At 61.1% G+C, this 57,107-nt stretch carries 53 protein-coding genes and 1 pseudogene (2 of these 54 only partly in view); 27 read left to right on the forward strand and 27 right to left on the reverse strand.

Going from position 1 to position 57,107, the window contains the following annotated elements:
* On the reverse strand, window positions 1-194 hold the 5' end (the start) of the coding sequence (locus SG26_RS13745) for a site-2 protease family protein (protein ID WP_050037854.1). Its footprint begins 481 nt before the window's first position; 194 of the gene's 675 nt are visible here — the first part of the coding sequence; its start codon is at window positions 192-194; the stop codon falls past the left edge of the window.
* Entirely contained in the window at window positions 194-1,723 is a 1,530-nt protein-coding gene (locus tag SG26_RS13750; RefSeq protein ID WP_050037855.1) for a TraB/GumN family protein, read from the reverse strand. Before SG26_RS13750 ends, SG26_RS13745 begins: the two co-directional genes overlap by 1 nt.
* Before the next feature lie 247 nt (window positions 1,724-1,970).
* On the opposite strand from SG26_RS13750, the gene SG26_RS13755 reads away from it, so the two are divergent.
* From SG26_RS13755 to SG26_RS13770, 4 genes are all read left to right on the forward strand, one after another.
* Complete coding sequence (locus tag SG26_RS13755) at window positions 1,971-2,246, forward strand: PadR family transcriptional regulator (protein ID WP_004515723.1); 276 nt, start codon at window positions 1,971-1,973, stop codon at window positions 2,244-2,246.
* Window positions 2,247-2,303: 57 nt separating this feature from the next.
* A complete protein-coding gene (locus SG26_RS13760; protein ID WP_050037856.1) occupies window positions 2,304-2,747 on the forward strand; it encodes an acyl-CoA thioesterase in 444 nt (147 codons plus the stop codon).
* 110 nt (window positions 2,748-2,857) lie between these two features.
* Window positions 2,858-3,313 carry a hypothetical protein gene (locus SG26_RS13765; RefSeq protein WP_014040079.1) on the forward strand — a complete coding sequence of 152 codons (456 nt, stop codon included), beginning with the start codon at window positions 2,858-2,860 and terminating at the stop codon, window positions 3,311-3,313.
* Window positions 3,314-3,443: 130 nt separating this feature from the next.
* Window positions 3,444-3,623, forward strand: coding sequence for an HEWD family protein (locus SG26_RS13770; protein ID WP_014040080.1), 180 nt, complete (start codon window positions 3,444-3,446; stop codon window positions 3,621-3,623).
* Between the two features lie 133 nt (window positions 3,624-3,756).
* Here SG26_RS13770 and SG26_RS13775 read toward each other — a convergent pair whose 3' ends face one another.
* Entirely contained in the window at window positions 3,757-6,582 is a 2,826-nt protein-coding gene (locus SG26_RS13775) for an oligosaccharyl transferase, archaeosortase A system-associated (protein ID WP_050037857.1), read from the reverse strand.
* Between the two features lie 96 nt (window positions 6,583-6,678).
* Here SG26_RS13775 and aglG point away from each other — a divergent pair, with 96 nt between their 5' ends.
* Window positions 6,679-7,614: a glucosyl-dolichyl phosphate glucuronosyltransferase gene (gene aglG / locus SG26_RS13780; RefSeq protein WP_044951778.1), complete on the forward strand. Its 936-nt coding sequence runs from the start codon at window positions 6,679-6,681 to the stop codon at window positions 7,612-7,614.
* A gap of 24 nt (window positions 7,615-7,638) precedes the next feature.
* Here aglG and SG26_RS13785 read toward each other — a convergent pair whose 3' ends face one another.
* The 3 genes from SG26_RS13785 to SG26_RS13795 are packed head-to-tail and all read right to left on the reverse strand — an operon-like array spanning window position 7,639 to window position 10,824.
* Window positions 7,639-8,742: a sulfatase-like hydrolase/transferase gene (locus SG26_RS13785; RefSeq protein WP_014040083.1), complete on the reverse strand. Its 1,104-nt coding sequence runs from the start codon at window positions 8,740-8,742 to the stop codon at window positions 7,639-7,641.
* Window positions 8,743-8,798: 56 nt separating this feature from the next.
* Window positions 8,799-9,764, reverse strand: a complete 966-nt coding sequence (locus SG26_RS13790; RefSeq protein ID WP_064287912.1) for a lysylphosphatidylglycerol synthase transmembrane domain-containing protein — start codon at window positions 9,762-9,764, stop codon at window positions 8,799-8,801.
* 25 nt (window positions 9,765-9,789) lie between these two features.
* On the reverse strand, window positions 9,790-10,824 hold the full coding sequence (locus SG26_RS13795; RefSeq protein ID WP_014040085.1) for a glycosyltransferase family 2 protein: 1,035 nt from the start codon (window positions 10,822-10,824) through the stop codon (window positions 9,790-9,792).
* Window positions 10,825-11,060: 236 nt separating this feature from the next.
* Here SG26_RS13795 and SG26_RS13800 point away from each other — a divergent pair, with 236 nt between their 5' ends.
* Window positions 11,061-12,761 (forward strand): glycosyltransferase family 39 protein, encoded by a 1,701-nt coding sequence (locus tag SG26_RS13800; RefSeq protein ID WP_023843212.1) that lies wholly within the window; start codon window positions 11,061-11,063, stop codon window positions 12,759-12,761.
* A gap of 105 nt (window positions 12,762-12,866) precedes the next feature.
* Window positions 12,867-14,012 carry a glycosyltransferase family 4 protein gene (locus SG26_RS13805; protein ID WP_044951781.1) on the forward strand — a complete coding sequence of 382 codons (1,146 nt, stop codon included), beginning with the start codon at window positions 12,867-12,869 and terminating at the stop codon, window positions 14,010-14,012.
* Window positions 14,013-14,015: 3 nt separating this feature from the next.
* Here SG26_RS13805 and SG26_RS13810 read toward each other — a convergent pair whose 3' ends face one another.
* A complete protein-coding gene (locus SG26_RS13810) occupies window positions 14,016-15,416 on the reverse strand; it encodes a flippase (protein ID WP_023843213.1) in 1,401 nt (466 codons plus the stop codon).
* 183 nt (window positions 15,417-15,599) lie between these two features.
* On the opposite strand from SG26_RS13810, the gene SG26_RS13815 reads away from it, so the two are divergent.
* The 4 genes from SG26_RS13815 (at window position 15,600) to SG26_RS13830 (ending at window position 20,320) form a co-directional block, all read left to right on the forward strand.
* On the forward strand, window positions 15,600-16,547 hold the full coding sequence (locus SG26_RS13815; RefSeq protein ID WP_050037858.1) for a hypothetical protein: 948 nt from the start codon (window positions 15,600-15,602) through the stop codon (window positions 16,545-16,547).
* An 88-nt stretch (window positions 16,548-16,635) separates the two neighbouring features.
* Entirely contained in the window at window positions 16,636-17,817 is a 1,182-nt protein-coding gene (locus tag SG26_RS13820; protein WP_044951784.1) for a glycosyltransferase family 4 protein, read from the forward strand.
* A gap of 68 nt (window positions 17,818-17,885) precedes the next feature.
* Window positions 17,886-18,863 carry an alkaline phosphatase family protein gene (locus tag SG26_RS13825; protein ID WP_014040090.1) on the forward strand — a complete coding sequence of 326 codons (978 nt, stop codon included), beginning with the start codon at window positions 17,886-17,888 and terminating at the stop codon, window positions 18,861-18,863.
* A gap of 2 nt (window positions 18,864-18,865) precedes the next feature.
* Entirely contained in the window at window positions 18,866-20,320 is a 1,455-nt protein-coding gene (locus SG26_RS13830; RefSeq protein ID WP_023843215.1) for a sulfatase, read from the forward strand.
* Here the strand turns inward: SG26_RS13830 and SG26_RS13835 are convergent.
* Window positions 20,311-21,158, reverse strand: a pseudogene (locus tag SG26_RS13835) (TrmB family transcriptional regulator). The gene SG26_RS13830 and the pseudogene SG26_RS13835 sit on opposite strands and share 10 nt — an antisense overlap.
* 328 nt (window positions 21,159-21,486) lie before the next feature.
* Between SG26_RS13835 and aglJ the strand changes: the two are divergent.
* Window positions 21,487-22,557: an S-layer glycoprotein N-glycosyltransferase AglJ gene (gene aglJ / locus SG26_RS13840; protein ID WP_014040093.1), complete on the forward strand. Its 1,071-nt coding sequence runs from the start codon at window positions 21,487-21,489 to the stop codon at window positions 22,555-22,557.
* 1 nt (window position 22,558) lies between these two features.
* Here the strand turns inward: aglJ and SG26_RS13845 are convergent, their stop codons facing one another.
* Both SG26_RS13845 and SG26_RS13850 read right to left on the reverse strand, forming a co-directional pair.
* On the reverse strand, window positions 22,559-22,885 hold the full coding sequence (locus tag SG26_RS13845) for a hypothetical protein (protein WP_008309691.1): 327 nt from the start codon (window positions 22,883-22,885) through the stop codon (window positions 22,559-22,561).
* Window positions 22,886-22,931: 46 nt separating this feature from the next.
* The gene (locus SG26_RS13850; RefSeq protein WP_014040094.1) at window positions 22,932-23,282 is read right to left on the reverse strand and encodes a helix-turn-helix domain-containing protein; all 351 of its coding nucleotides are present in this window, start codon (window positions 23,280-23,282) and stop codon (window positions 22,932-22,934) included.
* A 136-nt stretch (window positions 23,283-23,418) separates the two neighbouring features.
* On the opposite strand from SG26_RS13850, the gene SG26_RS13855 reads away from it, so the two are divergent.
* Together SG26_RS13855 and SG26_RS13860 are read left to right on the forward strand one after the other, a co-directional pair.
* Complete coding sequence (locus SG26_RS13855; RefSeq protein ID WP_050037859.1) at window positions 23,419-23,838, forward strand: DoxX family protein; 420 nt, start codon at window positions 23,419-23,421, stop codon at window positions 23,836-23,838.
* 115 nt (window positions 23,839-23,953) lie between these two features.
* Window positions 23,954-25,612 carry a rhomboid family intramembrane serine protease gene (locus SG26_RS13860; protein ID WP_050037860.1) on the forward strand — a complete coding sequence of 553 codons (1,659 nt, stop codon included), beginning with the start codon at window positions 23,954-23,956 and terminating at the stop codon, window positions 25,610-25,612.
* Here the strand turns inward: SG26_RS13860 and SG26_RS13865 are convergent.
* From SG26_RS13865 to SG26_RS13895, 7 genes are all read right to left on the reverse strand, one after another.
* Window positions 25,609-26,235, reverse strand: coding sequence for an METTL5 family protein (locus SG26_RS13865; RefSeq protein ID WP_050037861.1), 627 nt, complete (start codon window positions 26,233-26,235; stop codon window positions 25,609-25,611). The two genes, SG26_RS13860 and SG26_RS13865, sit on opposite strands and share 4 nt — an antisense overlap.
* A gap of 50 nt (window positions 26,236-26,285) precedes the next feature.
* The gene (locus SG26_RS13870; RefSeq protein ID WP_050037862.1) at window positions 26,286-27,845 is read right to left on the reverse strand and encodes an ATP-binding protein; all 1,560 of its coding nucleotides are present in this window, start codon (window positions 27,843-27,845) and stop codon (window positions 26,286-26,288) included.
* A 96-nt stretch (window positions 27,846-27,941) separates the two neighbouring features.
* Complete coding sequence (locus tag SG26_RS13875) at window positions 27,942-29,015, reverse strand: ATP-binding protein (protein ID WP_014040098.1); 1,074 nt, start codon at window positions 29,013-29,015, stop codon at window positions 27,942-27,944.
* A 2-nt stretch (window positions 29,016-29,017) separates the two neighbouring features.
* Entirely contained in the window at window positions 29,018-29,464 is a 447-nt protein-coding gene (locus tag SG26_RS13880) for a response regulator (protein WP_044952200.1), read from the reverse strand.
* The gene (locus SG26_RS13885) at window positions 29,457-31,388 is read right to left on the reverse strand and encodes an ATP-binding protein (protein WP_014040100.1); all 1,932 of its coding nucleotides are present in this window, start codon (window positions 31,386-31,388) and stop codon (window positions 29,457-29,459) included. Before SG26_RS13885 ends, SG26_RS13880 begins: the two co-directional genes overlap by 8 nt.
* Window positions 31,389-31,452: 64 nt before the next feature.
* Entirely contained in the window at window positions 31,453-32,499 is a 1,047-nt protein-coding gene (gene dph2, locus SG26_RS13890) for a diphthamide biosynthesis enzyme Dph2 (protein ID WP_050037863.1), read from the reverse strand.
* Window positions 32,500-32,553: 54 nt separating this feature from the next.
* Window positions 32,554-33,828, reverse strand: coding sequence for a methyl-accepting chemotaxis protein (locus SG26_RS13895; RefSeq protein ID WP_050038286.1), 1,275 nt, complete (start codon window positions 33,826-33,828; stop codon window positions 32,554-32,556).
* Between the two features lie 265 nt (window positions 33,829-34,093).
* Here SG26_RS13895 and SG26_RS13900 point away from each other — a divergent pair, with 265 nt between their 5' ends.
* Window positions 34,094-34,492, forward strand: a complete 399-nt coding sequence (locus SG26_RS13900) for a YlbF family regulator (RefSeq protein ID WP_008309674.1) — start codon at window positions 34,094-34,096, stop codon at window positions 34,490-34,492.
* 153 nt (window positions 34,493-34,645) lie between these two features.
* On the opposite strand, the gene SG26_RS13905 is transcribed toward SG26_RS13900, so the two are convergent.
* Entirely contained in the window at window positions 34,646-35,095 is a 450-nt protein-coding gene (locus SG26_RS13905) for a universal stress protein (RefSeq protein WP_050037864.1), read from the reverse strand.
* 112 nt (window positions 35,096-35,207) lie between these two features.
* Between SG26_RS13905 and SG26_RS13910 the strand changes: the two genes are divergently transcribed.
* The 3 genes from SG26_RS13910 (at window position 35,208) to SG26_RS13920 (ending at window position 38,248) form a co-directional block, all read left to right on the forward strand.
* Window positions 35,208-36,041, forward strand: coding sequence for an MBL fold metallo-hydrolase (locus SG26_RS13910; protein WP_050037865.1), 834 nt, complete (start codon window positions 35,208-35,210; stop codon window positions 36,039-36,041).
* Window positions 36,042-36,214: 173 nt separating this feature from the next.
* Entirely contained in the window at window positions 36,215-37,312 is a 1,098-nt protein-coding gene (locus SG26_RS13915; protein WP_050037866.1) for a hypothetical protein, read from the forward strand.
* Between the two features lie 39 nt (window positions 37,313-37,351).
* Window positions 37,352-38,248, forward strand: a complete 897-nt coding sequence (locus SG26_RS13920; RefSeq protein WP_050037867.1) for a hypothetical protein — start codon at window positions 37,352-37,354, stop codon at window positions 38,246-38,248.
* An 8-nt stretch (window positions 38,249-38,256) separates the two neighbouring features.
* Here SG26_RS13920 and SG26_RS13925 read toward each other — a convergent pair whose 3' ends face one another.
* The 7 genes from SG26_RS13925 to SG26_RS13955 form a co-directional block, all read right to left on the reverse strand.
* On the reverse strand, window positions 38,257-39,201 hold the full coding sequence (locus tag SG26_RS13925) for an ABC transporter permease (RefSeq protein WP_050037868.1): 945 nt from the start codon (window positions 39,199-39,201) through the stop codon (window positions 38,257-38,259).
* Window positions 39,198-40,199, reverse strand: a complete 1,002-nt coding sequence (locus SG26_RS13930; RefSeq protein WP_023843219.1) for an ABC transporter ATP-binding protein — start codon at window positions 40,197-40,199, stop codon at window positions 39,198-39,200. Before SG26_RS13930 ends, SG26_RS13925 begins: the two co-directional genes overlap by 4 nt.
* Entirely contained in the window at window positions 40,186-41,571 is a 1,386-nt protein-coding gene (locus tag SG26_RS13935; protein WP_050037869.1) for a nitrous oxide reductase family maturation protein NosD, read from the reverse strand. The genes SG26_RS13930 and SG26_RS13935 overlap by 14 nt, the downstream gene beginning before the upstream one ends.
* On the reverse strand, window positions 41,568-42,368 hold the full coding sequence (locus tag SG26_RS13940; RefSeq protein ID WP_050037870.1) for a hypothetical protein: 801 nt from the start codon (window positions 42,366-42,368) through the stop codon (window positions 41,568-41,570). Before SG26_RS13940 ends, SG26_RS13935 begins: the two co-directional genes overlap by 4 nt.
* 30 nt (window positions 42,369-42,398) lie before the next feature.
* A complete protein-coding gene (gene nosZ / locus SG26_RS13945; RefSeq protein WP_050037871.1) occupies window positions 42,399-44,381 on the reverse strand; it encodes a TAT-dependent nitrous-oxide reductase in 1,983 nt (660 codons plus the stop codon).
* A gap of 1 nt (window position 44,382) precedes the next feature.
* The gene (locus SG26_RS13950; RefSeq protein WP_050007404.1) at window positions 44,383-44,895 is read right to left on the reverse strand and encodes a plastocyanin/azurin family copper-binding protein; all 513 of its coding nucleotides are present in this window, start codon (window positions 44,893-44,895) and stop codon (window positions 44,383-44,385) included.
* Between the two features lie 242 nt (window positions 44,896-45,137).
* Window positions 45,138-45,863: a hypothetical protein gene (locus tag SG26_RS13955; RefSeq protein ID WP_050037872.1), complete on the reverse strand. Its 726-nt coding sequence runs from the start codon at window positions 45,861-45,863 to the stop codon at window positions 45,138-45,140.
* A 535-nt stretch (window positions 45,864-46,398) separates the two neighbouring features.
* Between SG26_RS13955 and SG26_RS13960 the strand changes: the two genes are divergently transcribed.
* The 9 genes from SG26_RS13960 (at window position 46,399) to SG26_RS14000 (ending at window position 55,696) form a co-directional block, all read left to right on the forward strand.
* Window positions 46,399-47,205, forward strand: coding sequence for an IclR family transcriptional regulator (locus SG26_RS13960; protein ID WP_014040113.1), 807 nt, complete (start codon window positions 46,399-46,401; stop codon window positions 47,203-47,205).
* Between the two features lie 733 nt (window positions 47,206-47,938).
* On the forward strand, window positions 47,939-49,222 hold the full coding sequence (gene gdhB / locus SG26_RS13965) for a glutamate dehydrogenase GdhB (RefSeq protein ID WP_008309650.1): 1,284 nt from the start codon (window positions 47,939-47,941) through the stop codon (window positions 49,220-49,222).
* Between the two features lie 6 nt (window positions 49,223-49,228).
* Entirely contained in the window at window positions 49,229-50,176 is a 948-nt protein-coding gene (gene rocF / locus SG26_RS13970) for an arginase (protein WP_050037873.1), read from the forward strand.
* A gap of 173 nt (window positions 50,177-50,349) precedes the next feature.
* The gene (locus tag SG26_RS13975) at window positions 50,350-51,672 is read left to right on the forward strand and encodes an aspartate aminotransferase family protein (protein WP_050037874.1); all 1,323 of its coding nucleotides are present in this window, start codon (window positions 50,350-50,352) and stop codon (window positions 51,670-51,672) included.
* A gap of 59 nt (window positions 51,673-51,731) precedes the next feature.
* Window positions 51,732-52,520 carry a basic amino acid ABC transporter substrate-binding protein gene (locus SG26_RS13980; protein WP_050037875.1) on the forward strand — a complete coding sequence of 263 codons (789 nt, stop codon included), beginning with the start codon at window positions 51,732-51,734 and terminating at the stop codon, window positions 52,518-52,520.
* Window positions 52,521-52,524: 4 nt separating this feature from the next.
* Window positions 52,525-53,205, forward strand: a complete 681-nt coding sequence (locus SG26_RS13985) for an amino acid ABC transporter permease (RefSeq protein WP_014040117.1) — start codon at window positions 52,525-52,527, stop codon at window positions 53,203-53,205.
* The gene (locus SG26_RS13990; protein WP_014040118.1) at window positions 53,202-53,954 is read left to right on the forward strand and encodes an amino acid ABC transporter ATP-binding protein; all 753 of its coding nucleotides are present in this window, start codon (window positions 53,202-53,204) and stop codon (window positions 53,952-53,954) included. The genes SG26_RS13985 and SG26_RS13990 overlap by 4 nt, the downstream gene beginning before the upstream one ends.
* Complete coding sequence (locus SG26_RS13995; RefSeq protein ID WP_050037876.1) at window positions 53,951-54,937, forward strand: amino acid ABC transporter permease; 987 nt, start codon at window positions 53,951-53,953, stop codon at window positions 54,935-54,937. Before SG26_RS13990 ends, SG26_RS13995 begins: the two co-directional genes overlap by 4 nt.
* 42 nt (window positions 54,938-54,979) lie before the next feature.
* Window positions 54,980-55,696 carry a helix-turn-helix domain-containing protein gene (locus SG26_RS14000; protein ID WP_050037877.1) on the forward strand — a complete coding sequence of 239 codons (717 nt, stop codon included), beginning with the start codon at window positions 54,980-54,982 and terminating at the stop codon, window positions 55,694-55,696.
* Window positions 55,697-56,048: 352 nt separating this feature from the next.
* On the opposite strand, the gene SG26_RS14005 is transcribed toward SG26_RS14000, so the two are convergent.
* Window positions 56,049-57,086: a tyrosine-type recombinase/integrase gene (locus tag SG26_RS14005; protein ID WP_050007403.1), complete on the reverse strand. Its 1,038-nt coding sequence runs from the start codon at window positions 57,084-57,086 to the stop codon at window positions 56,049-56,051.
* On the reverse strand, window positions 57,083-57,107 hold the 3' end of the coding sequence (locus SG26_RS14010; RefSeq protein WP_014040122.1) for a DUF5805 domain-containing protein. Its footprint extends 389 nt past the window's final position; only the last 25 of its 414 coding nucleotides appear in the window; its start codon lies beyond the right edge, outside the window; the stop codon is at window positions 57,083-57,085. The genes SG26_RS14005 and SG26_RS14010 overlap by 4 nt, the downstream gene beginning before the upstream one ends.

Consider the following 57,107-nt stretch of genomic DNA (forward strand, 5'->3'; position numbering starts at 1 on the left):
GTGCTGGCGATTTCGGCCGTCGACAGCCCGCCGAACTGGCCGAAGACGATGCGGCGGAACTCTCGTTCGAGGAAGAACGTAAACGCCAGTCCGAGCGCGAGCCAGGCGACGAGGAGGTCCCGGAGTTCGCGCTGGCTGAAACTGAGGCCGCCGACGGTCCGGCCTCCAGCGGTTCGCTGTCGTCGACCCACCATCAGAGGACCCCCAGAAGTATCTGCGTTCCTTCATTGACGCCCTGCCAGAGCAGGCGCGAGACGCCCTGCATCCCGCCGATGTCCGACGAGATGTACGGGATCAACACTGGGAAGACGACGTATGAGGCGATTGCGCTGCCGACGTTCGTCAGCGCGACGACGAGGATCAGCCGGAACAGCGGCACGCCGCGCATCCGGCTGACGAGGTCCATGACCGGCGACTCCTGGTCGTTGAGTATCTCGTTGAGCGTCGCGATATCGCTGATGTTGACGGAGATGTACCGCAGTTCGACGTAGCCCGCGAACCAGCCGGCGGCAAGCAGCGGAAACAGGCTCGTCAGCCAGCCGAACGCGCCGGCGGCGGCCGCACTCGACCAGTGTGCGCCGGCCACCTTCGCCAGTCCGCCGGCCAGTACGGCGTTGACGGCGACCAGCGCGACGAACAGCTCTAGCAGCACCGCCTGGCTCGCGCCACCGAGGATGAGCAGGCCGAAGAAGACGAGGAAGACGACGCCGAAGCCGTAGCCGACGAGCTTGTACAGTGAAAAGCGACGACCGCCTTCGGTTCCAGTGAGCGACTCCATCGGTGGGAGCGTCTCCGGGTCGTCGAGATAGCCCTGAATCCCCTCGCGGTGGCCGGCTCCGACAACGGCGAGGACGTGATAACCGGCCTCACGGAGGGCGATGAGCCGATGGGCGATGAACGCGTCGCGTTCGTCGATGAGCGCCTCCGCGCCGCCGGGGGAGAACTGACGGAACTCCTCCATCATCGCGCTGACGACATCAGTGTCGGTCAGTTTCTCCATGTCGAACTCCTCGACGTCGGCCTCACCGCGGAACCGGACCAACAGGGCGGCGATGGGAATCCCGATGCCGGCCGCGACGACACAGATGAGCAACAACGTGTCGAGCAGGCCCTCGGCCGTCCCGCCAAGACCACCCGGCAAAACCGAAAGGGCACCGCTCGGAACGATGAACGGGCCACCGAAGGCCCCGGCGACGACCGCAAACAGCCCGCCGAAGACGGCACCGATGGTCAGCCCGACGGTCAACGGCGGCCCCATCTCGGCTGCGAGGCTGCCGACGAGCTTGAGTTTCTCGACGGCCGTCAGCCGCGCCCAGAACCGCTGGACGGTCGTCTGAATGTCTCGGTCGACGAGTGCGACGCCCAGACCGAGCCGTTCGGCGGTGTCGATACCCGCCTTCATGTCCGCACCCGGCTCGATGTCGAACCGGTCGCCCAGTCTGGTCTGGATGTACGACAGCATCCAGTACGCGAGGAACTGAAAAACGGTGTTCCCGCGAAGAAGATCGCTCGCATCGAGGTCGTCAGGCGTTTCGCCCTTGATCTGGCGATACCGGCCCTCGTCGAGTTCGACGGCGACGATATCGGGCTCGGATTCTTCGATCGCTGATTCCACTTCCGCGACGCTGTGCTCGGAGACGTGGGCGGTTCCGACGACATCGACGCGTCCCGCTCCTGACGGGTCCGGGAACTCGTCTGCCGCCGACTCCGCGTGTTCGGTCATCACCCGCGTTACACATTCGTTTCCTTTACCCTTGTCGGGTCCGGGTGACTGCCGAGAAACGGCGGTCGAAATCATGTTTGCGGCATTGTATGTTCCCGTTACGCGGCGAAGCTATTACCGACTCTCGTGTTAATACAGCCACAGATGCCGTGGTAACTACTGGACGGTGTCGGGGTTTGTAAATACGCAATAGATTTGCCGATTCAAAAGACTGATATGTACAGGGTCAAACTGTATCCGATATACGATGTATGACCTGACTGGATTCCAGCGGGACCTGCTGTACGTCATTGCAGGCCTTGACGAGCCCCACGGGTTAGCGATCAAGGAAGAACTCGAAAACTACTACGAGAGCGAAGTCAACCACGGCCGACTGTATCCGAACCTTGACACGCTCGTCGAAAAGGCGCTTATCGAGAAGGGCGAACGCGACCGCCGAACGAACTTTTACACGCTGACCAAGCGCGGCCAGCGCGAACTCGACGCCCGGAAAGAGTGGGAAGCGCAGTACGTTTCGGCATAGCCACGTTTTCGACGCCCGTCCGACAGACTCAACCCAGGTGCTGGCCAACCTCGCGCCATGCCGACGGTACTGGAAACCTATATCGAGAACCGCTGGATGGTCCAGCCCAACCACTCGAACCACCTGGGTTCGACTCACGGAGGGAACGTACTGAAATGGATGGACGAGCTCGGGGCGATGTCGGCGATGCGCTTTGCCGGCGAGACCTGTGTCACCGCGCGGATGGACCAAGTAAACTTCAAACAGCCGATACCTGTCGGTGACACGGCCCTCATTGAAGCGTTTGTCTACGACACTGGCGAAACGAGTGTCAAAGTCCGGCTCCAAGTTGCCCGAGAGAACCTCAGAACTGGTGAGACTGAGTCGACGGCAGAGTCGTACTCGGTGTACGTCGCAGTCGACGAGGACAGGAACCCGGTTCCCGTTCCCGACGTGACGGCCGAGACTGACCGCGGGGAACGACTGCGACAGCGCGCCCTCGACGGGGAAGCGAACCGCTGATACTGTCTGCTGTACTCACGCAATGGATATTGCCACCTCGGAGTGACGACGACCGTCAGAGAGACAGCCAACAGTACGACCTTTATTCCGCTCCGCTGCCAACCACGACTATGACACTGGATGTCGAGACGCCGGAACGGCCGGAACTGTCCACCGGCGTCGCTGCCGACGAGTACGACGACGCCGAAGTACAGGGCGACGAATACCGGCGCGAGGAGCTCGCCGCGGCCCTCGACGACGGCGCGTGGGCGGAGGCCTTCGAGGAGTGGGCCGCGGACGCGTCGCTCGATGCCGACCAGTGGGCCATCGTCACGGATCTAGGCCTCATCGAGGAGTTCGATTTCTTCTGGGACTCCTTCGCGGGCCGTGTCGGCTACCATGCCCCGGGCTTGCCCGAAGACTGGCGTGAACGGGAGATTCACCCGGACATCGACTCCTGGGGCACTGTCTCAGGTATCAACGCCGGACTGACCGAGTTCGGACAGGTCGTCTGTGAGGTGCTGGCCGACGAGTACATCGACTGGGAAGCGGAGGAAGTCGGTGCGGACGACCTCCCGGACTTTTGAGCGTCGTATCGTTTGCACTACCCGGGAGTCAGTGTCGGTACAGCACACCCACGGCGTCGGTTGCGAATCGCTTCGGACAGCCCGGTCAGGGACCGGCAGCCTGATAACGACCCACGCGCTTGCACCAGATATGGCTGAAATCGTCACCCCACGCAAACGCGAGTGTGAGCGGTGTGGGCGGGTCGACGAGTGGGACCCAGAACAACACAGTTGGCGCATCGTCACCGACGACGACACCAAGCAGTCCGGCGACCCGCACTGCCTCCACGAGTGGGACATCAACGGCACGTTCAATCCGCTAGCCGAGTGAGCGCGGTACCGCTGCTGTCGGTTTTTTCGCGAGCATGGACCACTGCTAGAACGCGGCCCGTCGACGAAATCCTGTAAAAATTCTCAGTTGGACCGAACAGTCGGCCTGACGGTGACTGACCGCTGGGACTCCGTTATGCGCCCGCTTCAGCCGCGTCCTCGGTCATCGGGGTGCGCGATTCACCGCTGGTCTCGTCGCCCTGCTGAATCGTTATCGGCTCCAGTTCGACGGTTGCGGCGGAGTCGTCCTCGCCGATGACCTGTCCTTCGGTCACCTCGGTCGTGCCGGTAAAGCCGGTCCGGTTCCCGTCGTTGGTCCCGATTGCTGTGAACTGGTACTGAGTCTCGGCACGGACGCTCACGTTCGTGTAGCCCTCGTCGGTCCCCCAGTCGTCGTATCCGGTAGTCGAGTAGGGAACGGTCATCTCGAAGTTCCCGTTCTGGTCGGTCTGGGTCCGCTGGCGGTAGACGAACGTCTTGTTCGTGGCCGGGTTACGCATCTCCACGGCGGTCCGCACTGTCGTGTTCGCCGGTCCAGTCCCTTCGACCGTCGCACCGGGGACGCGCTCGAATATCTTCGTCCAGGCCGAGTGCCGGTACTGCGAAGTGTCTGGGAACGCCTCGGTCTCACTGGACCCAACCAGGCGGTAGTGCTCCATCGCCGGAACCCGCTCGGGTGGAGCGCCACCGTACCCACCGAGTTGTGAGGTCGTGTCCTGTTCGACGTACTGACGGGCTTCCTCCATGCTCTGGAACTGGCGAACGATCTGTCCCTGCCGCTGGCCCTCCGGTTCCTCTTCGTTGGTCGGCGCACCACGGTACTGGCCTCCTTGGCGAGTCTCCTTGTTCTCCCAGTCGATGACAATCGGTTGCGGCTCCGCGGCACTGCCGTGGAACCGGTACAGCCGAGTGACCATCGTCTCGTAGTAGGCCTGCTGCTGGAACGTCACCTGCTGGACACCGCCGCCCCGAGACTGGACGTACATTCGACTGTAGAAGTCACTGGCCTGCACCCCGTCGACGAATGCCGATGGAGCGAAAAACTTGCCACGGTAGGGGTCGTTCCCGTTCGTCTCGACCATCCGCCAGTCGACGGCCACGTACCGCGTCTTCGCGTCATCCTCGTCTGTGCTGTCGAGGACATCGTTCGCCCGCGTTTCGTTCTGTGCAACTAGGAACGGGGCAGCCGTGTCCGTTCCCTGCTGGAAGGGGTTCGCATTCGGGACGCGCTCGGCCCTGGTAGTAATCCAGTGCCCGTAGTCCCACCACGACAGGACGCCGTACTGCCCTTCCTGATAGTCGAAGTCCTCTTGTTGCTCGTACGTACCGTAGTAATCGAGCGTCGCGTCGCCACCGGAGCCGTACGCGCCCTCCGCAGGCGTGTTCCCTTCCATCCACTGCAGGCTCTCGTCCCAGCCCTGGATACTTGGGCCGGGGCCGGTCTCGCCAGCCTCGACCGGCGACGTCGTACCGAAGGCGAACAGCGGGACGACGATGACGAGGAGTACCGCGAGAATTGTTATGACCTGATAGTATTCGATCCCGTCGTCGGCACTGAAATCGAACCAGAGTATAAACCGACCGACGACCATCCCTGACAGCACTGCGATTGGCGCAGCGATATAGTACGCGAACCGCTGCTGGGTGAACGTAGCAAGCAGAATGAACAGCGCCCAGACGACGACGAGTAGCTCTTCGGCGGGGGCGTCGTCGGAGAGGAGCTGCTTTCCGAGCAAAAACAGGCCACCGATCGCCGCAACGATGACAGCGAAGCCGTGTGCGTTAAACAGAACGCCGGCGTCCCGCAGTGGGGCCGCTTCGCCGACGGTGCTGGCCGTTTCGCTGATGGAGAATCCGATGACCCGCATTACGTTTCGCGTAAAGAATTCCCACAGAGTAGGGGTCAAGACGGCCATCAGGACAGCCCCGATAGCGAGAATCCCGAACACGGTCGCAGGGTACACGTACCGGCCGTACTCGCGCTGCTCCATGAATCGGGCCAGCCATGCCATGAACACGCAGCCGAGGCCAACGGCCAGTGCCAGTCCCGGCTGTAGCAGCGACTGAGAGGTCGCTGTGATTTCAAGGACGGTGATTCGAGACGCGCTCACTACAGCGGTAGTTATCATCGTGATTGCGCCCGCGATGGCCGTGTGTTCCGGGCTGCTGTCGTGAACATACTCCAGACACAACCGGAGCAGGAAGAAGACACCGAGAATCCCGAGAAGGAGTACACCCGGCGGCCAAACCCAGAGATACAGGGCAATCGCCACACCGGCCAGCATGGACCAACTGATGGTGTCCCGCAATGCATCGATATCTCGCTCAAGGAACTGCTCGTAGATCGGCTTGTCCCGCGCGGCGACGCTGACAGCCACCATGACTCCGAGGACACCGAGTACCTGAAAGAGCGCTTCAGCGACGTGGTGGTCGGAGAAACCGACGAGGCTCCGTTGCAGGAGCCACCCCGTCGAGAATGCCATCACAGTAACTGCAGTTACACCGCCGAGGCGGCCGCCGAGTCGCCGTCCGATGAGGTACGTCGGAATCGCAACGAGTGTTCCGAACACGGCTGGCGCGAACAGGACCGTCATCGCGACCGTCTGGTCGCTGGGTGAACCCAGACCGATAATCAGGGCCACTGTCGCGATGATCTGGTCGAACAGCGTCCCGAACTGCCCGTTACTGGTTCCGTATGGGAAATTCGTCCAGGGGTCGAACGGCATCGTCGAGGGCCAGTTCTGGACCACGTACTGCGTCGAACGGTAGTGGTACCAGGCGTCGTTCCCGCTGAAGAGCACCTCGCCGTCAACGATAAAGTTCTGCCAACTCCGGACACGATTCCACAGCATGAACCCGAGCAGTACCAGGAGGACCGGAACGTGGTACCAGCGCTCGGCCCACTCCAGGGCGGACTCGAGTTCGGGGTTGTCGTCAAGATAGCCCCGTGATTGACTCATTGCACGGAAAAACTGCCAAGGCGCGCATAAGCCTTTTGACCTCTGTGCGAGCGCAGGATGGAAACGCCTAACAGCACCGGTGGCACACCACCGACCATGCGAGTCTCGGTCGTGCTCTGTACGCACACGATGGAGCGGTACGACGACTGCCGGGCGGCGGCCGAGAGTGTCTTAGCCCAGACCTACGACGACGTGGAACTCGTACTGGTCTCGGATGGTAACCAAGAAGTGTACGAACAGTACGACTCTGACTACGGCGACCGGGACGCTGTCATGACTCACTGCAACGATGCAAACGTCGGACTGCTAGAGAGCCGGAACAACGGGGCCGGAGTCGCCACCGGTGACGTAGTCGCGTTCATCGACGACGACGCAATCGCCGATGAAGAGTGGGTCGCGGCGCTAGTCGATGCCTACGAACGACACGACGCCCTCGCGGTCGGCGGCCGAATGACGCCGGCGTGGGTCGCCGGCAAACCGAGCTTTCTCCCCGAGGAGTTCTACTGGCTCATCGGCGTCACCCACCGTGGCTTTGGCCCGAATGGCGACCCCGACGAACCCGGCGTCGTCCGCAACACCTTCGGCTCGAACATCTCCTTCGACCGGGACGTGTTCCTTGAACTGGGCGGCTTCGACGACGATATCGGCGGCCGCCAGGGCGAGAAGAACCTCCAGGGCGGGGAGACGGAACTCTGTGCGCGCTTGCGAACGGAATACGACGAGGGAGTGTACTACACCCCGGACGCGCTCGTCGCGCACAAGATATTCGACTACCGAACCGACCCCGGGTGGCTCGTCGACCGCGCGTTCTGGCAGGGGTACTCGAAGCGCGGCATGGAGGTGTTTGTACCGGAATCGACCGGCGAGGAGTCCGATTTCCTCAGCGACCTCCTGTTTCGGTTCCTCCCGTTACGTCTCCGTGGACTCGTCGAATCTCCGTCGCTCGGCGCAGTCCTGCAGCTGGTCTTCCTGTTTCTTCTCACCAGCAGTGTCGGCGTGGGATACCTTTACGGAATGTACGTCTGGAGATAGCACTGACCGGTCTACAGTACGACGTTACTCAACGTATCCAAGGTCCTGAAGTCGCTCTTGGACCTCTTCTGCCTGTTCGTTCCTTTTGACATGGGTATCAGTACCTGCTTCCGTCATCGATACACGTCCATCGGTGCTGGTAACGGTGTAGTCGTTGGTTGCGAGTCGGAGTGAAGCCGTATTGTGCCAGGGCGCAATTGTCAGCGTATACGACCTGGATTCTGATCGAATATCGATACCGTTCCACTCCTCGGGCGGATCTATGCCGGCTTGAGTAGCGATCATCGGCCCAATGTCGAGGAGACTACACCGATCTCCAGTAAGCGAAATATCGTTGCTGACAATGGGAACGGTGACCAGCTTATCGGCTGTTCGCCTGCGCTGTGGTTGATGATAGTAGTACCCCTCTTCCCCGAATTCATCGCCGTGATCTGAGGTGAATATGAACGTCGGATCACCATCGAGATCCATCAAAAGATCTTCAATGACGGTATCGACTCTTGAGAGGGCATTTTTATAGGCCGATGTAATCTCTTGGTGTTCGGAATCCTTGAGCGAGGACGGTGAAAACAAGGCTTTCCTATCGAGTGACCTCGAAATGGCGTCATCACCACGGCCATATGGCCGATGGCTACCCATTAAATGCACCCACATGAACCGAGGCCCAGTAGCTTCGTTGAACTGCTCTATTGCTTGCTCGACAACCGCTTTATCAGTCGGAAGATCGGACATTTTCGCATGTGGCGGAAAGAAGCGATGGTAGACTTTTCGAAGAAGATCAAACTGCCCGAGAATCTCCCGTCGGTTGCTGCCGCGATTGCCTGCATCAACGAAATTCTCGTACTTATCGAACCCCTGATTGAAATTGAACACTTCGTCAAGTTGTGGGCTCGGAGCTAGACCGATTGTCGTGTACCCGGCGTTCGACATGACTTCGGGTATTGTTGGTCCAGCTACAGCCGACTTCATCGTTGCCTGGTACTGACTAGACAGGAGGCCTGCTAGACTCGGCCTGGTGTAATGGCCGACTGTCGTTCCCGATTGTGTTGGGAATCCCGAAAGAAACTCCATCTCTTCGATGTAGTCATACCGGACCGAATCAGCTGTAATCAGCACGATATCGTTCATTTACTTGGGATTGACAGTCGGGCATTATATCCCTTTTTGAATCAGGTTTCGAAGTTTCAGGAACGGAGAGTATGAACGGCATATACGGCGCCACCGATAATATTGTTTATTACTCGGAGAATAAGCTGCATTACGACTCCGAACGTCAACGCGACACCGTCTCCGACTCCCACCGAAGTGAACAGATATAGATACGCGCTCTCACGCACCCCAAAGCCTTGGATTGATATCGGCAAAAAGAGGAAGAGTTCCACTAGTGGAATAAATACAAAAAAGTACACGAGTGGTATCTCAATCCCAAGCCCCAAGGCGACGACGTAGTTGCTGGCGATCAGTAAGACTCGGAACACGACCGAAAGTAAAAGTGCAATGACCACTGCTCGTTTGGCTTGACGATACTCGTACACTGCAGTGTACAATCTTTCAGCCCGGTTCCCGATGTCGAGCACTTGTATGTCAAAAATCGTTGTTTCTAGGACTGGACGTAACAGGTCAGTAAATAGCAATAGTGGTATCGTAATTATCCCGACCGCACAGCCGAGGAGTACCATATCTGCGATCCGAGTCGGAACTAGTTCGTAGCCAAATGCGACCGCAACCAAAACGATACACAAGATCGAGTAGAGGCCAGCAATCCGCTCAATCACGACAGAAGAAACTGATGCGGATCCGTCGTTTGTATCCGCATAGAGGTAGTACATCCGTGCAGTGTCTCCACCGATAATTGATGGGAGGAACGCATTGAAGAACTGGCCGATGTAGTAATAAACCCAAGCGGTGAGGAGCGTTAATTTTATACCTTTCACAGAAAGCAGAACTCGCCACTTCCAAGCGCTGAGGCCGACACCAAGAACACTTAGTCCAACAGCGATAATTAGTGTGACTGGCTCAAGCGTTTGGAGATGTTCAATGAGTGTGTCGAATCCGACTCTACTGATCACATACCAGAGTAGTATTACACTGATAGAAACGCGAAGCAAAGCCGAGAGGATGCTACGGATGTCTGTGTTTCTTCTTGACATACTAATACAGGGTGTCAGCTATAGGTCACTTGTTTTCCGCGCCACCGCCGATAACTACTTCCACACGGTAGGGGTCTCTCTCAATGTAGTGTAACTTTGTAATCATCTCCGCCAGAAATCCGAACATAATCAAAATAAGGCCAAATAGAACGAGTGCAACCGTTAGTACAAGTCGGGGAAGATTTGGCAGTAGCGGGACACCCAATACGTACTTCGAGAACACTGCATGAATCCCGATTAGCATCCCTATCCCAAACGAAACCAATCCGAACCCACCGAGGAAGTGAACCGGTCGGGTTGAGTACCGGTTCCAGAATACCTGAAACAAGAGGTCAACAAAGCCCCTTATGAGTCGTTTCGTGCCGTATTTTGAACTGCCCTCCGTCCGGGGGCGATGGTTAACTGGGATTTCTGTAATTCTGTAGCCCCGGTTGTACAATTTTGCCGGAATATACCGGTGACCCTCTCCATACAACTCTATTTCGTTAAGAGCATCTGACCGATATGCCTTCAGAGTACAACCGAAATCGTGGATATCTGGCCCAGTCCAGCGTGCCATCCGTGTCTGTATCGCGGATGGTATCGTCTTTGTCAACGGGTCGTTCCGGTCTCGCCGCCAGCCACTGACGCAATCATAGCTATCGGATTCGCTGTCCCCACTTATCAACATATTGAGGAGGTCCGGAATGTCTTGTGGGTCGTTCTGTCGATCAGCATCAAGAGTTACGATAAATTCGCCAGTTGCTTGTTTGATACCCGCGTTCAAGGCTGCACTTTGTCCAAAGTTGCGGGACAGTAATAATCCGAGAACGTTCTCATTGTGTTCTGCCAAGTCACGGATAACGCTCCTAGTACCATCGGTACTACCATCATCAACGATAACGATGTTATATGGCGAAAATGCCGGTTCGTCCTGGAATACTGACTGGATTTCCTCGATTAGTGGCTCGACATTATCCACTTCATTGTACGCTGGCAGTACAACGGAGGTTCGAACCTTGTCATGGTCTTCACCTGTGAATTCACTTGCGTTACCCCGTACGTCCTCTGTCGTCGCCATTATGTGATGCCGTGACTGTGATTCTTCAAGCAGGTTTATTAACAGTTGTCATTCACAGTACTGCCCACGATAGAAATCATATAGAGTCGTTGTATCGGTAGTTGTTAGTAATTGTCTTCTGGGGCTGGAGAAGACTCAGTAATCTCAGCACGAAGAACAAGTTATGATAACCATGTGCAGAGGGTACTCTCGTAAAATCGCACAGACTATTACAGTCAGTGGGTAATCAAGAAGAAATGCCCTCTAATCTGTGGAACAGAATCAGTAAGTCGGTCCGACGTGAGCCGGTTGTCCCGATCATTGCGCTCGCTGCGTTCCTGTTGATGTTCTTCGGTACCTGGCGACTGCGGCCGCATCTGACGTTTCCGGACGAAACCGGCGCTATCGAACTCGCTCTCAGGATGGGATACGAGCAGAACCCCTTCATCGATAACTTCCGGAAGGGTGGGAACCTTCACCTCTACCTTCTGGCGCTCTCTTTTGTCCCGGTGACGCTGTACTGGCTCGTGACCGGACAGTTCGGCGACATCATGTCGGGCGCAGCTAGCGTCGGCAGCTCGCCGAGCTGGGGTGTGTCGCCTGATCTTCTCACAGCCTTCTACGACGTGCTGTTCGCCGGTCGGCTAGTATCTGTCCTGTTCGGTGTTGGGACTGTTGTCGTCCTCTATTACCTCGGTAGAGAACTACTGGACCGCCGTGCCGGAATCCTTGCGTCCGTTTTTCTCACGACTTCTGTCGGGTATGTCCTCACCGCCCACTACGCAACTGAGGACGTCCCGATGACGTTCTTCCTCATGCTCGGGTTCCTGCTAACGGTTCGTGCGTTTCATTCGAGAGAGACCAGAACGCTGTTGGCTGCCGCACTGGTCGCTGGCCTGGCAGCGTCAACGAAAGCAACGGCCGGGCTCCTCGTTCTTCCGATCGCTATCGTCATCATCGAACGCCACTGGGACGGGTCGAGGACCGTTGGTGAGTTCGTCAAAGCGGTTTGGAGGTACCCGACGCTAACTATACTCAGCTACGTCACTACAACGCCATCGATATTCGTCCATCCGGGTTCATGGGCCGACGAGATATCTCGATATATCTACCGAAGTACGAGCGATTCTGTTGCGTACAATTGGTCGGACCCGGGGTGGCTCATCCAGCTCGCACACCTCGCCGAAGGGCAGGGAATCATGCTATTCCTGTTTTCTATACTGTCCGTACTGCTTGTCATCGCCTTCCTCTTGCGGGGTACCCTCGACAGTGCGGTTTGGCTGTTGCTCGTCTATGCCATCCCGTACTTCATCGTCATCACGCAAGGGAATATGACACAGTTCCCTCGGGTAATGCCGCTCTTCCCGATTCTCGCGGTCCTCGCTGGTATCGCTGGCTCGGAGTTGAGTCAGTTCTCCCATCCGGTCCGTCTAGCCGGGATCGGACTTCTAACGCTTGTCATTGTCTTTTCTGGCGTACACACGACCGTTGGTGTCGCAGATATTAACGAATCACGTCAGGAGGCCACGGCGTGGACACACGCCAACCTAGATAGCTCCGACACTGTTGACGTGTACTCGCAGCAAGTGTATCTCCCAGAATTTCCAGACGAGACAACTGTGAACCGATATGAAATCCACTCCACCTTCCCCCGAGAAAACTGGCAGCCAGGGCTTGAACGTCTGGACTGTAACGCGCCCGAGTACGTCGTGCTCTCCAGTTACCACTACTTCCGCTTTTTCAAGGATCCGTCCGTGTTCCCGGATGTGACTGAACGCATGTCGGCGCTGTTTGCCGAGGAAGACTACGAAATCGTCCGGACGTTCGGTCCGCCGGTGAACACCGAACTCAGCGCGGAGCGAAAGTTCAGAGACAGCGCCGGACTTTCGTCGTTCCCCGAGGACGGAAATCCGACTATCCTCGTGATGAAGCGGATAGACGATGAACCGACCTGTTAATGACAACTATATGTCCAGATCACTCCCCGGGACCCGTTCTCTCCACCCACGGACACTACAGGGTAGCCAGCGAATCACCCGTGACACTGGGCGAAAGTGGCATCTATGACTGACGAATCGCTCCAGAGCGTCTGCGTCGTGACCCATCCCCTCGCCGCTGCTGGCGAGAACGCCACACGAAGCCTACTCGACATCCTGTCGGCTGTGACATCAGTCGCGCTCGTGACGGCTGACCTGCCGGCTGATTCCGAGATTCGCGACCGGCACGAACTCGTTGAGCTCACGCGAAAAGGCGCGGGCGACTCCGTCGTCACCGCCGCCGTCCGGTTCCTGCTGAACCAACTCCGGATGTGTCGCGTTATTGCTGACCGTGACGAAGACGTAGTCCTTTTTTTCGGCGCAACGTCGTACCTGCTTCCCATTATCGCGGCTCGGTTGCTCGGTAAAACGGTTCTCGTCGAACCCCGCGGCGACGTGCCGCTGACGCTCCGGCTGAACTGGGAACAGCAGTTGCCGGACCCGGTGGCTGCCGGGCTCGCCGGTGCCGTCCGTGCACTCGAACGAGCCGGCTTCGCCGCGGCTCACGGGGTCATCACGTACACGCCCGAGATGGCCCGCCAACTGGACCTGCATCCGGAATCCCCGACCGTGTATCCGATGGGGGCGCGCTACGTCCGGACGGACGAATTTCGCGTCCAGCAGCCCTACGCCGACCGCGACCGCGTCGTTGGGTTCCTCGGACGGCTCGACGAAGAGAAGGGCATCCGGGAACTCGCTTCTGTCGCCGCGGAACTACCTGGTGACGTGACGTTCCGGTTCATCGGCGACGGTGACCTCCGTGAGTGGCTGGAAACCGAACTCGCGTCTGAAATCGAACGTGGCGCAGTCGAACTCACCGGCTGGGTTGATCACGACGACGTACCCGATCAACTCAACGATCTCTCGCTGCTCGTGTTGCCGTCACAGCCGACGGAGGGACTACCGACGACAATTCTGGAGGCGCTGGCCTGCGGAACGCCGGTACTGGCCTCGCCGGTTTCGGGCGTTCCAGACGTTGTCCGCGAGGGCGAAACCGGCTTCCTGCTCGATTCACGGGAGCCGGCGGCGCTTCGACAGACAATACTCGATATTCTGGACCGAGACGACCTCGACAGCATCAGCGAGAACGGACGCGATCGAATCGATACCGAGTACAGCTTTGAGGCGGCCTGCGAGCGGTACAGGTCGATACTTGTGGCGTGCAATCGGTAGGCGCTACACCATCTGTAACACGCGCTCTCTGATTTCGCGGTCCGTTGCCATGCCGAGACCGTACGCGACGACGCCGAGTGCGACTAAGCCACCAAGCTTCAAAAGCGTCGATGGCGGGAAGATGGTTGACGCCGCGTACACCACTGCGCCCATCATTAACGCTGTGACCGTCTGCCTTCCGAGCGCCCGCCAGTTTGCTGTCACAGTGATGAACCGCCGGAGATACGCGATCTGAATGACGAGCGCGATGCTGACTGTCGTTATTGTTGCCGCCGCTGCACCGAACGATCCGAGTTCCGGGACCAGTAACAGATTGAGTACAACGTTTGCAACGAGGGTCAGCGCTGCCGTCCGGAATACGAGATTCGGGTGGCCGATCCCCGTGAGCGTCCGCTGGATCAGGATTCTCGGGGCCTGCAACAACTTCTCCGCCATCAGGAGGATGAGGATTAACCCACCCGTGTCGAAGTCATAGACGAGTTGCATGAATGGATCGGCGAGTATCGCTACACCGACTACGGCGGGGATGACAAGCAGGAGACCATATGTGAAGCCTTCGCTTAGGGCCGTTTCAATGCGACTGTACTCATTGCGTGACGCCCACTCGCTGATAGATGGAAACACTGCCTGGCTTAGGGCTTGGCTAGCCATTACTGCGACTACACTGACCTTCCAAGAAGCCTCGTATACGGCAACAGCGGTCTTTGACGCGAAGTATGCCAACACGAGCGTGTCTGCCCAGTTGTATGCTAGGGAACTCACACTATTGAATGATGTATACTTCGAGAAACTCCAGAGGTCTCTGACAGTTTCCCAAGTTGGGATAGATAGCGTACTTGATAAGGCGAAGTAAAATATGACAAACTTCACGACAACTCCAATCAAGACACCATATAACAGAGCAAATATCTTCAACCCGGCTATGATTAGCGCGATACTTGTTACTATACGAATTACTTCACCAAAGAGTTCGATAAGAGAGCTAAGCGCCACTCGCCCTTCACCACGAAGGGCTGCTCCGGTAAGCCATCTCCCGGTACTGGAAATAATAAATACAATCAGTAAGGGTACGGCCGCCACACCAATGTATTCGTCTACATAGCCTTCAAGTACGAACAATCCGAGAGACATAATTACAATTGGAGCGAGTGTTATGAGGTATCCTGCAGTCAAGTACGACCCACGCTGTTGAGTTGTCGTTTCGCTGATTCGCTTCTCTATCCCTGTATCGACTCCAAGCCGCGCTCCGGTCATCAGCACGCTCGTGACCGCATCAAAGGTGAAAAAGATTCCAAGAACCGTTCCTCCGAGAGTTTGAGCAAAATATGCGGTTCCAACAAAACCAATTAGACTCAGTACGATATTACTGGCGTATATAACAACACTTGACCGGTCGATATCCATCGATATCTGTGGATTTCTTCCATATGTTTATTATTCTGTCCTTATTAAAACAACGAGGGTTCTTAGCGATGCTAGATGTTGTCACTCAACTCGACTCTCCAATTGTACCGTATTTAATTATCCAGGCCTGGACAGGGTGCCATTTCAAAACATTCATTCGACCACCAAATCAACACAGTACAGATGAGCTTCTCTGATTGGTTTTTTGATACAGTGGACCGCCTACAATCAGATCCTTCTCCAAAGAATCTCGAGATAGCACTCAGAAAGTTATGGGCCGGCTTGCTCGGGAGATTCGCTCCAAAGCAACAGGAAGGGCAGGTGGTTTGGGACGAAGACTGGGATATATTGGTCATCTTGGACGGATGCAGGGCTGATGCCATGGAAGAAATCATACAGGGAACTTCTTATCAATCTCTTTTTGCTGATAGCAAACTCGAGACGCGCTGGTCAGTCGGCGGTACCAGCTCTGAATGGATCAAAAAAACGTTTAATGAAAGACATTCAGCAGAGATCCAAGAAACCGCATATATCACAGGCAATCCATATACGGACCAGATACAATACGATGAGTTTTCAGAGTTCACTCATTTTGGGATCGCCAGTACGGAGTATGATATTCGGACGGTTTCGCCTCGGAAACTGACTGATCACGCGATTAACACTTGGAGAAAACGCGACGAGAAGGGCGTTGATAGAATGATTGTTCATTACATGCAACCACATGCACCCTTCCGGTCGCGACCAGAGTGGTTTCGTGAATTCAAGGGCACAAAGAAGTTCGGTAGCAAAGTCTGGTGGCGCCTCTGTGATGGCACCGTTTCGCACGATGACTTCTGGACTGCATATATTGACAACCTAGAGTGGATACTGGAAGAAGTTAGTATCCTCTCAACGTCTATTGATGGCTCCATCGCTCTAACCGCTGACCACGGCAATGCAAAAGGTGAATGCGGGGTATATGGCCACCCGAAAGGAGTTCCGGTCAGTGCTGTAAGAGAGGTCCCGTGGATTACACTAGACGGGATAGATACTGAGGAATATACCCCTGAGTATAATGTCTCTGATAGCGGCGGAGATGATCAAAAGCCTGCCCGTGAATCGCAACTTGAAGCCTTAGGTTATAAGTGATAATCATATCTGAATACACTCCATGGCTATCTGGCTAGTAGAGAGACGACAAGAATAACTGTTAATTCCCCCATCTCCCACCATCAGTATGCCGCGAGTTCTCATCGGACCGACCAAAACAGACATTCATAACAACGAATACGGGAAGAGTTACAATCTCCTGAATAACCTGTACGACGATAATTTTACTGTCGATATATACACGAGATCAGTTTCTGATACTCTTAGACCGGAAAACGTTACTGTGTATCCGCTTGGGGGCTCTAACAGGATCTCGTTCTATAGTTATTTGTATTATAGACTTTTAAGAGAACTTCGGGAGGGATCTGTTGATATATATCACCACATGAATCTCAGCTACAGGTGGTTCAATCCAATCCTCGTTTCAGAGCTTCATGACAATGTTCCTGTCGTCGTTGGACCGTGCCAAACAGGGCATGCCATCATGGCTGAGGAATTCAATCGGATGCTTTCTTCTTGGGTAGGGAGAAACCTTCCGAGGCCATTTACCGATCCACTTCACACAATTGTTGACGCGACTCGCGATGTAATCCTTGATCCACCTCGGATGGATTTGTTCAAGCGAACGCTTGACGCCGCAGACCGAATTGTGGTTGTCGATCAAGAAGCCTACGAGATGTATGCTGACCTCGTTGACGAATCGAAGCTCCGGACGATCCCGCTGGGCGTTGATCCGGACGTCTTCGAGTACAGTGAACCGGACGACTCACATGAACTCGTGGCCATCGGTAGCCTTCGGGAACGGAAAGGCTATGATATCTTGATCGAAGCACTTGATCAAATCCAGCAGGAATATCCCGAAGTCCAGCTCCACGTCTTTGGTGACGGGCCGCAAGAAGACGAATTGGTCGCTCAGGTCAAGCATCTCGATCTAGACGAAAACGTCACGTTCCACGGGTATGTTGACCAGTCTATTGTCCGAGAACACTTATCCCGAGCACGTGCCTTCGTCCACCCTTCTCGGTCAGAGGGCTTTTCCATGGTCCGTCTGGAAGCCATGTCGACCGGCTGTCCAGTGGTCGTTACCAATGTTTCTGGAGCAAACGAAATGGTCCGCGACGGGGAGGAGGGCTTTGTCGTTCCGACAGAGGAACCGGAACCAATCGCAGACGCCGTCACCACCTTGCTCTCCGATTACGAACTCACGAAACAGATATCCAGACAGGCACGAGACCGCGTCGAGGAGAAGTACGACTGGCGGAAAATCGCGGAGGAGTACCTCGACCTGTACCGTTCGCTGTCTGGCTAAGGTCGTACCGCCGTCTATCGCGTGCATCGAAAGGTCTTAAGCCGTCGACTGAGACGTTCAGGGTAGATATGGTCCTCGTAGTGCTGGGTATCGATGCACTCGACCCGGAACTAGTAGACTCGACGGCACATCCGAATTTGACGCTCGCTGACCACCACGCTATCGAGACGATCAGGAGCGTCGAGGGCGGCCCCAGCACGCACGAACTCTGGCCGACGATCATTACCGGGCTCAGGCCCCCGGAACACGGCATCACGCTTGACGACGGCGTTGCCTGGGAGAACCCCGTCCTCCGGTTCGGGAGTGCTGCCGCGGACTACCTTCTCCCGTCGGGGCTGCAGACGCGTCTCGGCGCGTGGCTACTGAACAACACCGAACAGGACGCGTTCCGGATCCCGGCGACCTACTACGAGGAGAACGGCCTGTCGACAGTGTTCGACGGCCGGGAGGCGGCTCCAATCGGCATCCCCAACTACGTCATCGACCCGGACACGGAGGACCGCGAACACAGCCTCCGGCGGAACCTCGGCGACCTCTTCGAGCGCGACCTCGAAGCGAAAGGCGGCCACTCGTCGACAGACCCGGCGCTGTTCTACGAGCAGTGCCTCGAAATGTCGATGGTTCGCCTCGCTCGCGCACGTCGGGCGCTCAGAGGTGGGCGACACGAACTGGTGTTTGCATACACGAGCGGGCTCGACCTCATCGGCCACGTTGCGTACGAACAACCGTCTCTACAGGACCGCGCCTATGAAGAACTCGACGAGTTCGTCGGCGAGGTTCGAGACGACCTCGGTGACAACGACGAGCTACTGCTCGTCAGCGACCACGGTCTGCAGGACGGCGTCCACACCGATGAGGCGATGGTTGCGGGGACCGACGCAGCCATGGTCGACGCAATCGAGAGTGTCGTCGACGTCCGGGCGGCTATCGAAGCCGAACTCGACGAAACAGACCACACGTCGACACCGCAGGTGACGGCGTCGGACGACGGCGACCGGTCGGGGGAGGAAGTCAAAGAGCACCTCGAAGATCTCGGGTATATGTAGCCATGTCGGGCGATCCAAACATCTTGCTGGTCATCCTCGACAGCGTCCGTGCACAGAACCTCAGCGCCTACGGCCACGTCAACGAGACGACGCCGTTTCTGGACTCGTTCGCCACAGAGCGGGCGACGCTGTACGAGCAGGCCCGAGCGCCTGGTGCGCGGAGCGTCACGAGCCACGCGAGCATTTTCTCCGGGTTGCACGTCGAAGAACACGGTATCGTCTCGGCGGGGCATCGGCTCGACCCGTCGGCGTCAGTCTTCGCACAGCTGCGAGAAGACGGGTACAGCACCGGCGTGTTCACCGAAAATGACTGGCTGACGGCCGTCGATGTCGGACTCCGGGACGGGTTTGACGAGATCGTCGGGGCGCGGAACGTCCCGTTCCCGGGCGCAGTCAACCCCCACGAGTTTGTCTCGAACGAGGGACGGGGACAGTACGCGGAGTTCGTCAGACTCGCGCTGACAGACGACGCGCCGCTCCGGTCGCTGGCAAACGGTGTGGCGACGAAACTCCAGTCCGATTACAAGCGGTTCCTCCCGGATAGCGTCAGAGCATCGACGCCGGCGGACGTCTACGTGGATTCGCTGCTGGACTGGAGCGACCGACAGGACGGGCCGTGGGCGGCGTGTCTCAACCTGATGGACGCCCACATTCCGTACGAACCGATGCCGGACTACGACCAGTGGGGGGGCTCGGAGGCGTCGTCGTTGCAGGCTTCCTTCGAGGACCAGAAGTGGGACTTCAACGGCGGACACCGCCCGTGGTGGCAGAAGAAGGCGGTCGAGTCGCTGTACGACGGGGGGATTCGCCAGATGGACGCGGAACTCGAACGGCTCGTTTCGTCGCTCGAACGGCGTGGTGAGCTTGATGACACGCTTCTCGTCATCACGAGCGATCACGGCGAGGGCTTCGGCGAACAGAGCGACGTTCGGCCGGGTGTCCGGGTCGCCGAACACGGCGTCGCGATTCACGACAGCGTACTCCACGTCCCGCTCATCGTGCGCTATCCGGGCCAGACCGAGTCTCATCGGGTCGACCGTCCCGCGTCGCTGGTCGAATTTCCGCGGGTCGTGAACCGGCTTCGGGCCGACGATCAACAGACTGCCGGCTTCTGTCCCGACGGACCGGTCCTCGCTACTGCGGTCGGCCTCGACGAGCCGCTGCAGGAACGCGCCGGTGCGTACGTCGGGGACCTGTCGCCGTGGACCGCCACGTCGCGAGCGGTGTTCAAAGACGACAGTGAGGGAGTTGTCAAGTACTGTACTAACCGCGACCGCGCCGCCACCGTCGTCAGCCGCGACGCCCAGACGTCGTACAAAGTGTCCGACGGCGGTGCGGAACACGTCGACAGCGCATTCGAATCGATAGAGGAACTCGACGTCAAGACGACGGGCGAGGACTTCGACGACCTCGACGACGGGACGTACCAGCGGCTGGAAGACCTCGGCTACGTCTGATGGGCCGTTTCGACGCTCTCGTACTCCCAGATCAGATCGAAGTACCGCTTCATCCCGGCGACGAACGACCCGTTGTCCGTAATCGCGGCCTGGCGCATGTGGTTGGGAACGTCCGGCTCCTCGACCAGTAGAATCGCCTCGCCGCTGTCGTAGTCCATGCTCGGGTCGACGAGCGTGCCGCGCCAGGGGAGTTTCTCCGTGCTGAACCGCAGGTCGACAGCGGGGAACTCCGCCGTCAGCCGCTCGACGATGTCAGCCTGGATGGCTGCCTTCTCCGGTGGGAGTTCGTCGGGATGCAGGAAGAGAACGCTGACTTCGACCCCACGGTCGAGTGTCTTGGCCAGTGCACGCTCGACGTTGTCGAGGTAGGCGAAGCTATTGGTGATAACCCGAAGCGTCTCGGCGGCGTCGTCGTATAGCCGTCTGGTCTCGCGTTCGCTCGGTTCACCCACGTCGACGACGTGGAACAGTTCGGCCGTCGGCGAGATGTCCTCGCTGGCGCGGTCGAACCGCGGTTCGTACTCGGCGAGGAACGCATCGCGGTAGGAGTCGATGTCGGCGGCGAACGATTCGTATGACTGTCTGTGGTTCTCGACCGCCCGGTCGAGGATTTCGCCGGGCGATTTCGGCTGGTATTCCTTGGGACGACCGGGAATCACCTTGATGAAGCCGCGGTCGGACAGCGCCTCCAGCACGCCGTAGACGCGGGCCTTCGGGATGCCGCTCGCTTCAGCGAGATTCGGGCCGTCGTCCGGCCGAGCGAGAGCAACTGTTCCAGCGCCGTCGCCTCGTATTCGGTCAGCCCGACCAGGTCGAACACGTCCGCAGGGTCGCTCATACACGCTCATGTGTGGCAGGGGATGTAAAACGCGTCGCCCATCGCCGGAACCTATTAGTGGGTGGCTGTGAGTAGTTACTCGCAGAGTGAGTAACATGACTGCGACATCCCAGACCGAAGAAGACGATCACCTGGCAGACATCGAAGACGGCTGTGGCTGCGCGGAGGTCTGGGAGCACATGAGCGAGCAACGCGACGACTGACACGGCTGTTATCAGTTGCTTCCGACTGTCGCCGCTTGCTTGCCGATGACTGCGGGAACTTAAAACAGAATCCGCACGCGGCCAGACCCGCATTTATTTGCCTTCGCGTGGATGACGTTGAATCAATGGCCGACCGAGACGACGTCTGTATACTGTTGCCGACATTCAACGAGGCTGAGACTATCGAGTCGGTCGTGTCCGGGTTCCGCGAGCAGGGCTTCGACGACGTCCTCGTCATCGACGGTGGGTCAACCGACGGGACACAGGACATCGCCGAATCGGCCGGCGCGCGGGTCGTCGAACAGTCCGGCTCGGGGAAGGGGCAGGCCGTCAGGGAGGCGGTGACGCGCCACATCGAGCAGCCGTACGTCCTGATGGCCGATGGGGACGCGACCTATCGGCCCGACGAGGCGGACAGGCTCCTCAAGCCGCTGTTGTCGGGTCAGGCTGCCCACGTCATCGGGAACCGGTTCGCGGATATGCAACCCGGCGCGATGACGAAGCTGAACCAGATCGGCAACCGCATCATCAACAGGGCCTTCGAAACGATTCACGGACGGGACCTCACCGACATCCTCTCGGGGTATCGAGCGTTCACGCGTCAGTCGTTCCAGCGGAGTTCGCTGACGGCGTCTGGCTTCGGTATCGAGACGGAGATGGCCGTCGAGTGTGTCAAACATAACGTCTCGACGGCGGTGGTGCCGATCACCTATCAGCCCCGACCAGACGAGTCCGACACGAACCTCCGTCCGTTCCGGGACGGCGCAACGATTATACTGACGCTGTACCAGATGGCGAAGACGAACAATCCGCTGTTTTACTTCGGAAGCGTGGGCCTCGGGAGCACCGTGGTCGGGTTCCTACTTGGAGCGTACGTGGCCTACGACTGGGTCGTCAACAGTATCTCACACGAGGTGATCGCCGTTGTCGGCTCGTTCGCCATTCTACTGGGGATTCAGCTCCTCATGTTCGGCGTCTTATCGGATATGCTCGTGGCGGTGAATCGCGAGCAGACGCGCCGGTTAGAGGACATCGCAGTCCAGCTCACACACGAGAGCCGTAGTCGGCCGGTGGATGTGTTCGACGACCAGCGGGTCGGCGACGCAGAGCACGGCAAGAAGGGCGACGCGGAAGACACCGGAGACAGCGACATAGAGACAGAGCCGGCGGTGTCCTCCCACAGTTCCGACGAGTAGCTCAGAACGGGACCAGCGCGCGTAGCTGGGAGAGAATACTGTTTCTGGTGGCTTCCCGTTTCCGTTCGAATATCGGATGAAGGTCGTTGAGTAGCTCCTGCTCGTTGTCGAACTCCGTGGCGGTCGTCTCCTCGAGCGCCTCGGCGACGGTCATCGAGTGGCCCGACGCGTCGAACGGGACCGCGATGTGGCCGGCGGCGTCCCGGACCTCCCTCGCCGTCGCGGGATACTCGATGTCCACGTCCGACAGGCGGGCGTCGAGTGCCGCGATACCGAACTCGATGACGTCTGGCTCGTCGCTGTTATCGGCTGGTGGCCGTACTCCCATTGGTAAAGCGATGGGGCCGGGGGATAGAAAAGTCTGCGTTGTCGGATCAGCTCTGGCAACCGGCCAGCCACTCCTCGGCCCAGTCCTCGATTTCGTCGAACACTGGACAGAGGGATTCGCCCTTGGGCGTGAGCTGGTAGTACGTCGCGACGGGGGCGTCCTCTTCGAGCCGCCGGTCGACGAAGTCCATCTCCTGGAGGTCGTCGAGGACCCGCGAGAGGGTTCGGGAGCTGGCGTCGGTGGCGCGCTTGAGTTCGTTGAACCGCTGTTCACCGTTCTGGAGTTCGTGGAGCACGACCAGCCGCCAGCGCGACCCGATCTGTTCCAGCGACTCGATGACGGCACACGGCCCGCTCTCTTCCTCCTCGTCCGCGGTGGTGAATACTTCAGATGACATCGGTGCTACCTGGTATCTCCCTTGTCCGGGAACGTACAAATAGGTTCGCATACGAACCAAGTAACGTAATGAAACTACCAATCGCGGTTCGACAGTCTCGTAGCGAAACCACTCCTGTACCGGTGGTGAGCGCCTGATGGCGTTCGAGTCCGCCGGTGCGGGCGAACTGTTCCTGCTGGGCCGACTCCTGTTCGGCGGGGTGCTTGCGTTCATGGGTCTGAACCACTTCCAGAACGCCGGACAGATGGCCCCCTACGCGGAGGCAAAGGGGCTCCCGGCACCGGTGGCGTCGGTCTACGGGAGCGGCGGACTGCTCCTCGTCAGCGGTATCCTCGTTATCCTCGGTGCGTACCCCGTCATCGCAGCCGGGGCGCTGGCGACGTTCCTCGTCGCCTCCGCCGTCATGATGCACAACTTCTGGGCGGTTCCGGACGACCAAGTACAGGACGAGATGACGCAGTTCCTCAAGAACGTCGCCCTCGCCGGCGGCGCGCTGTCCCTGCTTGCAGTGGCCGGCACGTCGTGGCCGTACAGCGTCGGTATGTCCCTGTTTTGAGGTGACGCGTTCACTGGCTCAGGTTGCCTGACACCGACCCGTTCCCTGTTTGTCACTGTTGGAGAGTGACACCTGCCGCCATCCATAAGCCGTCCCGTACCTGAACTGTGCGTGAATGATACAGTCGCTGCCGACGCCGGCCATGCCCGCGTGGCTCCCGTGGCAGGAAGCGGTCGTCCTCACCGTGGTGCTCGCGGTCCTCGTCGCCGTCCGCCGCCTGTCGGCCGCGCGACCTGGCGACGGCATACGGGCGCGACTCCTCCTCGGCGTTCCGTGGGGGACGCTGCTGACGATGGCCGGCGTCCTGGCGGTGTATCTGTTCCTGCAGGGTGCGTGGTGGCACCCGCGGAACCCGCTTGTCACGCCGTTCCGGACGTGGTCGTACTTCTACCCGTTCGGGATGCTCACCGGGGCGTTCACCCACGGCAGTCAGGGGCACATCACGGGGAACCTCATGGGCACGCTGGTGTACGGGACAGTCGCGGAGTACGTCTGGGGCCACTACCCCCGCAAGCGTGGCGTCCAGACCTTCACGTCGCTGCGGACGAACCCGCTCGCCCGGATTCTGGCCGTTCCCGTCGCCATGTTCGTCGTGGGCGTGTTCTCCGCGGTGTTCGCTATCGGGCCGATTGTGGGCTTTTCCGGCGTGGTGTTTGCCATAGCCGGGTTCGCACTCGTGACGCGGCCGACGCTGTTTCTCGGCGCGTTTCTCGGGAACCGCGTACTCGACCTCCTGTATTCGGCGCTTCGCTACCCGGTGTCGACGGCCTCGGGCCAGACCCGGTTCGTGACGCCGTGGTGGTCCAACATCGCCATCCAGGGCCACGCCATCGGCATTCTGGCTGGCGTCATCGTGGCCCTCGCGCTACTGTGGAACCGGGACGAACGCCCCGACACGCTGCGGGTGTTCTTTGCGACGCTCGTGTTCGCCGTCGCGCAGGGACTTTGGGCGGTGTACATACCGCTTGGCGGCGGCCGGTTTCGGCTGTTCCGCTGGGCCGGGACGGCACTGGTGTTCGTTCTGGCGCTCGTCGTCGCCGCGTCGACCGTCGGCTCCGACCGCGAATTCCGTCCTGGATTCGATCGTCGCCCGGCCTCACTCGCAGTGGTGGTCCTGCTCGTCGTCCTCGGCGCACTGAGTCTTGCCGCCGTCCCGACGAACATCGTCGACCTGGAGGACGACCAGCTCCCCGAAGACGGCATCGAGGTCGGAGACTACGTGGTGACCTACGACGAGAACGTCCCGAACGCGTACTTCGAGAGCATCTGGGTCCCAACGCAGCGGGAGGGGGCGAGCGTCAACGCCAGCGGTGTCATCGTTGCCAGCGCGGAGCGTGAGGTCTGGATCGCCGCCGTCCAGCCGGGCCGGCTCGCGGTCAACGGCAAGGAGCGAGTCACGGTCGGCGGGGCGACCTGGCGCGAGTCGGTCTACGCGAACCGGACGGACTGGTCGGTGCTCGGCAACGACAGCGTCTATCGGGTCCAACTCAGGCGTGAGGGCGGCCAGCCCCGGACGGCCTACACCTCGGAGCCGTCGACGGCGGACGTGATACTGGACGGGCGGAACGTGACAGTGGCTGCCCAGCAGAACGGGTTCGACGTGAGCGTAACACGGGGGAACGAAACGGTCGGGCAGGCACCGCTCCCGGCGAACATGACGCGGGCGCGAATCGGCGGGCTGACCTTCGAGCGGAACCGCTCGCGGCTGTACGCACGGACCGACGGCACTCGCGTCAAGATCGCGGAGCGTCGCCAGCAAGCGGCGCGGAGCTAGGTCCAGTCGATGCGGTACACTTCCGCGGTGATCGCCTGCCGGTCCGATTCGTGGAACTCGAACTGTCGCGGTAGGTCGAACTCCGTCTCGAAGGCGTGGGTCACCTCGCCGCCGTTGTCGGCGGCGAAGGACTCGACGAACGACTGGCTCCCCTCGTTGTGAATCGAGTAGGAGACGCCCGCGACGACTGCGGCGGTTTCGAGGAACCGACGGTCGGCATGTTCGTTGTCCGACTGCGCGCCGAAGGGTGGGTTCATCACGACGGTGGTTTCCTCGGTAGGCGGACACAGCGGGGCTGTAGTGGCATCCGCTCGAACCCACGACACTGGCGTCGTCGACCCGACCTTCCGCTCGTTTTCGCGCGCCGTCGACAGCGGTGCAGGGTCGATATCTAGCCCGACCACCCGCGCCGGCGACCGCAGCGCTGCACCCAGCGCCAGCATCCCGGTGCCACAGCCGAGGTCGACGACCGTCTGTCCCTGGATATCGTCCTGGAGGTCCGCAGTATGGACCAGATGCGCTGCCAGGTCCGGCGGTGTCCGGTACTGTTCGAGACTGGCCCGTGGGTTGTCGAACCCGGCGACAACGGCGAGTTGCTGGGCGAGCGCACTCTTTGTCGGCATTACTGGAGATACGCCCGATTCATTCAAAAACGTTTGGAAATGCCCAGCAGTTATTCCGATGGAAGTGCGACGACGAATTCGCTGCCGCCGAGGTCGCTTTCTTCCACCCAGATGTCGCCGCCGTAGCTGTCGACCATCACCGACACGAAGTAGAGTCCGAACCCGGTCCCCGTCGACTCGGTTCCACGCTCCCCTTTCTCGAAGATCGCCTCGCGCTGTTCGGGCGGTATCCCGGGGCCGTCGTCCGCGATGCGAAGGTGGACCATCGAGTCGACGCGTTCCGTCGTCACCTCGATTGTGGTGCCTGAACCGCCGTGTTCGACGGCGTTCGTCAAGATGTTCCCGACAACATCGTCGAGGAGGTCGTCAGCCACGACCTCGATGCCGTCAGGGATGTCTGTTTTGAGTGTGCAGTCCTCGTCCATCGAGGCCGCTTTTCTCGTGGCCCCTTCGACGACCGGCCCCAGTGCGATCGTCTCTGCCTCGGTCAGGCCGTCGTCAGACATCGTGCTCAGCACGCTCCGGACCTTCTGTGTGAGGTCGACGATATCCCGACTCCAGTCCAGAATCGTTTCGGCGTACGTCGCCTGTGTCCCGCCGAGTGCGTCTGCAAGCGTTTCCGCACGCGCTTCGATGACGGTCATCCCGTTGAGGATATCGTGTCTGAGGATGCTGTTGAAAAACTCCATCTGCTCTTCGCGGCGCTTGAGATCCGTGATGTCTGTCCCCTCGACGATTATTTTCTGCACGGTACCGTCGACCGCTACTGGTCGGGCCACGACAGCGGTCGAGATCCGCTGGCCGTCTGCGCCGATATGCTCGGCCTCGAACCTGACCATCTCACCGTCCATCGCCCGCTCGACAGCATCCTGGCAACGGTACGCCACTGCCTCATTGTGGTTCCACCAAGGCGTGTCCCAGAACGGTTCCCCGAATATGGCTTCGTCATCAGCATCGACGAACCCGAGCGCTGTTTCGTTCGCCCTGAGGAGGTTTCCGTCAGCGTCGAGGATACCGATGAACGTCTCCGGTGAGTTGAACGTCGCTTCCAACAGCTGCTGGCTCTGCTCGCGTGTGTCGACAGCTAGCTCGCGTTCGATCTCCGCTTCGACCCACTGCGTGAGATGCTCGAACAGCGTCTGTTGCCAGTCCGAGAACTCCGAAATCGCCTCGTTGTCGTTGACGAAACACAGCGTTCCGTACTCCGCCCCGTCCGCCCGAAGCGTCGTGCCGACGTACGCCTCCAGTCCGAACCGCTCGTAGGCGGGGTCAGTCGACATTGACTCGCTCGCGTTGGTGACGATGTGTATCCCGGATTCGTCGAGGGTGTGTCTGCAGTACGTCTCGGAAAGTGGTGTCTCGTCCCCCGGCGTAATCGTCGAAGACAGGCCGCTACTGGCGACAATTGTGTGTTCGTCGCCGGAGACGACCGCGATATGCCCGTTCGGAAACCCCAGGTGTTCTCGACCGACGTCCAAGACTGGCTCGACACGCTCCCGAAACGAGGTCCCGCTGGCCGCCATCGCTGCAGTGAGGTCCTGCATAGCTGCCAGATAGCGATCTCGCTCCTCCGAGTCGCTACCCTCGGGACAGTCCAGCGGATCATCCATAGCAGGTGACTCGGTCTCCCGGGAGTTGAAGATTCGGACCCGTTTCTCAGGAGCTGAAATGCACCCGAGCGATGACGGTGTGACAAGCAGCCACCCCTACAGAGTCGCGTGCGGGAGTTCGACGTAAAACGCTGCGCCACCGAGGTCGCTGTCCTCGACCCAGACATCGCCGCCGTAGCTCCGGACCATCGTGGCCACGAAGTAGAGGCCGAAGCCAGTACCGCCGGACTCAGACCCTTTCTCGCCACGTTCGAAGATGCGGCGGGCCTCGCTGTTCGAAATCCCGTCCCCGTCGTCCGCTAAACAGACGGTCACGACGCCTTCCTTGACCGTTGTCGTCACGTCGATGGTCACGTCTGGTCCGGCGTGTTCGACCGCGTTCAGAAAGAGGTTCCCGAACACGTCATCGAGCAACTCGTCAGCGACGACAGTGACCACCTGTGGCTCGATAGTAACGGTACAGTCGTCGCTGACTGACCGGGCGCGGTCCGCCGCATCGTCGAGGACAGTCTGTAGCTCCCGGTGTTCGTGGTCCCGCCCGCCCTCCTCAGTGACCGTCTCCAGCACCGCCCGGACCTTCTCGGTGAGTTCGATGAGGTCGTCGCTCCACTGGACGATGGTCGACGCGTACTCGCGTTCCTCGCTGTCGAGCGTGTCTTCAAGGAGCTCGCCACGCGCCCGGATGACGTTCATCCCGTTGAGGATGTCGTGTTGCAGGATGCTGTTGAAGAAGTCCATCTGGTCGGTCTGTCGCTGAATGGCACGCTGCTGGCGGCTCCTGACGACTGCGTACCGGAGCGCTCTCACGAGTCGGTCGCCGTCCAAGTCCTCTTTCGGCAGGTAGTCCTGTGCGCCCCGGTTGATCGCTTCGATAGCCACCTCCCGGTCCTGCATCCCGGTGAGGACGATGATCGGCACTCCCTCCACGATCTCGGTTGCCCGGTCAAGGGTCGCAAGCCCTGTTGACTCGGGGAGTCCGAGGTCCAGCAGTACCACGTCGTAGGCCGCCTCCGAATGCTCGGCGACCGGCGCAAGCGATTCGACGTGGGAAATCGTCACGTCGTCGACGAAGTGCGCCACCGCCGGCGAGTTCAGGTGATGCTCGACGAGGCGGGCATCGCCCGGGTTATCCTCGACGAGGAGCACGTCGAGATGCACCGTCTCAGCCATCGTTATTTCGGCGGCCGCTTGACGACCGTAAGGAAGAAATCTTCAATGCTGCTCACGATGTCGACGAAGCCGTCGAAGTCGACCGGTTTCGTCAGGTAGGCGTTCGCGTGGAGATCGTACGATTCGATGATGTCCTCTTCCGCCTCGGAACTGGTCAGCACGACGACCGGAATCCGCCGGAGCGACTCGTCGCCTTTCATCTCTTCGAGGACTTCCTGCCCTCCTTTGCGGGGCATATTGAGATCGAGCAACAGCAGGTCCGGCCGCGGTGCGTCGTCGTACTCACCTTCCTGCCGGAGGAACGCAAGCGCCTCGACGCCGTCGTTGACGACGTGAAGGTTGTTCAGCACCTTCCCCTTCTCCAGGGCTTTCTCGGTCAGTTTGACATCGCCGGGATTGTCCTCCGCCAGCAGAATCTCCACCGGCCGCCCCTCGCTGGAGTCAGTCATCGCCATTCACCTCCGTCACCGCGGGCAGCGTAAATTTGAATATCGCGCCGTCGTCGGACGGTTCGACCCAGATGCGGCCGTCGTGGCGCAGGACGATTCGCTGGCAGACGGCCAGCCCGATGCCGGTGCCCTCCGTGTCGTGGGCACCGGCGCGGTGGAAGATGTCGAACACCTCCTCACGGTCCGCCGCCGGAATCCCCGGCCCGTTGTCCGAGACGGTGAACGTCACCATGCCGTCGTCTTCTTCGGCGCTGACCTCGATACGGGGTTCGATGCCGGCCTCCGTCGCGTACTCGATGGCGTTTTCCAGCAGATTCTGGAACACTTGGCCGACCTGGTTCGAGTCGGCGTCGACGCGTGGCAGTGACTCTGCCGTGATGGTAGCGTCCACCTCCTCTATTCGCATCTGTAAGGCGTCCAGCGTCCGGTCGAGGACCGCTTCCGGGTCCGTCTCCTCGAAGTCACCCGCCTTCGTCTCGACGCGGGAGTACCGGAGCAGGGCGTCGACCATCTCCTGCATCCGGTGGGCACCGTCGACGGCGAAGGCCATGTACTCGGCGGCCTCCTCGTCGAGGTCGTCGCCGTATTCGCTGTCCAACAGGTCGACGTAGCTCGACACCATCCGGAGCGGTTCCTGCAGGTCGTGGGACGCGATGTAGGCGAACTGCTGGAGCGCCTCGTTCGAGCGCTCTAGTTCGGCCTGTTTCGATTTGAGCCGCGTCTCGCGTTCGATTCGCTCCAGCGCGGCAGCCGCCGTACTCGCGAGAATCTCAAGCAGGAACCGCTCGTCGCCGTCGAACGACGCCACGGTCTCGGACCCGATACACAGCATCCCCTGGTCATCGAGCGGGAGACACAGGAGCGTCCGCATCGGCATCGCCGGCGCTGACGGGTTCGACAGTTTTTGATAATCCTCGATAACGGTCGGCTCGCTGGTGTGGAAAATACGGTTCTCGTCGCTGTCTGGCCCCATCGGCGGGAGATCCGCCGCCGTTTCCACGCCGGCGAAGTCGGTCGCCTTTGCCGTCGCGCCGATTGGATAGAGCGTGTCGTCGCCGCTGTCGTGGGACCATATCGCGGCGAGCGGCTGGTCGACGATACGCTGTGCAATCTGTGTGACTGTGTCCGCGGCCGCAGTCTCTGTGCGGCTGTACAGCAATTCGTTCGTCGCGTCGCTGAGCGCCTCGACGCGCTCCTCGCGGCGTTTGAGGGCGGTGATATCTCTAGCTACACTGACGACCTGTTTGAGTTGTCCGCTGTCGTCGAACACCGGTCGATACCACGTCTCGAAGACGAGGTTGTCGACTTCCTGTGTCACGCGGACTTCCTCCCCGTCGAGGGCCTTCTCGACGGCGGTGATGATGTCCGGATACTCACTGTACGTCTCGAACACCGATGTCCCTTCGAGGTCGCCGGGTTCCATTCCGAGCCCTTCCAGCCCCTTCCCGGCTGAATACGTGAACACGCCGTCCGGGTCTAGCGTAAACACCACGACAGGGAGATTCCCCATCAGGGTGTGGAGCTGTTCGCTCTGTTCTGCGTGTTTTCGTTCCCGCTCGCGGATGCTGGTCACATCGTGAATGAACGCCACAACACGGGTCTCGTCGCCGAGAGCAGCTCGCTTGAGCGTTACCTCGACCAGTTGGTCCGTGCTGTCGGGTCCCTCCGTTGCCCACTCGACCTGCGCCGAACCTGACGTGGCTGCCTCGGCTATCAGGTCGTTTGCGTCCGCCGTGGAGAACCCCGGCGGACTGAACTCGCCGACGTGCATCCCGACGATGTCGTCCGGAGTACACCCCAGGAGCGCGCCCGCGGCCTGGTTGGCCCGGACGACGGTTCCGGTGTCGGCGTCGTGGATCATAATCGGGTCCGGACTCGCCTCAAAAACGTCCTGATAGATAACAGCGTCCTCTGTAGAAGCCATGGACCGTATCAGCGCCCGCGCTACAAGACAGTACGCCCCTTGTTATCAGCGGTGAAAACTGGCGCTACCAGGTACCGTGAAAGGTGTCGAACTCCAGGGATTCGAGCGGTTTCTCGCCGATAGCGATCTCGTACTCGCCGGGCGTGAGCATCGGCTTCTTGAACTGCGGGCCGTCGTCGGTGGTGATGCGCGGACAGCCGGTGTTGACGTAGGCGTCCATCCCGAAGTTCGTCAGCCGGTCCGGCGTCACCTCGTCCATGGTTATGAGGTAGGCGTTCTCGTTGTTGTCGACGATCTCCTGGGCCTTGTCCCAGCGGCCCTGACCGATCTTGGTACAGAAGATGACGCCCCAGGACTCGGCGTCCATCGCGCGGTGGACCGCGCCGTAGCGTTGCTTCATGAACTTCTCCGTGTCGGCGACGGTGACGACGTTGTTCACCGGGTCGGCGATGACGACGTGTTTCTCGGGGTGTTCCATCGCCAGTCCGAGGGGGTGGAACTTCCCGCCACCCACGTACAGCATCTGGTCGGCGTCTACGTCGGCGCTGGCGTAGTTACAGCCCAGCACCTGGCCCTCGTGGGTGAGCCGCTCGTCGCCCCGGCGCGTGTGGACTGTGTAACCGCGCTCCTCAAGCCACTCGCGCATCTCGTCGAACTTGTTCATATGCTGGGCCGTCGTTACCAGCCCCACGTCGGGGTCCTCTTCGGGGTCCGCGAGCTGTTCCTCGCGGGCCTGCTCCATGATGGGGAAGACGTCGACGTTCGAGAACAGCGGTACGTAGATGATCTTGTCCGATTCCTTCATCGGCGAGTGGCCGAAGTGGACGAACACGTCCGTCCGGCGCATCATGTACGTGTCGAGGTCGCAGGCCCCGTAACAGGGCTGGCCCGAGAGCAGCACCGTCACGTCGTCGGGGAGGTTCTCGCGGAGGTCATCGGCGACGGCCGGGCCGCGGCGCTTCAGCCCCTCGGGGAACTGCAGTCCCACCTTCTCGGCGTCTCGCTCCTCGACGGCTTCGACGATTCGGTCGAGCTCGTAATCCCACTCGCGGTCGTGTTTGAGCGACAGTCCGGTGTTCCGGAGGTCGCCGTCAGTCCGCTCTTGACTCATTGCAACCCTGTATCGGTTCGAGCGGCATAACCCCCGTGTTTCGGCGAGCGACAGTTACTCCATAATCTCGGCAAGCTGTCGCTCGACCCGCTCGACGTTCTCCTCTAAGTCACGAGCCATCTGGTGTTGCGTCCCGTTGGCGTCAGCCAGTTCGTCGATAGACTCGGAAACCTCGGCGGCACGCTGGGCGATCTCGTCGATCATGCTGGCGATTTCTTCGGCGCTTGCGGCCTGGTCGTCCGTCGCCTCCGCGACCTCGCTGATACCCTGTTCCGTCTCCGAGGTCGCGTCGAGGATGGCCTGCTGGTTGTCTAGCACCGTCTCCAGATCGGTGAGGGCTTGCTGAACCGCATCGGTCGTTTCTTCGACGTTTTCGGCGGTGTTGTCGGCCATCTCGCGGACCTCGCCGACGATGCGCTCGACCTCGTCGGCGTGCTGTTTGGACTCGTCGGCCAGTTCCTTGATCTCGTCGGCGACGACCGCGAACCCGTCGCTGTCGCTGTTGCTCCGCGCGGCCTCGATGTTGGCGTTCAGCGCCAGCATGTTCGTCTGGTCCGCGATGTCGTTGATGACCTCGACGAACTCGTCGATCTCCTCGATGTGGCCGCGGAGTTCCGTCGAGTCCGACGCGACCTGTTCGGCGGACTCAGTCGCGTCCTCGACGCGTTCGATGGTTTCTTCGGCTGTCTCGACGGACTCCTCGGCGAGCTCCCTGGCCTCGCCGCTCTGACTGCTCACTTCCTCGGCGCTGGAGGCGATTTCCTCGACTGTGGCGCTGAACCCGGAGACCTCGGACTGGACCTCGTCGAGGTTGTCGGACTGCTCGCCGGCCATGTCTTTGATCTCGTCGGACTGCTCGGTAACGGCCGCGGCGGAGTCGCTGATTTCGCCGACCGCCGACTCGACGTCCGTCGCCATCTGGGACTGGAGGTTCTGGAGCGCTTCGCGCTGTTCGACGATATCGCTGAAATCGATCAGTAGCTCTAGCGCACCGATAGCGTCCCCGCCGGGGCCCATGAGCGGGATCGCCACTGCCCGCGCGTGTGCCATCGTCCCGTCGGGTCGTTCTGCCGAGCGGAACTCGTCTTCCCGGACTGGCTCCCCGGTTCTGATGACCTCCTGGGCGAGCGTCTCGTCTTGGCCTTCCGTGCCAAACACGTCGTAGGCGTTCATCCCGACCGCCTTGCTCGCCGGGAGCCCGAGCAGGTTTTCAACCGTCTCGTTCCAGTGTGTGATATCGCCATCCGCGTCGACGACGAACGCCCCTTCCGGTAGCTCCTCGACAAGCGACTCGAACGCGTGGAGCCAGAACTCCTCGCTGTTATCCATAGACTCCGGCAGCAGTTCCCCCGCTGTAGCTTGTTTAGCCATTATTGTAAACAGCAATGAACCGGGTAAATGATTTCTGGCCGATTACAACTGCTGATAACTGAGTGGCGTCATATTGACACCGAGGAGAGGCGGGAATTCACGACTGGAACAGAGTCCCACGGGGTAACAGACGCAGCCTGTCGTACCAGCACTGGGCAGCTATCCCGCCTGAAACAACCCGGTTTCGGCAGGCCTATACCGCCCGAGTCCATACCAATCGGTGATGAGCATCGAGACCGATACCGCCGCTGATATCGACGGTGACCACGTCGAGGCGCTCGCTACAGAGTTCGGCGAGGCAATCGCCGAGCTACCGGTGTACCAGCGATTCAAGGAGACGAAAGACGCCGTCGAGAACCACGACGAGGCGCAGGCGGCCATCAAGGAGTTCGAGCAGATCCGCGAGGAGTTCATGCTCGCCCGCCAGACCGGCAACGCCTCTCAGGAGGACCTCCGGAAGGTCCAGCAGAAGCAGGAGGAACTCCACGACATCCCGGTGATGAGCGACTATCTGGAGGCCCAGAACGAACTCGAACTGCGCCTGCAGGAACTCAACGAGATCGTCTCCGAGGAACTGGCCGTCGACTTCGGCCAGAAAGCCGGCGGTTGCTGCGAAGACTGAACAGCGGTACTTCTCGCGGTCGCGTTTTTCGCTGACTCCGCAGCTACCGGTCAAGAACGCAGATGACGCCGACAGCTACCATCCGTCAGCCGCACTGTTCCACCGACAGTTATGGCCAGTCAGTGACACGGCCCCGCTGGCCGTGCTGTGCTGTCACTCCTCGACTTCGGTTTTCACCACGACCGCCGGTCGCTCGGTCAGCCGAAGCACCTTGTCGGTGATGCTGCCGAGGAGACTTCGGTACTCCGCCGGCCGCCGCTTCGTCCCGAGGACGAGCAGGTCGACGTCCGCCTCGTCGGCGGTTGCGATGATGGATTCGGCAGGCCGTCCGTGTTTCAGGGTTGTTGTTACGTCGACGCCGGACGCCTCCGCGTCATCCTGTATCCGGGCCAGCGTCTCCTGGCCCGTCTCTTCGAGGCCGTGTTCCGGCCCCTCCGATTCGTCGACGTACTCGTCGCCGCTGTAGGCAGTGTACACGTCTTCGTCGACGACATACAGCGCGTGGAGGGCCGCGCCGTGTTCCGCTGCGAGGGCAATCGCGTGGGACTCGGCGTTGGTCGAGGCTTCTGTCCCATCCGAGGCGAGGAGGATGTGATCGTACATACAGGTCGTATTTCTCCCAACTGGGAAATAAACCGAGGGTTCCGTTCTCAGACAGCGGGAGACACCCGGCGTCTTCGAAACATCTTAGCGACCGGGCGTGGCATCTCTGCACATGACAGTCGAATCTGATTGGGACGACTGGCTCCCGCGTGCGGTGGAGTCGGCGACGCCTGACGGGCTGGCGATCTGGTATCTGGGCTGTAACGGCTTCATCGTGAAATCGAGCGGCGGAACGACCGTCTTCATCGACCCGTATCTCGGCACGGGCGACCCCCCGCGGACCGTGCGGATGGTCCCGGTGCCGTTCAACCCCGAGGACATCACCGAGTGCGACGCGGTTCTGGGCACCCACGAGCATACCGACCACGTTCACGGGCCGTCACAAGCGCCGATTCTCGCCGGGACGGGCGCGGACTATTACACGACCGACAGCGGTCACGATGTCATCCGGGAGGAAGCGTGGCTGGAGAACTACAGCGTCACCGACGACCAGCTCCACGAAGTCACGGAGGGGGATACGCTCGAAATCGGCGATCTGACGGTCCACGTCGAACCGGCCAACGACCCCGACGCCGAGCATCCGGTGTCGTACGTGTTCGAACACGAGTCCGGCACGTTCTTCCACGGCGGCGACGCCCGTCCCGGCGAGTTCGAAACTGTCGGCGAGCGCTACGACATCGACGTCGGCGTCCTCGCGTTCGGGACCGTCGGGATGATCGACGACAAGGAGACCGGCGAACCCACACGAACGCAGTGGTACAACGACGAGAACATGATTATCGAAGCCGCGAACGAACTCCAACTGGACACCCTCGTCCCGACCCACTGGGACATGTGGAAGGGGATGACGACGGAGCCGACCGTCCTGCACAACCACGCCAACAGCTTCGCGCATCCCTCGACGCTTTCAATCGTTGAAATCGGCGACCGGTACGATCTCGATTGACAACGGTCTGCCAGTGTCGCACGGACGGTCTGTCCGTCTTTGCTGGCTCACGTCCTGTTCGTGTTACTGAGGTTACGTCTCTATATTATATTAATCAGTATCGTATAGAAAAAAAAGGTGTAAATGTTGGTCAGGTACGTACCTTTAATACTATTGCTGAGACCATACAGACCATGAGCAATTCGCAAGCCTACGACGAAGTTACTGTCACCGCAGATGGCGTGACAGTGACCAAGCGGTTCGAGGCGGACGAGTTCCCCGTACCCGCGATAGCGTTCAATCTCACTTCACGGCGGTCTGTTCCGGTGACGGTCAGGCTAGTCGACACCGTTCCAGAAGACGTAGCAGTCGAGGATCTGGGCTTTCACCCCGAGTACGGCAGCGAGTACTGGGACATCAACGAAAACCGGATCGCCTTCGAGAAGGAACTCGAACCCGAAGCTGACTACACGACCGTCTACGGTATCCGTGCGACGGGCACCGACGACGTCGAGAAGTTCCTGACGGAACCCGAAATCGAGAGTGTGAACCCGCCTCTGGACGAGGACGAGGAAGACCTCGTCGGTGGGGGCGACGAGGCTGTTCGGGACGTCATCGCCGGTGACGCCGACAGCGTTCCCGGTCTGGAAGACGATGACGACGAGGACATCGAGACGCTGGACCTCTCGGACCCGAACAACCCGGACTCAAGCGTCGAAGCCCCGGAAGAGAGCAACGCCGCACCGGCAGATTCCGAGGTCCAATCCGGCGCTGTCGTCGCGACGATGGCACAGGAAATCCGCGATCAGAACGTCTCCCCCGAAGACGTGAAGCTCCTCAAGCGTGCGCTCGACGCCGTCTCCGAGGACGACAGCGACGCCGGCGGCGTCAACGACGCCCGGATCCAGCGCATCCAGAGCGATGTCGCGGACCTCCGTGCGTACACCGACGCTCTCGAGGAGTTCCTCGAAGAGAACGGTACCGGCGAGGACATGATTCAGGAGTTCGGCGAGCGCCTCGATTCCTTCGAAGCGACTCTAGAGGATTTCGAGGACGAGGTCCAGTCGGCGACGGATGCAGCCACGTCCGCCTCCGATCAGGTCGACGACCTCTCCGGGGATGTCGAGAGCGTCGAAGGGCAGCTTGACGCCCTCGAAGACGATATCGAAGCTGTCCGCGAGGAGATCGACGACGGCGAACTCGCCGACCGGATCAACGAAACCGAATCGGAGATCGAAGAGCTCAAACAGTGGCGCGAACAGCTGTCGTCGGTTATCGGCGGCGGCGAATAACCGAACTCGTTTTACCGGTCCCCCGTCTGTGCCTGCATAATGACGACGACGAGAGTGGCCGTGCCGCGCAAGGGCCGGCCCCTCGAAGCAGTGCTGGAGCGACTCGCCGGGCGCACGGGGACCGCCGACCTGGCCGACGATATCATCTCGACGCTTCGCTACGAGAAAGCCGTCACCAAGGGTAACCAGGACGCGGTCGCCGACGTGTACCATCGCATCAGCGACTACTCCTCGCTCGATGAGCCATACGAGCCAGAATACACGCTGCTCCGCGACGACCGCGACGGGATGCCACGGCGGATCGTCTTCGACAGCGTCACTGTCCCGACCGAACACGGTGACGTCCAGCTGGTCGGTCGCGAGGAGCCGTTCCGGGCGCTCCGGACCCACGAGTTCGCGCTCGGGTTCGACAGTGCCGACCTCGTCCTCGAAGAGGTCGTCCAGCTTCGGGACGAACCGCTGACCGCCATCGACGAAATCAACGACCGCATCGACCCGCTGGATACGGACGTACGGGTCGTGACCGGGCTGGGCGATACGGTGTACCACACCCTGCTGGCGACGCCGGATGTCATAGACACACAGGACGGCCCCCTCGACCGGGCCTTCGTCACCAACTACGAGGGCGAACTCTGCATCTCACCGCGCTACGAGCGGCTCGTCGAAGCCGTTCTCGGAACCAGCGCGCTCGATGGCATTTCCTTTACTTATCCGACGGAGGGCGGCGAAGAAGAGGAAGACATCGCGGCGACCGGCCTCGGCGTCTACCTCACCGTCACGGGGTCGACCGCGCGCGACCACGGCCTCGAACTCGGCGAGCAGTTGTTCCCCAGCGAGACCGTGCTTCTGGAAAACGCCCACGAGCGCACCGAGACCACGAAGCAGGTCGCCGGTCTGTTCGAGGAGCCCGAAGAAACAGCGCTGCAGTCGGTCTAAAACCGTTTTCAGAGACGCCGTCGCTGGATGAGTTTCGCAGCGACGCCGATGGGCACGATGACCCACGCCACGAGCGCCGCGGCGACCATCGGCACGGTCAGCCCGGCCTGGGCCAGCACGCTGCCGAAGCCACCGGCGACCACGTCCACCTGTGAGAGCGCGAGCACGCGGAAGCAGTCCACGGGGTTGAGCAGTATCGCCGCGGCGATAGCGCCGGAGCCGAGGTCGAACCCCGCAACCGCCCCCAGTGCGACCAGATCGTGCAACAGCGCGACCCACAGCCAGATGGCCAGCGTCGCACCGAGCGCGTGGGTTTTCGTCCGCGAGACCGTCGAGACCAGCACCGCAACGCCCAGCATCGCACAGGCGGTCAGGACCGCAGCGAGGGCGACGGCGGCGTACTGCCCGACGCTGGCGAGACCGATATAGCGGACGGTCAGCAGCGCGCCGGGGACGAAGCCCAGCAACATCGCGCCGGACAGCACCGCCGCCCGGCCGATGGCAGTCCCGACGACGACACGGCCTTCCGTCACCGGGAGCGCGAGCATGAGTTCGAGCGACCCGCGCTCGTCCGCCCCGACGATGGCGTCGTAGCCGACCGCCAGCGCGGTCAGCGGAACGAGGTAGACGCCGAGTTCGGCGATAGTCGCGATCACCGCGTCGAAGCGACCCGGGCCGACCGAACTCGCGCCGAACTGGACAACCGCGGTGGTGAAGAGACCGAACAGCAGCGCCACGCCGAGCGCCCACCGGCTCCGCACGGCCAGCCGGTACTCCCGGCGAGCGATGGTGAGCAGGCTGCTGTCGGCAAACCGAGCAAGCGCCGATTCGTCGGCAGCGTCCGTGGCCGTACTTCCCTCGGTTCCGCCGTCGTGTAACCGGGTAGCCGGAGCGTCGACCGAAACGACGCCGCCGTCCGGGGTCGGATCTGTCGAGGAGTCGCCCTCGCTCATGCCGGCTCACCTCCGGAGTCCTCGGTCGCCGCCTCCGCAGCCGCCGCCGTGCTGTCGGAGCCGGTGTCATCGCTGTCGTCCGCCCCGACGGCCTCGTGGAACGCGGCCTCAAGGCCGGGTTCGCGGACCTCGAAGCGGTCGATGTCGTACCCCTCACCGACGGCGGTCAGCAGGTCGTAGGCGTCGGTCGGCGTAGTCCGTGCCGTCACCGCCGCGCCGGAGCGGCTGACGCTGGACACTGCCTCGTGGTCCCCGAGGTCGGTCGCCGCGTCGCTCGCAGCCGCCTCGGACGCGAGCGACAGCGACACCGTCACCTCGTCGGCGGCGGCGCGGCGAAGCTCCTCGACCGGTCCCGCCGTCGCCACCTGTCCGTCGGCGATGATGACCGCCTCCGAGCAGAGCCGCTGAATCTCCCCGAGCGCGTGCGAGGAGAAGACGATAGTCACGTCCGTCTCGGCCGCCAGGGATTCCACGACCTCGTGGAACGCCCGGATGCCGTCGGGGTCGAGCCCCGCGGTCGGTTCGTCGAGTATCAGCACGGCCGGCTCGCCGACGAGTGCCGTGCCGAGGCCGAGCCGACGGTTCATCCCGTTGGAGTAGCCGCCGACGCGGCGGTCCGCGGCGTCCGCGAGTCCGACGGTGTGCAGGATGCGCTCGACGTGGTGTGCCCGGTCTTCCCGGGGCACCGAGCGCATCCGGGCGTGGAAGCTGAGTATCTCGCGGCCGGTCAGGCTCGGCGGGAAACCGGCGTGCTCCGGCAGGTAGCGCACTCGCTCGCGGACGGTGGTCCCGTCGGTCGGGTCCGCGCCGGCGACGGAGACGCTGCCAGCGTCCGGTCGGTTCAGCCCGACGAGCAGTTTGAACAGCGTCGTCTTGCCGGCCCCGTTCGTGCCGAACACGCCGAGGGTGGCCCCCTGTTCGACAGACAGACTCAGTCCGTCGAGCGCCTGCACGTCGCCGTACGCTTTCGATACGTCGTCGACATCAATCACATTCATAGTAGCTCCTCCAGTTCTCGTGGGGTGGTTCGGTGAGCGGGCGGGCGTCGACGACACCGGGCGACTGGACGACGGGCACGGACGACTCGGCCAGCCGAACGGCGTCGAAGGCCGGGCTACTGGCGAACACCCGCGCGGCGGGCTTTTCGGCAGTCACTTGCTGGACGGTCCCGGCCGGCTGGTAGCGGGTGTCGCCGACGCCGTCGTCGTCAACATCGGTCGGGTTCGCCCGGGACCAGTAGTTCCCGACGCTCTCGTTCCAGTGGACCTGGTCGCTCATCACCGCGAGCACCGGCCGGTTGTTGCGGATGAAACTGTTCTCGGTCACGGTTCCGTCGGTGCTCCCCGCGGCGATGTGGACACCGATATCGTTGCCGACGACGAGGTTGCCGACGATGCGATTGCTGACGGAGTTGTAGACGAACAGCCCGTTCTCGTTGTCGACGAGGTGGTTGCCGCGGATGTCCGTGTCGTCGATGCTCTTGACGAGGATGCCGTGGCCGGACTGCCCGCTGTTGTTGACCGCGACGTTGTCCTCGATGACGAGGTGTTTCGACACCATCAGCGCGTACCCGACGTCGTTGTTGAAGGCGGTGTTGTCCCGCAGGTGCGAGTCGTCCGAGTACATGTAGTGGACTCCATAGCGGAGGTCCCACATCGTGTTCTCGCTGGCGTTGACGTCTTTGGCCCAGTTGAAGTACAGTCCGTCCCGGACGGTGGTGATGTCGTTGTTCCGGATGACGCTGTCCTCGGTCTTCCAGATCTGGACGCCGTTGCCGCGTTTGGTCAACTGCGTTATCTCCTCGCGGCCGACGATGGTGTTGTTGCGGATCTTGGCGTCGTCGACGCCGTCGAGCCAGATGCCGAAGGTCATGTCGGTCACGCGGCTGTCGCGGACGGTGACGTCGCTTCCGTTGACGAATATCGCGGCGTCGTTCGTCGCGGCGCTGTAGCCGCTGTTGCGGACCCAGAGGTCCGCCACGGTGACGCCCTGCGCTTCGACGGCGAGCACGTCGCCCTCGCCGTCGCCGTGCAGCAGCGCTGACCCGGGACCGTTCCCGGACAGCGTGACGTTCCGCGTCGTTATGACGAGAGTCTCGTCGAAGCGACCGTCAAGCGTGACGGTGTCGCCGGGGTCCGCCGCGTCGACTGCCGCCTGTGCGCTGTCGTAGGTCTCGCCGTCGACCGTTGCGGTGCCGTCGGCCGACGGGGCGGTGAACGAGTCGGTCTCGGGCACGTCGGGGTTGAAGGCGAGGTCGTCGCTGCCGGTCGGGCCGGCGCTGGCCATCCCGACAGCCACGACCGACAGCACGAGCAGGACCGCGGTAGCGACGGCGAACACGCGCTCGAAATCGTGGGACAGTGGGCTCATGAGTGGGTTTCTGGTTGGTCAGATTTGACCGCGGTGGTCGTGGGGCGGTGCGGGGCGTCATCCTCGTCGTCGGTGTCGCCGTCACGGCCGAGGCGGTCCCGAACGGCGTCGGGAAGCCCGGTGAGCCCGCTACGGAATCGGGCCGGGAGTTCGCTGAACGTCGCCGCCTGGTCGCGGTAGTAGTACGAAACCGCGAGCAGTCCAACGGCAGCTGCGGCCATGTACGCGCCGAGGCCGAACCGGGAGACGCTCGTGATGTTGGCGACCTGATACTGGCCCCACAGCGGCGGCGTGAAGCCGTCGACGCCCATCACCGGCGCGCCCGGGTCGAGCGTGTGGCCGGCCTGCCAGAGCCGGTACTGGATATCGGCCAGCATCACGGTGAACACCAGCACGGTGCCGCCGAACTGGTATTTCAGGCCGCGCTTGAGCTTCTCGGTGGTCGGTGCGATTGCGACGAACACCGACAACAGTGACACGCCGATGAACGCGACCGGTCCCAGCGCCCACTCGGGCACGTCGATGGCGTTCTCCTCGACGGGGAAGTTGGGCTCGACTAACACCGGGTCGGGGAAGTAGAACCCGACGTAGTGGTTCAGCCGCGCCATCTCGATGAAATCCCCAGTCAGGTGGGGGTAGGCGTACAGGGAGACGTGCAGCGTCGTGCTCGGATACTGGACCGCGTCGACGCTGATGTGCCACATCGGGAACGCGAGCGCCGCGACGAACAGCAGCGCCGCTCCCACGGGGAGGCCCCGTCGAATCTCGCGGAAGTCGTCGATGGTGGGTCGTTGCATGGCTGAACACCTCCGAAATGGGTTGTGTCGCTACCCCTCCGCCGGTTCGACGATCATCCGGCTGCGCATCTCAAGGTGCAGGGCGCTACAGAAGTACGTGCAGTAGATCCAGTACACCCCGGGGTCATCAGCCGTGAACGTGACCTCCCGGGTGTCCTGTGGCGCAACGGCGTAATTGATGTCGTGCTCGGGGATGGCTACGCCGTGGATGATGTCCTGTACGCCCTCGATGTTGGTCGTGGACAGTTTCACCTCGTCGCCCTCCTGAACCGTGAAGTCCGGCAGGCCGAACTCCGAGCGCTTGGTCGTCATTTTGACGTGGACGCTGTTCTCGCCCGTGCGCTCGACGCCGGAGTCCTCCTCGGAGATGTAGGTCTCCTCGTAGTCGTCCTTGTCGTAGACCTTCTTGGCGTCTATCTTGTCCTTGTGGGCGAACACGCAGTCGTGTGGCTCGGGGTAGGCTGGGTGGTCCGCGACCAGTTCCATCTCCTCCTCGCCCTGGCCGATGTGGATGAGCTGGTCGTTGTCGGGCATAATCGGGCCGACCGGGAGGAACCGGTCCTTGGAGAGTTTGTTGAGGCTGACGAGCCACTCCCCGTCGGGGTCGGTCGTCATCGCCTCGAGGGCCTGAATGTGCCCGGGGTTGTAGTGGACGTCCTGCTTCTCGATGATGGGGTCCTCGGACCCTTCTTCGGCCTCGACGGCCGCCTCGATGTCCCACTTGACGGCCTGTGAGTCGATGAACAGCGACGTGTAGGCGTGTCCGTTGCCGTCGAAGGTAGTGTGTAGCGGGCCGAGTCCGACGCGTGGTCGCCCGGCGACGACATCTTCGGGGTCGGAGGAATCGGCCAGCGCGTTCAGGTCGATCATCGTCACCGTCGGCGAGAGCTTCCCCGCGACGAAGGCGTAGTCGCCGTTCGGGCCGACCTCGACACAGTGGGGGCTTTTCGGCGTCGGAATGTACTTCACGATGGGGCGGTCGCCCTGGTTGAGCGAACTCCCCTGCGTGCCGTCGACGACGGGGATGCCGTTGACCTCCTCGTAGTTGCCGTTCTCGACGGCCTGCTCGATGGCCGGAATGTCGAACGCCTTGACGTTGTCCCGGTCGTCTTTCGTCATGCCCTGGATGTCGGTGGCCTCCTCGCTGTTGTACGCCGAGGAGATGGCCCACCGACCCTCTTTGCCGGTGTCGACGATGTCGAGGTTCCCGTCGACTTTGACCTGCCACTGGGTCTCCATCGACTCGGGGTCGACGGCGACGAACAGCGACGTGTAGTTGTCCGGGTTCTTCGCGTCGGTCCCGTCGTTGGGCAGCGGCACGCGGAACTCGCCGTTGCCCAGCACATACTTCGTGTCCGGCGAGAGGACACAACAGCCGTGGATGGCCTGCATGTTCGGGACGTCCGTGATGGCGTCCGTCTCGAAATACGTGAGGTTCACGCGGGCGATGCGGCCGTTGGCCTTGTCGTTGACGTACAGGTATTCGCCGTCGTAGTCACCGTCCGTCTCCGAGAGGTTCGGGTGGTGATTGTCACCCCAGCTATACCCGCCGCCCTCTTCCAGCATTTCCTGAGTCCCGTCAGTGAACCCATAGCCCGACGCACAGTCGGTGTTGAACACCGGAATGCGGGTGAGCTCCCGCATCGACGGGATGCCGATGACCCGCAGTTCGCCGGAGTGGCCGCCGGACCAGAAGCCGTAGTATTCGTCGTGTTCGCCCGGTTCGACCGTGTGGCTCGCGCCGCTGCCCGAGGGTGTCGACTGGCTGCCGGCACTGCCATCGCCACCGCCGGTCAGCGCTGAACAGCCAGCGACGGACCCCATCGCACCGGCGGCGACGCCGGCCTTCATGAAGTCTCGGCGACCGAGCGAGAGGCCGGGCAGTCCCAGCGAGAGGTTGTCGTCCGCAGTCGATTCGTCGGGGGACTCGACCTCCGCTAGTACCGAGTCGAGGGTTTCTTCGTACTCTTCGAGGACTTCGTTCGGATCGCGTGGGGTTTCGTTTTTGCTCATATCAGACCACCTTGATTGTGCCGACCATCCCGTTCATCTCGTGGGGGATGCAGTAGTACTCGTAGGTCCCCGTCGTCTCCAGCGTAACCTCGTAGCTCTCGCCTTTCGGAATGTTGCCTTCCTGCCCGTTACTGTAGCCGTCTTTCGCGGCCTGCAGGGAGTCGAACCCGCCGGACGCGAAGTAGTCCGCGCCGTCGGGGATCTCGTCCTCGTAGGCCGTCACCGTGTGGCCGATGCTGCCGACGTTCTCGAACGTGACCGTCGTGCCTGCCTCGACCTGGATTTTCTTCGGCTCGTATGCCAGTTCGTCCGTCATTTCGACGGTGCTCGTCTCGGTCCATTCGGACCCGCTCCCGCCGTCACTAGACTCGGTCTCGCCGCCGTCTGATCCGTCACCGCCGCTACCTGAGTCGCCGTCACCGCTACTGTCGGAGCCGCCGCCCGATGAACAGCCAGCTAACGCGACTCCAGCCGCGAGACCCAGACCGCGAACGAATGTTCTACGCGTTTCCATGGTAGCTCACGGCTGCAACTCGAAGACCAACCTGTATATATAGGGAACCGCACTCTCATCTCGCAGGAAGCGGGGCGAATATGTTCGCCCGGAGATAGTGAATGGTGTCCTCTCGTGACGGTTGCCGCGGAATACAACGACTGTGTACTCGTCTCAGTACTCCTCAAGTTGGGAGGGTGTGCCGGCGTCCAGTTCACCGCGCTTCAGTGACGCCTACACCTGTCTGCCAGAGAGCCGCCCGTTCAGCTGTCCACAGATTCCTGTAACCGCGCGAGACTGGTCAACACCGGATACGTCCAGAGTTGCTCTTCGTACATGTACGTACAGAACTCGTGTGTCTCGAACCGGTAGACGCTTGAGTGGAGCTGGTCCTGGCGCTCCTGTAGAAGCGCAGTAACGTCACTCTGGAACGTCTCGCGATACCACTCGGGCACGACTGTGCTGTCGAGCGTCTCGATGATCTCCTGCAGACTGCTGCGGTACTCCAGCATCGACTCCTGTTCGATTTTGACAGCGCGGTCCAGCGAGGTCCGTTCGTCGATTGCTTGCTCGGTCGCTGCCACCAGCGAGCGTTTGAGCGGCGGCGAGAACCCGACGTTCGTCTCGGGGTGAAACAGCGCTGCGTAGTCCGGCCCAAACTCGATAGCGACGTTCTCGACCAGCGATTCGTCGTACACTGACTCGTAGTGGTCGACAGCCAGCACCGTGTCGGCGTAGGCGTCCCGTAGCGCTTCGACGGGGTCTGATGCGGACTGTCGACCTCGCGCACCGACGGGGGAGGAGGGCTGGTCGGCGGGGTCGACGGCACGCAGGCGCTGGAGGAAGTCTTCGAGACCACCTTGCTCGGCCGCGAGCTCCGTTTCCTCCACGTCAAGCACGGAGAGAGCCGTCTCGATCGGCTCGAGAATGTGGTCTCGCCATGTATGCAGGAACCACTGCGTGCCGTCCTGCGCAGGCGTCGTTGACATACTAGTGTCTCGTTCAGTAACAACAATAAGTGTTTTAGTTACCGGACAACACCCCCGTGTTCTGGACGACTATTTATATATCCTTGTCGGCTAGCACCACCGTCTCCGGGACCCATCGTGCGGTTTCGATCTAGCAGCGATTACGGTACTGTAGAACAGCAGCAGATTCCATCAGAGGTAATTATATGTGTATTCATCATTTCTGGATAGAAAAACAGACTATATTAGAGAAGATCCCGAACTTTCAATCTAGAAGTGCGATATACGATATTGAAATTGATAGCTTAAGGATAAATAACTCGTTAGTAGGTGCAAATTGACCGTCAATCTGAACGCCTCGATAAGACAGCGCCCTACGGCTCACAGCACAGACACACTCACAGCTCGGCTGTTACCGATTCTGTCCGCAATGAGTCGGACGGTCATACTGTGCGTGGCATTACTCCCTGTCGGTCGGTAGCGTCCAAGCGGGTGTTCCGGTCGCTCATCGCTCACATCCGGGTTTTTAAATAATGACGGCAACTCTACTGGGGTAATGACCGACGACGCCGACACACAAAACACGGGCCGGCGGATACAGTCCGTGGAGAACGCCTGCGAGATCATCGAAGCCGTTCAGGAGTCAAACAGCGCGACGTTGCAGGAACTGAACGAGCGAATCGAGCTCTCCCAGGGAACGCTTCACACGTATCTTGCGACGCTGACCGACTGTGGCTTTCTCACGAAGGACGACGACACGTACCAGCTCGGTTTTCGGTTCGTCACGATGGGCGAACACGTCCGCAACGAGACGGAACTCTACACCGCTGGACAGGAGGAAGTGGACAAACTGGCGGACAGGTCCGGCGAGTACGTCCACCTGGTCGTCGAAAACGACGGGCGCGAAGTCGCCATCTACGAGCGGCGAGGGGAACACGCCGTCGGGATGGACTACCACCTCCAGTTGCGGGAGGCCCCACAGCACCTCCACGACAGTGCTTCGGGGAAGGCGATCCTCTCGTGTCTCCCGTCCGAACGCGTCGAGGAAATAATCGACCGTGAAGGGCTCTCGCGACAGACACAGCACACGATTACGGACCGAGAGACGCTCTGCGACGAGCTAGAGACCATCCGGGAGCGAGGGTACGCGACGAACGACGAGGAAGAGATTCGGGGCCTTCGGGCGGTCGGTGCGCCGATTCTGGACAACGACGGGACCGTCGTCGGCGCGGTCAGTGTGACTGCACCGACCAGCCGTCTGAAAGGGACCCGTTTCGACACCGAAATCCCAGAGATGGTGATGGAGGCCGCGAACCTCATCGAAGTCAATCTCGAAATGACCTCGTTTGACCGGGGCACGTAACGACGGTGTCGGACACTCGTCTCCATCTGTCGGCGACGACCACGAAACGACGACGGCGTCCGGTCTCCGACATTTGGATAGCTCAAATCTCGGCTGTGCTACTGTGACCGTCGAACGGAGCGATTCACCCGGCAAATGAGCCACAATAACAGTCGTACCATCGTTAGTAAGTGGTCGAGGTAGCGTATCAGGCCCGATAGCCATGCCTACAGGCTGTTTCCGGCGGGTCGCCGCGGGAGTTATACCTGTCGTGGGTGGTCTCTCCCAGTACAGTGCTCCGACACTGCCGTGCCAAGTCTATTTTTGAGATAGTCAAAACACTGGGCGATTCTCTGTTCAGTACTAGGCCATGGTATAGCACGTCTGCGTCGATATTCTGCTATCCGGCGTGGCTTCATCTGACCAGTGTGGCCTCGCCTATGTTGAGCATATCAAAGCTATATTTATCGGATATTCCGCAAATACGCCACTAATCTGGCCCATAATACTCTATAAGCGACGAATGAAGATGTCTGCTTGGTTTTGCTATGTTCAAACTATCTGTCCCGCAGACAGTCCCAAATATTTATTAACAATACCGGTATTGGTGCCGATACACTGTCTCACTCCAGCCGTCGGATGTTGACAGTCAGGACGGAAGCAGCGTGCTGAACGACGCAGCGTACTCGCCCCATTGGTCCCGAAGCGAACGGGCGTACGCACCGGAACCAAGAGCCGAATCCACCAACCAATCATGAGCACACAGAAGGAGCCATCAGAACAAGCACCAGACGACGATGAATCGCCAATCGCGACAGCCCGCCGCCAACTGGAGCGGGCGGCCGAACACCTCGATCTCTCCGAGGGGCTGCTTGAGCAGCTCCGTCACCCATCGAAAACCGTCGAAGTGTCTGTCCCGATCCGCCGAACCGACGGGAGCGTCGAGGTGTTCAACGGCTATCGCGTCCAGCACTTCGAGGTCAGAGGGCCGTACAAAGGCGGCATGCGATACCATCCGAGCGTCTCCGCCGAGGAGTGTACGGCGCTGGCGATGTTGATGACGTGGAAGTGTGCGGTGATGGACCTCCCCTTCGGCGGCGCGAAAGGCGGCATCGTCGTCGATCCGTCGACGCTCGACGCACAGGAGACCGAACAACTGACCCGTCGGTTCGCCGAGGAGCTCCGCGAAGTCGTCGGGCCGACGAAAGACATCCCAGCACCCGATATGGGGACCGACGAACAGACCGTCGCCTGGTTCATGGACGCGTATTCGATGCAGGAAGGCGAGACGGTCCCCGGCATCGTGACCGGCAAACCGACAGCGGTCGGCGGGACACACGGCCGCGAGGAAGCACCCGGCCGGAGCGTCGCCATCGTCGCCCGCGAAGCGCTCGACTACTACGACGGAACCGTCGAGGGTGCCACTGTCGCCGTACAGGGCTTCGGTGCTGTCGGCGCGAACGCCGCACGCCTCCTCGACTCTTGGGGCGCATCCGTCGTCGCTGTCAGCGACGTCGACGGCGGCATCTACGACGAATCCGGCCTCGATATCGAATCGATTTCGGCTGACGGCGACGAACACGGCCAGCTAGGGGACGTCGACGCACCACGGCAGATATCTAACGCCGAGCTGCTGGAACTCGATGTTGACGTCCTCATTCCCGCGGCAGTCGGGAACGTCCTGACCAAGGAAAACGCTGCAGACGTGCAGGCGAGCATCGTCGTCGAAGGGGCGAACGGCCCGACAACGACAGCAGCCGACGCTGTGTTCAAAGAGCGCGACATCCCAGTCATCCCGGACATCCTCGCCAACGCCGGTGGCGTCACTGTGAGCTATTTCGAATGGCTCCAGCACATCAATCGCCGGAGCTGGTCCCGCGAGGAGGTCAACGAAGAACTCGAAGCCGAGATGCTCGATGCCTGGGAGGCTCTCCGGACCGAAGTCGAGGACCGTGACGTCACATGGCGAACGGCTGCCTACATCGTCGCGCTCTCACGAATCGGTGAGGCTATGAACGCCCGCGGGCTATGGCCGTAGCAACGGATGTCCCTTCAGTCTACCCACTCGCGAGACCACAGTCGTTCCGTGTCACCTGTCGCGGTGCTCGGTGTCCCCTTCGCGCTCGGTGCCGACCGGCGTGGCGTCGACATGGGGCCGTCGGCGATTCGCTACGGCGGCCTCAGTACCGCCCTCGATACGGCCGGCGTCGAATACACTGACGCTGGGGACCTCGCACTGCCGACGCTACAGTCGCAGTCGGCGACCACCGACGACGGCGCGAAGTACCTCGATGCGATCGCCGAAATGACCGACACCCTCGCCGACCGGGTGGCGACGGAAATAGCCGACGGGAGCGTGCCGCTGGTGTTAGGCGGCGACCACTCTATCGCGATGGGCACGATGCGTGGCGCGGCCCAGACGGACGAACTTGGCGTCATCTGGTTCGACGCCCACGGCGATTACAACACCCCGACTACGTCGCCTAGCGGGAACGTCCACGGTATGCCGCTTGCGGCCGCCCATGGCTACGGCGACTTCGCAGAGATGCCGTGGGCGACCGCCCCGAACGTCGCCGAGGAGAACACCGCCATCGTCGGAGCGCGGAGCCTCGACGCTGACGAACGAGCGGTCCTCCGTGAGAGCGACATCTCCGTCTTTACCATGGAAGATATCGACAGGCGCGGTATCGGACCGGTCACCGACGAGGCGCTCGACATCGCGACCGACGGCGTCGACGACATCCACGTCAGCCTCGACCTCGACTGGCTCGACCCGGACGACGCGCCGGGGGTCGGGACGCCAGTCCCGGGCGGCGTCACCTACCGGGAGGCACATACGGCGATGGAACGGGTCGCCGACCGCAACGCCGCCGAATCGGTGCTGCGCTCGCTCGACGTCGTCGAGGTCAACCCTATCCTCGACCAGCGCAACACGACGGGCGAACGAGCGGCCGAACTCGCCGCCAGCGCGTTCGGCAAGCGGATCCTGTAGCGTATCGTAGCCATTGAAAATCAAGGCACACCTGATCGCATGACGGCAGTGCGATCAGTGTGTAAATTGTTTCAATTGTTACATCTTCGAACTGCGGCACGCACCCAGTTGTGTGGCCGGCACGCGGGACCGGAACACAGTGATTTATTACCAATGATGGCGATTGTGATAACATGGACCGCAATACTGCGGAGCCGCGTGTCGATAGCCTTCCCGGCCCACAGAGCAGCGAGTGGGTCGAGTACCACCACGAAACCGCCGCGCCGAGCACGTACGTGTACGATTTCGTCTGGGACATCACTGAAGACGCAATCGGTCCGTTCTGTACCGATGCGGACGGCAACGTCCTGCTCGATTTCACCTGCCACGTCGCCGCGTCGCCGCTCGGCTACAACAACCCGAAAGTGCTCGACCGAGCCGACGAGTTCGACATGGTCGACCCGCTGAAAATAGCCGGCCAGGACTTCTACGTTAGCACCGGCGGCTCGCCCGACGAAACGTCGCTGCCGGGTCCCGCCCACCTGATGGACAGGCTGACCGACATTACCAGCCACTACGACTTCGACACCGTCTTCCTCTCGAACTCCGGCGCAGAGGCCGTCGAGAACGCGATGAAGATCTGCTACGACAACTGCGAGACGCCGAAGTACGGCATTACCTTCGACGGCGCGTTCCACGGTCGGACCCTGGGAGCGCTCTCGCTGAACCGTTCGAAGTCCGTCTACCGCCGGAAGTTCCCCGAACTCAGCGGGATTCACGACGTGGAGTACTCCGAGGCCGGGGTCGAGCGCCTCCGTTCGAAACTCGACGCAGACACCGGCCACATCCCGCCCGAGGAAGTCGCATTCCTCATCTTGGAGCCGATACAGGGCGAAGGCGGCTATCGCGTCCCGAGCCCCGAGTTCCTCTCGGCCGTCGACGACCTCTGCCGGGAACACGACATCCCGATCATCGCCGACGAAATCCAGTCGGGAGCCGGCCGCACGGGCGAGATGTGGGCTGTCGACCACTACGACATCGAACCGGACGTCATCACGAGCGCGAAAGCGCTCCGGGTCGGCGCGACCATCTCCCGCTCGGACATCTTCCCGTCCGAAACGTCGCGACTCTCCTCGACGTGGGGGGCCGGAGACATCCTCGGCTCCATGCGCGGCGCACTGACACTCGCCGCTATCGAGGACCACGACCTGCTGGACAACGCCGCCGAGAAGGGGACGTACTTCATGGATCGGCTCCGCGAGGTTTCGGCGGACCGTCAGCTGGTCGAGGACGTTCGCGGTCTCGGCTTGATGATCGCTCTGGAGTTCGATACGGCCGACCGCCGCGACGCCGTGATGGAAACCGCGCTCCAACACGGCCTCCTCACGCTCGGCTGTGGCCAGAAATCCCTCCGGCTCCTCCCGCCACTCGACGTCACCGAGCGCGAACTGGAACTCTGTCTCGACATCCTCGATTCGGTGTTTACCGAGGTTGCAGACCCTGTCGCGTCGGCCTGACCCTCGCGACTTCTGCGGTAACCGAAATGTTAAAATATGATTGATTCGACTGTGGGACTATGCCACGAGAGGCACGCGTAGACAGACGGAGGTATCTGCAGGCAATCGGTGGCACTGTCGCGACCCTGTCGGTCGCTGGCTGTCAATCGGGCAGCGGGGACTCACAGACGCTCACCGCGGGAACAGCGCCGGGCTTTCCGCCGTTCGAGATGAAGCAGGACGGCGAACTCGTCGGCTTCGACGTCGAGTTGCTGGAAGCCGTTATCGCGGCGTCGGAGTGCGAACTGAGCGGGTGGGAGGAACTGGAGTTCAAATCACTCATTCCGGCGCTGAACAACGGGAACGTCGACGTCGTCGCGGCAGGCATGACGATCAACGACGACCGCGACGAAGCGATCGACTTCTCCGACCCGTACTACAGTTCGAATCAGGCCATCGTCGTCCGGGAGAGCGGGTCGTTCTCGCCGTCGTCGCTGGACGACCTCTCCGGGGCGTCAGTCGGGGCACAGAAGGGGACGACGGGTGAATCCGTCATCAAGGACCAGCTCATCGAAGCGGGGACGATTCAAGAGTCGAGCTACAACGCGTACGGCAACTACGTGCTCGCCATCGAGGACCTGCTGAACGAAAACGTCGACGTCATCATCATCGACGTCCCCGTCGCGAACTCTTTCGTGGCAGACCGCCCCATCGAATCCGCGTTCGTCCACGAGACCGGCGAGCAGTTCGGCTTCGGGATTCAGTCCGGTAACGACGAACTCGCGGGTGCGCTCAACAGCGGGCTGACTACCGTCGAGGACGACGGGACGTACCGGGACCTGACCGAGAAGTGGTTCGGACAGAAGTGAGGCCATGGCAGCAATCCTACTCCAGACCGCTGACTGGCTGTTCGTCGCCAACAACTGGGGCCTGTTGCTCGGCGGGACAGCTGTCACCATCGCGCTCACCGTCTCCAGTATTCTCCTGGGATTCGTCGTCGGGTTCCCGGCCGGTGCGATAGAGGTGTACGGCTCGGACAGGGCCCGGCGGTTGGTCGAACAGGTCGGGGTCGTCCTCCGTGGCACCCCGCTGCTGGTCATCATTATGATTCTGTACTTCGGCCTCTCTATCTCCAGTAGCGCGTTCGTCACGGCGACCATCGCGCTCGGTCTCCGGAGCGCCGCCTACCAGTCACAGATCTTCCGCGGTGCGCTCCAGAGCGTCGACGACGGACAGCTGGAAGCGGCACGCGCCGTCGCGATGTCCCGGTTCGAAGCGATTCGGCACGTCGTCGTCCCGCAAGCGCTCCGCAGGAGTGTGCCGGGGTTCCAGAACGAGTTCACCATCGTCCTCAAGGACACGAGCATCGCTATCGTCATCGGTATTGGCGAACTCCTGACGACGGGCCAGAACCTCTACGAAGGCGGGCAGTCGACGGCGGCACTCGAAATATTCCTCGCCGTCAGCCTCGTCTACTTCGTGCTGACGTTCGCGACGAATCGGTCGCTCGACAAGCTCAGTGACTACTACGCCGTACCGGAGGGAACGACATGACACAGCCACTACTTTCAATCGACGACTTGCACAAGTCCTACGGGAACGAAGAGGTACTGGAGGGCGTGGGCCTCGAGATGGACCAGGGCGACGTGACGGTCCTCATCGGCCCCAGCGGCTCGGGCAAGTCCACGCTGCTCCGATGTGTGAACCGACTGACGGAGATCAACAGTGGCCGGATCGCCCTCGACGGGCAGGACGTGACCGGAGCCGACACTGACGTCAACGAACTCCGAAAGGAGGTCGGCATGGTGTTCCAGGATTTCAACCTCTTTGCGCACCTGACGGCGCTCGAAAACGTCACGCTCGGCCCGAAAAAAGTACTCGGCATGGACGCTGCTGACGCCGAGGAAGCCGGCCGGACCCATCTCGAACAGGTCGGATTGCTGGAGCAGGCCGACTCCTACCCCGCTGAACTCTCCGGCGGACAGAAACAGCGCGTCGGTATCGCGCGCGCACTCGCGATGGACCCGGAACTGTTACTGTTCGACGAACCGACCAGCGCGCTCGACCCGGAACTCGTCGGCGAGGTCGTCGAGGTGATGCGCGACCTCGCAGCGGAGGGCATCACGATGCTCGTGGTCAGTCACGAGATGGACTTCGCGCGGTCGGCCGCGTCGGACATCGTGTTCCTCGACGACGGTGAAATCGTCGAACACGGCCCACCGGAGCAACTGTTCCAGAACCCGACAGCGGACAGAACCGAACAGTTCCTGAGCAGATTGCACGCACACGAGGAGACGGCATGAGCACGGCCGAATCGACAACGTCGCCGAATCCGGGGCTCCGTGACCGCGTGGAGACGGTCTTCACCGTCCGCCCCCTCACAGTCGGCCTGGCACTGTTCTGGGTCTGGGTTCTCGCCCGCTGGACCACTGATTTCGTTCTCGCGGGGGTATTCGGGCTTGACCGCGGCACGCCGTTCGTTCCGGCGGCCCCGTTTCTGACGACAGCGGACACTGTCGCCTCGCTCGCCGCGTCACTTGGTGTTGCCGGAGCGCCGCTCGTGTGGTTCGCCGACGCGCTCCGGTTTGCCGCCGACGCGACGGCGTATCTGCCGGCACTGGCCCACGGCGTCTGGACGACGGTGCTACTGACGGTCTTCAGCGTCTGTCTCGGGTTCACGCTGGCGCTCCCGCTCAGCGTCGTCCGTGTGTACGGAGGGCGGTGGGCCCGGTGGTTCGCGCTGTCGTACACGGAACTCATCCGCGGGACGCCGCTGCTCGCCCAGTTGTTCGTCCTCTACTTCGCGACCTCACTGACGCAGGTTCTCAGAGGCGTGCCGGGAGTCGGTGTCGGGTTCGTCCCGGCACAGGCGTTCTGGGTGGCCGTCATCAGTTTCACGCTGAACAGCGCCGCCTACCAGTCCGAGTATCTGCGCGCGTCACTGGAGTCCGTCGACGGCGGGCAGTTGACCGCTGCACGCGCCATCGGGCTCTCGAAGCTCGAAGGGATACGGTACGTCGTCGTTCCACAGGGCCTCCGACTCGCGCTTCCCAGCTGGACGAACGAACTCGTGTACCTCATCAAGTACTCCTCGCTGGCGAGTTTCATCACTGTGCAGGAACTGTACGGCAGGACGAGTACAATCGCTAACGAAACGTACCAGTACACGGAACTCTTCGTGCTGGTGGCGATACTGTACCTGGCCCTGGTCGTGTCGGCATCAGCACTGATGGACCGCGTCGAATCGCACACTGCAACCGCCGGTGTCGGACACACCAGACAATGATTACTCTCTTAGGGTCACCGATCAAATATCTCAGCACATCCCATGAGCCAAACCGATAGCGCCGGAGCACGGCTAACACTCGACCTGTGGCATCCGAACTGCTGGGCTATCGAAGCGACCGACTGCACTGATGGCGGCATCCTGGCACACACGGTGCAACAGACCGCCCAGTCGCCAGCGGCATCGGTCAATGGCGTGTTTACGGCGTACGGAGCCACGAAGTCGGCTGTCGAGGACTGCCTCGACGCAGTCCGTGCGTCACCTCACGCCGGAGAGATACAGGAACTTCAGGCACGCATCGGACACAAGCGCGATGCACCGGGAACCGTCGTCAGACAGTTCCTGCTAGAGTACGACCCAGAAGAGTTAGTCTGCCCAACACTCCTCGAACACGGATTCGTCCACAGCGCGCCCGTTCGTATCGAAGACGGGCGCGAACGGTGGCAAGTGAGCTTCACCGGAGAGCGGCCCGAAATACAGTCCGCACTCGATGCCGTCGAAGCCGACGCCGACGCTGACGTGTCGGTCGAGTCCATCGTCACGCCTGACAGCGACTCCGAGCGGTCGGTGGGTGGGCTCCGAACCGACTCGCTAACGCCGGCCCAGCGGCGCGCGTTCGAAGCGGCCCGCGAGGCCGGCTACTATCAGTGGCCGCGTGGGATTTCGGTCCGCGAACTCGCCGACCAGATGGATATTTCGAAGACCACGCTCCTCGAACATCTCCGAACTGCGGAGTCGAAACTTCTGGACCCCGAGTAGCCCTCCCAGGGACCTGCATCCGGAAGGGTCTACGTCTGAGACGTGCGTGATCCCGGCATCTGCAGCCACCAGTAGGACGTTCCATTTCGAGCCGGTATGATCTCTTGTAGTCCGGTCGGGAGTCCCCCAACAAGCGCGTGCCAGAGCGCTGCTCGGTCGAGCTACCTGCTGGGAGGCCCCGCAGTGTAATCCGGCCGCACCTCCTGTCTCGTATGCGGCTATCGAAATCGTCCATTGAGACAACACAGCTGAGAAGCAGAATCCGCCCAGTTCTATATAGCGCTATATGATTTATTAGTTCAGCAGCCACCACCCGGAGTGCGGCAATAGTGTTGAATAGACAACAATAAAATCACAGTAGCGAGTAAATTTCGGCCTCGTACACATCCCTGACCCGAGTTCCCCATTCGTGGGTGTAGGTATCGATGACGTCCTGTGCCACGTCGCCTCTGAGGTATTTGACGACGCCGCGATCACCGGTCCGATCCCGAAGGTGTGTCGTGAAGAAGTGCCGGAAGTAGTGCGGCGTAACGTTCTCTTCGGCTCCCCCACCGTCCGAGTACCAACCGAACTCGCGCGCGTGGGATTCGACGATGTGGTGTACCATATTCGGCGTGAGTCGCTCCCCCCAGCTGTCGCTTGTAGACACAAACAGCGGCGCTGCTGGGGACTGTGTGTCCGGCCGAATTGCGAGCCAGTGCCGCAGCACTGATGCCAGTTCGGCGTCGACAGGGATCGTCGTCTCCCGTTTCCGCTTGTTGGACGCTGTCCGCTCTTCCCCGTTACTGGCCTCGCCACGAGCCGTGTCTGCCGCGACGAACAACGAGTCCGGACGCCCGTCGAGCCCCGCTCGGACCGGGATCTCCGGTCTGGGGCCGGGGGTTTCGAGGTTGAGGTCATGGATATCGAGGTTACACAGTTCGCCGGCCCGCATACCCGTTTTCAGCAACGTCACTACGATAGCCCGCTCTAGCGGATGTGGGACGCTGTCGACGAACGTCCGCATCGACTGGAGGTCGATTTCGCGGCGGGTCGGGTCGGTATTGATGGACTCGTCCATCTCTTCCATGACCAGCGTCATCGGGTTCGATTCGAAGACTCCTACCTGTGTCATGTACGCGAAAAACCGGTGTAGATAGGAGGCGTACGTCGCGACTGTACTTTCTTCGACGTTACCGCGGAGGCTGTGAACATATGCCATGCAGTCCCGGTGAGAGGCCTCCTGGACGGGAATGGGCTGGTGGCCGTCTGCCAGATAGGACTCGAAGTCCCGAAGGACGCGCTCGTAGGAGGCACGAGTTCGGTCGCTCTTTCCGTGGTACGTGATGTCATCGAGGAAATACCCGACCGGGTCCGACTCGGCGTCCGGCGTGGTCGTATCCGTGCTCATTCGTCCCGAACGTACCCTCCG

The organism is Haloarcula sp. CBA1115, from assembly GCF_000827835.1.
Taxonomy (GTDB): domain Archaea; phylum Halobacteriota; class Halobacteria; order Halobacteriales; family Haloarculaceae; genus Haloarcula; species Haloarcula hispanica.

Excerpts from the sequence above, each read along its gene's own strand:
- SG26_RS13755 (WP_004515723.1), top strand. The coding sequence starts at position 1,971 with ATGTATGACCTGACTGGATTCCAGCGGGACCTGCTGTACGTCATTGCA.
- SG26_RS13825 (WP_014040090.1), top strand. The coding sequence starts at position 17,886 with ATGGTCCTCGTAGTGCTGGGTATCGATGCACTCGACCCGGAACTAGTA.
- SG26_RS13815 (WP_050037858.1), top strand. The coding sequence starts at position 15,600 with ATGAGCTTCTCTGATTGGTTTTTTGATACAGTGGACCGCCTACAATCA.
- SG26_RS13850 (WP_014040094.1), bottom strand. The coding sequence starts at position 23,282 with ATGTCATCTGAAGTATTCACCACCGCGGACGAGGAGGAAGAGAGCGGG.
- SG26_RS13870 (WP_050037862.1), bottom strand. The coding sequence starts at position 27,845 with ATGGATGATCCGCTGGACTGTCCCGAGGGTAGCGACTCGGAGGAGCGA.
- SG26_RS13880 (WP_044952200.1), bottom strand. The coding sequence starts at position 29,464 with ATGACTGACTCCAGCGAGGGGCGGCCGGTGGAGATTCTGCTGGCGGAG.
- SG26_RS13935 (WP_050037869.1), bottom strand. The coding sequence starts at position 41,571 with ATGAGCCCACTGTCCCACGATTTCGAGCGCGTGTTCGCCGTCGCTACC.
- SG26_RS13875 (WP_014040098.1), bottom strand. The coding sequence starts at position 29,015 with ATGGCTGAGACGGTGCATCTCGACGTGCTCCTCGTCGAGGATAACCCG.
- SG26_RS13985 (WP_014040117.1), top strand. The coding sequence starts at position 52,525 with ATGGCAGCAATCCTACTCCAGACCGCTGACTGGCTGTTCGTCGCCAAC.
- SG26_RS13925 (WP_050037868.1), bottom strand. The coding sequence starts at position 39,201 with ATGAGCGAGGGCGACTCCTCGACAGATCCGACCCCGGACGGCGGCGTC.
- SG26_RS13865 (WP_050037861.1), bottom strand. The coding sequence starts at position 26,235 with ATGCCGACAAAGAGTGCGCTCGCCCAGCAACTCGCCGTTGTCGCCGGG.
- SG26_RS13980 (WP_050037875.1), top strand. The coding sequence starts at position 51,732 with ATGCCACGAGAGGCACGCGTAGACAGACGGAGGTATCTGCAGGCAATC.
- SG26_RS13795 (WP_014040085.1), bottom strand. The coding sequence starts at position 10,824 with ATGGCGACGACAGAGGACGTACGGGGTAACGCAAGTGAATTCACAGGT.
- SG26_RS13855 (WP_050037859.1), top strand. The coding sequence starts at position 23,419 with ATGGCGTTCGAGTCCGCCGGTGCGGGCGAACTGTTCCTGCTGGGCCGA.
- SG26_RS13990 (WP_014040118.1), top strand. The coding sequence starts at position 53,202 with ATGACACAGCCACTACTTTCAATCGACGACTTGCACAAGTCCTACGGG.
- nosZ (WP_050037871.1), bottom strand. The coding sequence starts at position 44,381 with ATGAGCAAAAACGAAACCCCACGCGATCCGAACGAAGTCCTCGAAGAG.
- SG26_RS13860 (WP_050037860.1), top strand. The coding sequence starts at position 23,954 with ATGATACAGTCGCTGCCGACGCCGGCCATGCCCGCGTGGCTCCCGTGG.
- SG26_RS13885 (WP_014040100.1), bottom strand. The coding sequence starts at position 31,388 with ATGGCTTCTACAGAGGACGCTGTTATCTATCAGGACGTTTTTGAGGCG.
- aglG (WP_044951778.1), top strand. The coding sequence starts at position 6,679 with ATGCGAGTCTCGGTCGTGCTCTGTACGCACACGATGGAGCGGTACGAC.
- SG26_RS13950 (WP_050007404.1), bottom strand. The coding sequence starts at position 44,895 with ATGGAAACGCGTAGAACATTCGTTCGCGGTCTGGGTCTCGCGGCTGGA.
- SG26_RS13920 (WP_050037867.1), top strand. The coding sequence starts at position 37,352 with ATGACGACGACGAGAGTGGCCGTGCCGCGCAAGGGCCGGCCCCTCGAA.
- SG26_RS13955 (WP_050037872.1), bottom strand. The coding sequence starts at position 45,863 with ATGTCAACGACGCCTGCGCAGGACGGCACGCAGTGGTTCCTGCATACA.
- SG26_RS13760 (WP_050037856.1), top strand. The coding sequence starts at position 2,304 with ATGCCGACGGTACTGGAAACCTATATCGAGAACCGCTGGATGGTCCAG.
- SG26_RS13770 (WP_014040080.1), top strand. The coding sequence starts at position 3,444 with ATGGCTGAAATCGTCACCCCACGCAAACGCGAGTGTGAGCGGTGTGGG.
- SG26_RS13750 (WP_050037855.1), bottom strand. The coding sequence starts at position 1,723 with ATGACCGAACACGCGGAGTCGGCGGCAGACGAGTTCCCGGACCCGTCA.
- SG26_RS13765 (WP_014040079.1), top strand. The coding sequence starts at position 2,858 with ATGACACTGGATGTCGAGACGCCGGAACGGCCGGAACTGTCCACCGGC.
- SG26_RS13790 (WP_064287912.1), bottom strand. The coding sequence starts at position 9,764 with ATGTCAAGAAGAAACACAGACATCCGTAGCATCCTCTCGGCTTTGCTT.
- SG26_RS13805 (WP_044951781.1), top strand. The coding sequence starts at position 12,867 with ATGACTGACGAATCGCTCCAGAGCGTCTGCGTCGTGACCCATCCCCTC.
- SG26_RS13785 (WP_014040083.1), bottom strand. The coding sequence starts at position 8,742 with ATGAACGATATCGTGCTGATTACAGCTGATTCGGTCCGGTATGACTAC.
- gdhB (WP_008309650.1), top strand. The coding sequence starts at position 47,939 with ATGAGCACACAGAAGGAGCCATCAGAACAAGCACCAGACGACGATGAA.
- SG26_RS13800 (WP_023843212.1), top strand. The coding sequence starts at position 11,061 with ATGCCCTCTAATCTGTGGAACAGAATCAGTAAGTCGGTCCGACGTGAG.
- dph2 (WP_050037863.1), bottom strand. The coding sequence starts at position 32,499 with ATGAGTCAAGAGCGGACTGACGGCGACCTCCGGAACACCGGACTGTCG.
- SG26_RS14000 (WP_050037877.1), top strand. The coding sequence starts at position 54,980 with ATGAGCCAAACCGATAGCGCCGGAGCACGGCTAACACTCGACCTGTGG.
- SG26_RS13960 (WP_014040113.1), top strand. The coding sequence starts at position 46,399 with ATGACCGACGACGCCGACACACAAAACACGGGCCGGCGGATACAGTCC.
- aglJ (WP_014040093.1), top strand. The coding sequence starts at position 21,487 with ATGGCCGACCGAGACGACGTCTGTATACTGTTGCCGACATTCAACGAG.
- SG26_RS13810 (WP_023843213.1), bottom strand. The coding sequence starts at position 15,416 with ATGGATATCGACCGGTCAAGTGTTGTTATATACGCCAGTAATATCGTA.
- SG26_RS13995 (WP_050037876.1), top strand. The coding sequence starts at position 53,951 with ATGAGCACGGCCGAATCGACAACGTCGCCGAATCCGGGGCTCCGTGAC.
- SG26_RS13845 (WP_008309691.1), bottom strand. The coding sequence starts at position 22,885 with ATGGGAGTACGGCCACCAGCCGATAACAGCGACGAGCCAGACGTCATC.
- SG26_RS13930 (WP_023843219.1), bottom strand. The coding sequence starts at position 40,199 with ATGAATGTGATTGATGTCGACGACGTATCGAAAGCGTACGGCGACGTG.
- SG26_RS13975 (WP_050037874.1), top strand. The coding sequence starts at position 50,350 with ATGGACCGCAATACTGCGGAGCCGCGTGTCGATAGCCTTCCCGGCCCA.
- SG26_RS13820 (WP_044951784.1), top strand. The coding sequence starts at position 16,636 with ATGCCGCGAGTTCTCATCGGACCGACCAAAACAGACATTCATAACAAC.
- SG26_RS13910 (WP_050037865.1), top strand. The coding sequence starts at position 35,208 with ATGACAGTCGAATCTGATTGGGACGACTGGCTCCCGCGTGCGGTGGAG.
- SG26_RS13940 (WP_050037870.1), bottom strand. The coding sequence starts at position 42,368 with ATGCAACGACCCACCATCGACGACTTCCGCGAGATTCGACGGGGCCTC.
- SG26_RS13895 (WP_050038286.1), bottom strand. The coding sequence starts at position 33,828 with ATGGATAACAGCGAGGAGTTCTGGCTCCACGCGTTCGAGTCGCTTGTC.
- SG26_RS13775 (WP_050037857.1), bottom strand. The coding sequence starts at position 6,582 with ATGAGTCAATCACGGGGCTATCTTGACGACAACCCCGAACTCGAGTCC.
- SG26_RS13830 (WP_023843215.1), top strand. The coding sequence starts at position 18,866 with ATGTCGGGCGATCCAAACATCTTGCTGGTCATCCTCGACAGCGTCCGT.
- SG26_RS13915 (WP_050037866.1), top strand. The coding sequence starts at position 36,215 with ATGAGCAATTCGCAAGCCTACGACGAAGTTACTGTCACCGCAGATGGC.
- rocF (WP_050037873.1), top strand. The coding sequence starts at position 49,229 with ATGTCCCTTCAGTCTACCCACTCGCGAGACCACAGTCGTTCCGTGTCA.
- SG26_RS13900 (WP_008309674.1), top strand. The coding sequence starts at position 34,094 with ATGAGCATCGAGACCGATACCGCCGCTGATATCGACGGTGACCACGTC.
- SG26_RS13905 (WP_050037864.1), bottom strand. The coding sequence starts at position 35,095 with ATGTACGATCACATCCTCCTCGCCTCGGATGGGACAGAAGCCTCGACC.
- SG26_RS14005 (WP_050007403.1), bottom strand. The coding sequence starts at position 57,086 with ATGAGCACGGATACGACCACGCCGGACGCCGAGTCGGACCCGGTCGGG.